48 protein-coding genes and 1 pseudogene (1 of these 49 only partly in view) are annotated in these 57,671 nt (G+C 46.3%); 23 read left to right on the top strand and 26 right to left on the bottom strand.

Translation table 11 applies throughout. From position 1 onward, the window contains the following. The 4 genes from gmk to recG form a co-directional block, all read left to right on the top strand. Positions 1–477, top strand: the 3' portion of a protein-coding gene (gene gmk / locus F0251_RS04470) for a guanylate kinase (protein WP_008224466.1). The gene continues 147 nt to the left of window position 1, outside the view; the window shows 477 of its 624 coding nt (coding positions 148–624); its start codon lies off the left edge, out of view; the stop codon is at positions 475–477. 119 nt (positions 478–596) lie between these two features. After that, positions 597–869, top strand: a complete 273-nt coding sequence (gene rpoZ / locus F0251_RS04465) for a DNA-directed RNA polymerase subunit omega (protein ID WP_009848003.1) — start codon at positions 597–599, stop codon at positions 867–869. A gap of 39 nt (positions 870–908) precedes the next feature. Next, positions 909–3,035: a bifunctional GTP diphosphokinase/guanosine-3',5'-bis pyrophosphate 3'-pyrophosphohydrolase gene (gene spoT / locus F0251_RS04460; protein WP_171730406.1), complete on the top strand. Its 2,127-nt coding sequence runs from the start codon at positions 909–911 to the stop codon at positions 3,033–3,035. A gap of 316 nt (positions 3,036–3,351) precedes the next feature. Then, positions 3,352–5,430: an ATP-dependent DNA helicase RecG gene (recG, locus tag F0251_RS04455; RefSeq protein ID WP_171730405.1), complete on the top strand. Its 2,079-nt coding sequence runs from the start codon at positions 3,352–3,354 to the stop codon at positions 5,428–5,430. 363 nt (positions 5,431–5,793) lie between these two features. On the opposite strand, the gene envZ is transcribed toward recG, so the two are convergent. Beyond that, positions 5,794–7,089: a two-component system sensor histidine kinase EnvZ gene (gene envZ / locus F0251_RS04450; protein ID WP_105057739.1), complete on the bottom strand. Its 1,296-nt coding sequence runs from the start codon at positions 7,087–7,089 to the stop codon at positions 5,794–5,796. 166 nt (positions 7,090–7,255) lie between these two features. Next, entirely contained in the window at positions 7,256–7,975 is a 720-nt protein-coding gene (ompR, locus tag F0251_RS04445; protein ID WP_008218409.1) for a two-component system response regulator OmpR, read from the bottom strand. A 174-nt stretch (positions 7,976–8,149) separates the two neighbouring features. On the opposite strand from ompR, the gene greB reads away from it, so the two are divergent. Together greB and F0251_RS04435 are read left to right on the top strand one after the other, a co-directional pair. Next, positions 8,150–8,632: a transcription elongation factor GreB gene (greB, locus tag F0251_RS04440; RefSeq protein ID WP_116869822.1), complete on the top strand. Its 483-nt coding sequence runs from the start codon at positions 8,150–8,152 to the stop codon at positions 8,630–8,632. A 663-nt stretch (positions 8,633–9,295) separates the two neighbouring features. Next, positions 9,296–11,626 carry a Tex family protein gene (locus F0251_RS04435; protein ID WP_171730404.1) on the top strand — a complete coding sequence of 777 codons (2,331 nt, stop codon included), beginning with the start codon at positions 9,296–9,298 and terminating at the stop codon, positions 11,624–11,626. 126 nt (positions 11,627–11,752) lie between these two features. On the opposite strand, the gene F0251_RS04430 is transcribed toward F0251_RS04435, so the two are convergent. Together F0251_RS04430 and bioH are read right to left on the bottom strand one after the other, a co-directional pair. After that, positions 11,753–12,226, bottom strand: coding sequence for a hypothetical protein (locus F0251_RS04430; protein WP_017062472.1), 474 nt, complete (start codon positions 12,224–12,226; stop codon positions 11,753–11,755). A gap of 176 nt (positions 12,227–12,402) precedes the next feature. Further along, complete coding sequence (bioH, locus tag F0251_RS04425) at positions 12,403–13,179, bottom strand: pimeloyl-ACP methyl ester esterase BioH (protein ID WP_102423545.1); 777 nt, start codon at positions 13,177–13,179, stop codon at positions 12,403–12,405. 93 nt (positions 13,180–13,272) lie between these two features. Between bioH and F0251_RS04420 the strand changes: the two genes are divergently transcribed. The 4 genes from F0251_RS04420 to cysQ all read left to right on the top strand — a co-directional run bounded on the left by F0251_RS04420 (position 13,273) and on the right by cysQ (position 16,384). Beyond that, on the top strand, positions 13,273–13,986 hold the full coding sequence (locus F0251_RS04420; protein WP_171730403.1) for a ComF family protein: 714 nt from the start codon (positions 13,273–13,275) through the stop codon (positions 13,984–13,986). A gap of 109 nt (positions 13,987–14,095) precedes the next feature. Continuing rightward, positions 14,096–14,680, top strand: a complete 585-nt coding sequence (gene nfuA, locus F0251_RS04415) for a Fe-S biogenesis protein NfuA (protein ID WP_004741449.1) — start codon at positions 14,096–14,098, stop codon at positions 14,678–14,680. Between the two features lie 289 nt (positions 14,681–14,969). After that, positions 14,970–15,521 carry an ADP compounds hydrolase NudE gene (gene nudE / locus F0251_RS04410; RefSeq protein WP_061033119.1) on the top strand — a complete coding sequence of 184 codons (552 nt, stop codon included), beginning with the start codon at positions 14,970–14,972 and terminating at the stop codon, positions 15,519–15,521. A 35-nt stretch (positions 15,522–15,556) separates the two neighbouring features. Next, positions 15,557–16,384: a 3'(2'),5'-bisphosphate nucleotidase CysQ gene (gene cysQ / locus F0251_RS04405; RefSeq protein ID WP_004741451.1), complete on the top strand. Its 828-nt coding sequence runs from the start codon at positions 15,557–15,559 to the stop codon at positions 16,382–16,384. A 119-nt stretch (positions 16,385–16,503) separates the two neighbouring features. Here the strand turns inward: cysQ and F0251_RS04400 are convergent, their stop codons facing one another. The 12 genes from F0251_RS04400 to gspC form a co-directional block, all read right to left on the bottom strand. Further along, positions 16,504–17,283, bottom strand: a complete 780-nt coding sequence (locus F0251_RS04400; RefSeq protein ID WP_171730402.1) for a type II secretion system protein N — start codon at positions 17,281–17,283, stop codon at positions 16,504–16,506. Position 17,284: 1 nt separating this feature from the next. Next, a complete protein-coding gene (locus F0251_RS04395) occupies positions 17,285–17,773 on the bottom strand; it encodes a type II secretion system protein M (protein WP_061033118.1) in 489 nt (162 codons plus the stop codon). A 20-nt stretch (positions 17,774–17,793) separates the two neighbouring features. Continuing rightward, positions 17,794–19,023, bottom strand: a complete 1,230-nt coding sequence (gspL, locus tag F0251_RS04390) for a type II secretion system protein GspL (RefSeq protein WP_171730401.1) — start codon at positions 19,021–19,023, stop codon at positions 17,794–17,796. Further along, on the bottom strand, positions 18,992–20,041 hold the full coding sequence (gene gspK, locus F0251_RS04385; protein ID WP_171730400.1) for a type II secretion system minor pseudopilin GspK: 1,050 nt from the start codon (positions 20,039–20,041) through the stop codon (positions 18,992–18,994). The genes gspL and gspK overlap by 32 nt, the downstream gene beginning before the upstream one ends. Further along, positions 20,025–20,774, bottom strand: a complete 750-nt coding sequence (gene gspJ / locus F0251_RS04380; protein ID WP_171730399.1) for a type II secretion system minor pseudopilin GspJ — start codon at positions 20,772–20,774, stop codon at positions 20,025–20,027. The genes gspK and gspJ overlap by 17 nt, the downstream gene beginning before the upstream one ends. Continuing rightward, positions 20,761–21,135: a type II secretion system minor pseudopilin GspI gene (gspI, locus tag F0251_RS04375; protein WP_105057736.1), complete on the bottom strand. Its 375-nt coding sequence runs from the start codon at positions 21,133–21,135 to the stop codon at positions 20,761–20,763. Before gspI ends, gspJ begins: the two co-directional genes overlap by 14 nt. Then, on the bottom strand, positions 21,122–21,715 hold the full coding sequence (gene gspH, locus F0251_RS04370; protein WP_105057735.1) for a type II secretion system minor pseudopilin GspH: 594 nt from the start codon (positions 21,713–21,715) through the stop codon (positions 21,122–21,124). Before gspH ends, gspI begins: the two co-directional genes overlap by 14 nt. Positions 21,716–21,781: 66 nt before the next feature. After that, positions 21,782–22,225, bottom strand: a complete 444-nt coding sequence (gspG, locus tag F0251_RS04365) for a type II secretion system major pseudopilin GspG (RefSeq protein ID WP_004741459.1) — start codon at positions 22,223–22,225, stop codon at positions 21,782–21,784. Positions 22,226–22,307: 82 nt separating this feature from the next. Next, positions 22,308–23,531 carry a type II secretion system inner membrane protein GspF gene (gene gspF, locus F0251_RS04360; RefSeq protein ID WP_061033113.1) on the bottom strand — a complete coding sequence of 408 codons (1,224 nt, stop codon included), beginning with the start codon at positions 23,529–23,531 and terminating at the stop codon, positions 22,308–22,310. Position 23,532: 1 nt separating this feature from the next. Further along, positions 23,533–25,035 carry a type II secretion system ATPase GspE gene (gene gspE / locus F0251_RS04355; RefSeq protein WP_061033112.1) on the bottom strand — a complete coding sequence of 501 codons (1,503 nt, stop codon included), beginning with the start codon at positions 25,033–25,035 and terminating at the stop codon, positions 23,533–23,535. After that, positions 25,035–27,059 (bottom strand): type II secretion system secretin GspD, encoded by a 2,025-nt coding sequence (gene gspD / locus F0251_RS04350; protein ID WP_061033111.1) that lies wholly within the window; start codon positions 27,057–27,059, stop codon positions 25,035–25,037. The genes gspE and gspD overlap by 1 nt, the downstream gene beginning before the upstream one ends. Before the next feature lie 41 nt (positions 27,060–27,100). After that, on the bottom strand, positions 27,101–27,982 hold the full coding sequence (gene gspC, locus F0251_RS04345) for a type II secretion system protein GspC (protein WP_105057734.1): 882 nt from the start codon (positions 27,980–27,982) through the stop codon (positions 27,101–27,103). Between the two features lie 330 nt (positions 27,983–28,312). Between gspC and hslR the strand changes: the two genes are divergently transcribed. From hslR to F0251_RS04325, 4 genes are all read left to right on the top strand, one after another. Continuing rightward, positions 28,313–28,699 (top strand): ribosome-associated heat shock protein Hsp15, encoded by a 387-nt coding sequence (hslR, locus tag F0251_RS04340; protein WP_004741464.1) that lies wholly within the window; start codon positions 28,313–28,315, stop codon positions 28,697–28,699. 18 nt (positions 28,700–28,717) lie between these two features. Further along, on the top strand, positions 28,718–29,596 hold the full coding sequence (gene hslO / locus F0251_RS04335; protein ID WP_171730398.1) for an Hsp33 family molecular chaperone HslO: 879 nt from the start codon (positions 28,718–28,720) through the stop codon (positions 29,594–29,596). Between the two features lie 337 nt (positions 29,597–29,933). After that, a complete protein-coding gene (pckA, locus tag F0251_RS04330) occupies positions 29,934–31,559 on the top strand; it encodes a phosphoenolpyruvate carboxykinase (ATP) (protein WP_105057732.1) in 1,626 nt (541 codons plus the stop codon). A 153-nt stretch (positions 31,560–31,712) separates the two neighbouring features. Then, complete coding sequence (locus F0251_RS04325) at positions 31,713–33,683, top strand: AsmA family protein (protein WP_253821615.1); 1,971 nt, start codon at positions 31,713–31,715, stop codon at positions 33,681–33,683. Between the two features lie 44 nt (positions 33,684–33,727). On the opposite strand, the gene F0251_RS04320 is transcribed toward F0251_RS04325, so the two are convergent. Genes F0251_RS04320 through F0251_RS04310 form a run of 3 tightly spaced genes read right to left on the bottom strand, consistent with a single transcriptional unit; the run spans position 33,728 to position 36,030 of the window. Continuing rightward, complete coding sequence (locus F0251_RS04320; protein WP_004741468.1) at positions 33,728–34,663, bottom strand: bifunctional GNAT family N-acetyltransferase/hotdog fold thioesterase; 936 nt, start codon at positions 34,661–34,663, stop codon at positions 33,728–33,730. A gap of 16 nt (positions 34,664–34,679) precedes the next feature. Next, complete coding sequence (dtd, locus tag F0251_RS04315; protein WP_004741469.1) at positions 34,680–35,114, bottom strand: D-aminoacyl-tRNA deacylase; 435 nt, start codon at positions 35,112–35,114, stop codon at positions 34,680–34,682. Next, positions 35,086–36,030, bottom strand: coding sequence for a virulence factor BrkB family protein (locus F0251_RS04310; protein ID WP_171730397.1), 945 nt, complete (start codon positions 36,028–36,030; stop codon positions 35,086–35,088). The genes dtd and F0251_RS04310 overlap by 29 nt, the downstream gene beginning before the upstream one ends. Before the next feature lie 205 nt (positions 36,031–36,235). Here F0251_RS04310 and F0251_RS04305 point away from each other — a divergent pair, with 205 nt between their 5' ends. Beyond that, positions 36,236–36,877, top strand: a complete 642-nt coding sequence (locus F0251_RS04305) for a DUF2959 domain-containing protein (RefSeq protein ID WP_032498329.1) — start codon at positions 36,236–36,238, stop codon at positions 36,875–36,877. Positions 36,878–36,897: 20 nt separating this feature from the next. Then, positions 36,898–37,429, top strand: a pseudogene (locus F0251_RS04300) (AAA family ATPase). A 241-nt stretch (positions 37,430–37,670) separates the two neighbouring features. On the opposite strand, the gene typA reads toward F0251_RS04300, so the two are convergent. Then, positions 37,671–39,506, bottom strand: a complete 1,836-nt coding sequence (gene typA / locus F0251_RS04295) for a translational GTPase TypA (RefSeq protein WP_008218470.1) — start codon at positions 39,504–39,506, stop codon at positions 37,671–37,673. 562 nt (positions 39,507–40,068) lie between these two features. Here typA and glnA point away from each other — a divergent pair. The 5 genes from glnA (at position 40,069) to F0251_RS04270 (ending at position 47,698) form a co-directional block, all read left to right on the top strand. Further along, positions 40,069–41,478 carry a glutamate--ammonia ligase gene (glnA, locus tag F0251_RS04290; RefSeq protein ID WP_008218471.1) on the top strand — a complete coding sequence of 470 codons (1,410 nt, stop codon included), beginning with the start codon at positions 40,069–40,071 and terminating at the stop codon, positions 41,476–41,478. 233 nt (positions 41,479–41,711) lie between these two features. Next, positions 41,712–42,269: a DUF4124 domain-containing protein gene (locus tag F0251_RS04285; RefSeq protein ID WP_171730396.1), complete on the top strand. Its 558-nt coding sequence runs from the start codon at positions 41,712–41,714 to the stop codon at positions 42,267–42,269. Between the two features lie 168 nt (positions 42,270–42,437). Then, complete coding sequence (gene glnL, locus F0251_RS04280; protein WP_061033103.1) at positions 42,438–43,514, top strand: nitrogen regulation protein NR(II); 1,077 nt, start codon at positions 42,438–42,440, stop codon at positions 43,512–43,514. A gap of 107 nt (positions 43,515–43,621) precedes the next feature. Then, the gene (gene glnG, locus F0251_RS04275) at positions 43,622–45,025 is read left to right on the top strand and encodes a nitrogen regulation protein NR(I) (RefSeq protein WP_061033102.1); all 1,404 of its coding nucleotides are present in this window, start codon (positions 43,622–43,624) and stop codon (positions 45,023–45,025) included. A 108-nt stretch (positions 45,026–45,133) separates the two neighbouring features. Then, a complete protein-coding gene (locus F0251_RS04270) occupies positions 45,134–47,698 on the top strand; it encodes an EAL domain-containing protein (protein WP_171730395.1) in 2,565 nt (854 codons plus the stop codon). An 83-nt stretch (positions 47,699–47,781) separates the two neighbouring features. Here F0251_RS04270 and hemN read toward each other — a convergent pair whose 3' ends face one another. The 5 genes from hemN to F0251_RS04245 all read right to left on the bottom strand — a co-directional run bounded on the left by hemN (position 47,782) and on the right by F0251_RS04245 (position 52,334). Further along, a complete protein-coding gene (gene hemN / locus F0251_RS04265) occupies positions 47,782–49,173 on the bottom strand; it encodes an oxygen-independent coproporphyrinogen III oxidase (RefSeq protein ID WP_008218481.1) in 1,392 nt (463 codons plus the stop codon). A 282-nt stretch (positions 49,174–49,455) separates the two neighbouring features. Further along, the gene (locus F0251_RS04260) at positions 49,456–49,944 is read right to left on the bottom strand and encodes a DUF2489 domain-containing protein (protein WP_008218483.1); all 489 of its coding nucleotides are present in this window, start codon (positions 49,942–49,944) and stop codon (positions 49,456–49,458) included. Between the two features lie 6 nt (positions 49,945–49,950). After that, positions 49,951–50,508 carry a Der GTPase-activating protein YihI gene (yihI, locus tag F0251_RS04255; RefSeq protein WP_008218484.1) on the bottom strand — a complete coding sequence of 186 codons (558 nt, stop codon included), beginning with the start codon at positions 50,506–50,508 and terminating at the stop codon, positions 49,951–49,953. Then, the gene (locus tag F0251_RS04250) at positions 50,508–51,146 is read right to left on the bottom strand and encodes a class I SAM-dependent methyltransferase (RefSeq protein ID WP_032498331.1); all 639 of its coding nucleotides are present in this window, start codon (positions 51,144–51,146) and stop codon (positions 50,508–50,510) included. The genes yihI and F0251_RS04250 overlap by 1 nt, the downstream gene beginning before the upstream one ends. Before the next feature lie 570 nt (positions 51,147–51,716). Next, positions 51,717–52,334: a cytochrome c gene (locus F0251_RS04245; protein WP_171730394.1), complete on the bottom strand. Its 618-nt coding sequence runs from the start codon at positions 52,332–52,334 to the stop codon at positions 51,717–51,719. A 148-nt stretch (positions 52,335–52,482) separates the two neighbouring features. Here F0251_RS04245 and yihA point away from each other — a divergent pair, with 148 nt between their 5' ends. Continuing rightward, positions 52,483–53,142 carry a ribosome biogenesis GTP-binding protein YihA/YsxC gene (yihA, locus tag F0251_RS04240; protein WP_032498332.1) on the top strand — a complete coding sequence of 220 codons (660 nt, stop codon included), beginning with the start codon at positions 52,483–52,485 and terminating at the stop codon, positions 53,140–53,142. A 224-nt stretch (positions 53,143–53,366) separates the two neighbouring features. Next, positions 53,367–53,966: a GTP-binding protein gene (locus tag F0251_RS04235; RefSeq protein ID WP_171730393.1), complete on the top strand. Its 600-nt coding sequence runs from the start codon at positions 53,367–53,369 to the stop codon at positions 53,964–53,966. A 506-nt stretch (positions 53,967–54,472) separates the two neighbouring features. Here F0251_RS04235 and polA read toward each other — a convergent pair. After that, entirely contained in the window at positions 54,473–57,271 is a 2,799-nt protein-coding gene (gene polA, locus F0251_RS04230; RefSeq protein ID WP_105057726.1) for a DNA polymerase I, read from the bottom strand. Between the last annotated feature and the right edge of the window lie 400 nt (positions 57,272–57,671).

Below are 57,671 nucleotides of genomic sequence, written 5' to 3'. Positions count from 1 at the left end.
AATGGTGTTCACTACCACTTCGTAGAGAAGCATCACTTCGAAGATCTCATCAAGAAGAATGAATTCCTAGAGTACGCTGAAGTATTCGGCAACTACTACGGTACTTCACGCGTTTGGATTGAAGAAAACCTAGACCGCGGTATCGATGTATTCCTAGATATCGACTGGCAAGGTGCTCGTCAGATCCGTGAACAGATGCCTCAAGCGAAGAGTGTATTCATTCTTCCACCATCAAATGGTGAGCTAGAGCGTCGTCTAAACGTTCGTGGTCAAGACAGCGAAGAAGTTATTGCGAAACGCATGAGCGAAGCGAAGTCAGAAATCTCTCATTATAATGAGTATGACTACGTGATCGTGAATGATGACTTTGATGCAGCCCTAATGGACTTCAGAGCTATCATTCGTGCGGAACGCTTAAAAGAAGATAAGCAAGCAGCAAAATACAGCGGCATGCTTACTGCTCTACTGGCGGAATAAGCTAGCAAGACTAGATTTTCCATTGAGATAAGTATACGGTGATCTAGAAAGTCTCTAGTTTAACTTGTATACTTTCTCGTCATCAAAAATTTATTAGTTAATTACTATTTGGAGTCCTCATGGCACGCGTAACTGTTCAAGACGCTGTTGAAAAAGTTGGCAACCGTTTCGACCTAGTTCTTATTGCGGCTCGCCGCGCACGTCAAATGCAAACTGGCGGTAAAGATTCACTAGTGCCTGAAGAAAACGATAAGCCAACGGTTATCGCTCTTCGCGAAATCGAAGAAGGTCTTATCACTAAAGACGTACTAGATGCTCGTGAACGTCAAGAGCAACAAGAGCAAGAAGCGGCTGAACTTGCAGCAGTAAGCAGCATCGCTCACACTCGATAAGAACGTCATTCGAACTAATTAACCTTCCGGGCCTTTAATTTGTATCTATTCGATAGCCTCAAAGACGTTGCCCAAGAATACCTAACAGAGCCTCAAATTGAGGCTCTGCGTCAATCTTATGTGGTAGCGAGAGACGCCCATGAAGGGCAAACCCGCTCAAGCGGTGAACCATACATTATCCACCCTGTAGCTGTTTCAAGAATCCTGGCAGAAATGCGTCTGGATATCGAAACCCTACAAGCTGCTCTACTTCATGATGTGATTGAAGACTGTGATGTCACTAAAGAAGATCTAGAGGAAAAATTTGGCAATACCGTTGCTGAATTGGTAGATGGTGTATCTAAGCTGGATAAGCTTAAATTTCGTGATCGCAAAGAAGCGCAAGCAGAGAACTTTCGTAAAATGGTTCTCGCAATGGTGCAAGACATCCGCGTTATCTTGATCAAATTAGCTGACCGTACTCACAACATGCGTACGCTTGGGGCACTTCGTCCTGACAAAAAGCGTCGTATTGCTCGTGAAACCCTAGAAATCTATTCTCCACTAGCTCACCGTCTTGGTATTCATAACATCAAGACCGAACTAGAAGAGCTGGGCTTCGAAGCCCTCTACCCTAACCGTTATCGCGTACTGAAAAACGTAGTGAAAGCTGCGCGTGGTAACCGTAAAGAGATGATTCAACGTATCCATAGCGAAATTGAAGGCCGCCTTGAAGAAGTTGGTTTACCTGCTCGCGTACTTGGTCGTGAAAAGAACCTGTTCTCCATCTATAACAAGATGAAAACTAAAGAGCAGCGTTTCCACACCATTATGGACATCTACGCTTTCCGCGTGGTGGTTGATACCCCAGATACTTGTTATCGCGTACTTGGTCAGGCCCATAGCCTGTACAAGCCTCGCCCAGGCCGCATGAAAGATTACATCGCGGTACCAAAAGCCAACGGCTACCAATCTCTGCACACATCAATGATCGGCCCTCACGGGGTGCCAGTTGAAGTTCAGATCCGTACTGAAGATATGGATCAAATGGCGGACAAAGGTGTCGCGGCACACTGGTCTTACAAAGGCAACGGCTCACGCAGCAGTAATGGCACAACCGCACAGGTTAAAGCACAACGTTGGATGCAGAGCTTACTTGAACTACAACAAAGCGCTGGTAACTCATTCGAATTCATTGAAAACGTTAAGTCTGATCTGTTCCCAGATGAGATCTTCGTGTTCACGCCGAAGGGTCGCATTGTCGAACTTCCTGCAGGCGCAACAGCGGTCGATTTTGCTTACGCGGTACATACCGATGTCGGCAACATGTGTGTAGGTGCTCGTGTAGACATGAACCCTTACCCACTCAGCAAATCGCTGAAGAACGGTCAAACCATTGAGATCATCAGTGCTCCAGGCGCACGTCCGAATGCAGCATGGCTCAACTACGTGGTGACATCACGTGCGCGTACTAAGATCCGTCAGGTTCTGAAGACTATGCGCCGTGAAGAGTCGATTACCTTAGGTCGTCGCCTACTGAACCACGCACTTGGCGAGCACTCAATTGGTGATATTGGCGAAGAGAACGTTGAACATGTGTTGTCTGATCTTCGTCTCGATAGCGTTGAAGACTTGCTAGCATCAATTGGTCTTGGCGAGCTGATGAGTATCGTGATTGCTCGTCGCCTGCTAGGTGATGCTGACGAACTGACTGAAGTGGAAAACAACAGCGACACACCGAGGAAGAAACTTCCTATCCGTGGTGCTGAAGGTCTACTACTGACGTTCGCTAACTGTTGTCACCCAATTCCAGATGATCACATCATTGCCCATGTATCTCCAGGTCGTGGCCTTGTGGTTCACCGTGAAACGTGTCCAAACGTTCGTGGTTACCAAAAAGAACCAGACAAATACATGGCGGTGGAATGGTCTGACGATTACGACCAAGAGTTCACAGCCGAACTACAGGTTGATCTGCAGAACCACCAAGGTGCACTGGCTGAGTTAACTAACGTTATCTCGAAAACAGGCTCTAACATTCACGGTATTTCAACCGAAGAACGTGATGGACGCTTGTACACAGTGACAATCTTGCTGACCACCAAAGATCGTGTTCACCTTGCGAGCATTATGAAGAAGCTACGTGTGATGCCACACGCGCTGAAGGTAAGACGTCGCAAGAACTGATCCAAGAGCAGATAGATAAAGCAGATGAGAGATACGAGTCTCGAGATGCGAAGAGCAAAAGCTTTTCACCACTCAACCTTTCGTATTTCGAGTCTGCTTTAATTTTTTGTGCCGCCCTGTTCTTTTGTACTCATTTACTCTAATCCCGAACATGCTCTAATCTTTTCGCATCTCGTTTACCCGCATCCCGTATCTGCTCTTAATCTTTTCGAATCTCGTTCACTCTCATCCCTCATCTGCTTCTAAGCTTTATCCTGTACAAAAATCCAGTAAAATGCTTGAATAGATCATCTCTCTTACGTATATGAGCCTTGTTATGTCACAGCTTTTATCTGCTATCCCTCTCAACTCTTTATCTGGAGTCGGCGCTAAAGTCGCAGAGAAACTGGAAAAGGTTGGACTTAACAATGTGCAAGACCTGCTATTTCATCTGCCTTTGCGCTATGAAGATAGAACGCGTATCTATCCGATCATCAAACTGCACGCAGGAATCTGGGCCGCTGTTCAAGGCAAGGTGATGAGCGTAGATACCATTTTCGGTAAACGTAAGATGTTGGCGGTAAAGATCAGCGATGGTAATGGCACCATTACGCTGCGCTTTTTCAACTTCACTGCCGGAATGAAGAACAACTTTACCGAGGGCAAACAAGTCCATGCTTATGGCGAAATCAAGCGTGGCAATATGGGGCTTGAAATCGTCCATCCGGATTACAAATTCTTTGCTCCAAGACAGCAACCAGACGTGGAAGCAAACCTGACTCCGGTGTATCCAACCACTGAAGGACTAAGACAAGTCACGCTGCGTAACCTGACCGACCAAGCGTTAGAACTGATCGACAAAGCAGCCGTCAATGAACTGCTACCGTCTGGCTTATACGACCATCAAATCACCCTAGCACAAGCACTGCATACCATTCACAGACCGCCTCCGGGTATCGACCTAGAGTTGTTTGATGAAGGTAAACACCCAGCACAGCTGCGCTTGATTATGGAAGAGCTACTGGCTCAAAACCTATCGATGCTGTCGGTCCGCAGTAAAGGACAGCAAGACAAAGCGATGCCGCTTCCTCCAGTGAATACACTCAAAGATAAGCTACTGGCTCAGCTGCCATTCTCGCCAACCAATGCTCAAGCACGCGTAACCCAAGAGATTGAAACTGACTTAGAAAAACCACACCCAATGATGCGCTTAGTACAAGGGGATGTAGGTTCAGGTAAAACCTTGGTTGCTGCACTAGCGGCTGTTCGCGCACTGGAACATGGCCAGCAAGTAGCACTGATGGCACCAACGGAACTATTGGCTGAGCAGCACGCGATCAATTTCGCCAACTGGTTTGAAGCCATGGGCATTCAAGTTGGTTGGTTGGCAGGCAAACTCAAGGGCAAAGCTCGTGAGACTGAGCTGGCGCGAATTGCCAGCGGCGAAGCGCAAATGGTGGTGGGTACTCATGCCCTATTCCAAGAACACGTCGAGTTCAAAAACCTTGGATTAGTCATCATTGATGAGCAACACCGATTCGGTGTCCACCAGCGACTAGAACTACGTGAGAAAGGTGCTAAGCAAGGCTACTATCCTCACCAGTTAGTGATGACAGCAACGCCAATTCCACGAACATTGGCAATGACGGCCTACGCCGATCTCGAAACCTCAATCATTGATGAATTACCACCGGGTCGAACGCCCATTCAAACTGTGGCAATTCCAGATACCAAGCGTGATGACATTGTTGAGCGCGTGCGTAATGCCTGCCTCAATGAGGGTAAGCAAGCCTATTGGGTGTGCACACTGATTGATGAGTCTGAAGTATTGGAAGCGCAAGCTGCTGCAGACACCGCAGAAGAGCTGCAACGAAAACTGCCTGATGTGAAAATTGGTTTAGTACACGGCCGAATGAAACCTGCCGAAAAACAAGCAGTGATGCAGGAGTTCAAAGAGAACAAACTGCACTTACTGGTTGCCACAACCGTGATTGAAGTGGGTGTGGACGTACCGAATTCGAGCTTAATGATCATCGAGAACCCAGAACGTCTTGGCCTAGCGCAATTACACCAATTACGTGGCCGTGTTGGCCGTGGTTCGGTCGCAAGTCATTGTGTACTGCTGTATCACTCACCACTATCAAAAACAGCTCAGAAGCGCTTAGGGGTGCTGCGTGAGAGTAACGATGGCTTTGTGATTGCTCAGCGAGACCTAGAGATCCGCGGCCCAGGTGAACTGCTTGGCACTAAACAGACCGGCTTGGCTGACTTCAAGATTGCCGACTTGGTACGAGACCAACGTTTAATTCCTGAAGTGCAGCGTATCGCACGCCATATTCATGATAGCTACCCAGATAACGCTAAGGCGATCATCAATCGCTGGTTGGGTGAACGTGATGTGTATTCTAAGGCGTAATAGCCCCAGATATTCCCGCTTACAACGTAAAAAGGCTTCCATAAGGAAGCCTTTTTTCTGCGCATTACTTTAATAAGCCAAGAGCGAGATTCCCTACTCATTCGTTCATCACGATAGGGAATGACGAAAGGTTGCAGATAGCTACCGTCCGACTCAGATTTTACCACCAGTCTTACTCAACCTCTTTCTCTAGCGTCAGTTCTACACAGTAAGAAAGAGCTTCAAGGTTAAACACACCGTTTGCGCTTAATAAACCTGAACACTTATCATACCGTCATCTCCGAGAGGGAAGAATGACCGAGTCGGGGATCTCTTAATAGTTCCCCGAACCAAACTCATCGAAATCACACGGACCGATGACAACTAGGGCTTAACAGGGAAACTGATCTGCGCTTTTAAGCCACCTTCACTGCGATTATTGACCACCACTGCGCCTTGGTGTTGGCTGACAATACGCTTGACGATCGCCAAACCTAATCCTGTTCCTTCACTACCACGAGCCGTATCACCACGAGTGAAGGGTTCAAATAGCTTGCCGATCTGGTCTTGTGGGATACCCGGGCCGTTATCCTCTACCGTTACCCAAGCCAGTTTGTTATCCGCTGTCATGCCAGTCGATACCTTGACCCAGCCATTACCGTAACGCAGCGCATTCACCACCAAGTTACTCACCGCACGCTTCATCGCGATCGGATTGCCTAATGCAGGCTTCATGGTATCCGGGATATCAGTTTCAATCTGTACCTCATAGCCACCTTCAGAGCTTGATACCTCGCGTGCAATATCATCCACAAACACCGCTTGGAATGATTCACGATCGACGGGCTTCAAGTAGTCCATAAACTGGCTGATGATCTCATTACACTCTTCGGTATCACTGATAATGCCTTCCGCTAAATAGGCATCTTCTGGCGACATCATCTCGGTGGCTAAACGGATACGCGTTAATGGAGTGCGTAAATCATGACTGATACCCGCCATCAACAAAGCTCTGTCTTCTTCCAGTTCTTGAATGCCTTTCGACATCTGGTTAAAGGCGCGAGTTACTGAACGAATCTCTTGAGCACCTTGCACAGGCAGTGGCGGTGGAATATCACCACGACCGACACCCTGCGCTGCTTTCTCAAGCGCAATGAGTGGGCGGTTTTGCAATCGGATGAACAGCCAACCACCAGCAACGATCAACATCGCCATGATCAAGCTATTACGAAATAGCGGTGCAAAGTCTTCTTCTTGTAGCTCAGAGAGCGGAATTCGAATCAATGAGTTAGGCAGCTGTGCTATGTCCATCCACAACACATAGCTCTCTTTACCTAAAATCAGCCGCACTTCTGTTTCAGAGCCTAATTCTTTGGTCATCTCCTCACTCATCAGGTCAATCGATACTGCGTGGTAATACTCACCCGCCGCTTCGCTGTCCTTGGCGTGGACCGTTACTCCAAGTTGCTCAAGTACGCGCTGGCGCAGTGGTGCGTCGATCTCGATATCACTGCCTTGGTCCAATACTAGGTTTAACTCGTGCGCCAATATCTTATTAAACTGCTGTAAGCTCGGCATCAAAGCGTAGTTAAACACGGCGTAGTAAGAAAAGATTTGGCTAGCGACCAATAGCGTTAAGAAAAGCACTATCGACTGAGTAAAGGAGCTACGTATGCGCATGGGGCACCCAAAGTGTAGAGAGAAAAAACAAAGCGTTATATGACTATAACTCTAAACAATTATCCTGAATACAAAACGGGCCATCACATATCAATGAGATGGCCCGTAAATAGAGAATTCTGAATCACAGAATCAATAAAGCTGCTGTAGAGCTTATTAAGCTGACTTACACAGCCTTACCATCAGGAACAAAGACATAACCTAAGCCCCACACCGTTTGGATGTAGCGAGGTTTGCTTGGGTCTTCTTCCACTAGACGACGTAGACGTGAGATCTGCACATCGATAGAGCGTTCCATTGCTGAGTACTCACGGCCACGAGCCATATTCATCAACTTATCGCGAGACATTGGCTCACGAGCATTGGTAACTAGTGACTTAAGCACTGCAAATTCGCCCGAAGTAAGCGGCATTGGTTCTTCGCCACGGAACATTTCACGTGTACCTAGGTTCAAGCGGAACTCACCAAACTCAACCACAGACTCTTCAGTGCTTGGTGCGCCTGGTGCTTCAATCACTTGGCGACGTAATACTGCTTTGATACGAGCAAGCAATTCACGTGGGTTGAATGGTTTTGGTAGGTAGTCATCAGCACCGACTTCCAATCCAACAATACGGTCCACTTCATCACCTTTTGCCGTCAGCATTAGAATAGGCAGTGAGTTGTTTGCGTTTCGTAGACGACGACAGATCGATAGACCATCTTCGCCCGGCAACATTAAATCCAATACCATCAAGTGAAAATTTTCACGGGTTAACAGGCGGTCCATCTGCTCACTGTTTGCCACGCTACGCACTTGAAAGCCTTGCTCTGACAGATAGCGCTCTAACAGTGCACGTAAACGAGCATCGTCATCGACCACTAAAATTTTGTAGTTTTCTTGCATGTAATGGTTCCACCTATTAATCGCTTATTGGGTTATAAGCTTTTGGGCACAGTCTAATGAGTTAATACATTAAAAATGTAACATTATTGGAGAAAAAGTCGCCTAAATAATTGTTAACGTATGTTGCCTTTCTATATATTCTATCTTAGATCATCATTTCATTAAGTAAGATTTATGAAAACCAAACTTATCACCCGAGAAGGTTATAACAAGCTCAAAGCCGAACATGACCACTTATGGCACGAGAAACGCCCTGAAATTACTAAGATAGTCACTTGGGCGGCAAGCCTTGGAGATCGCTCAGAAAACGCAGATTACACCTTCAATAAGCGTCTACTTCGTCAGATCGATCGCCGAGTTCGTTTCTTAAGAAAGTTCCTACCTGATGTCACGATCGTTGATTACTCGCCACAACAAGAAGGTAAGGTATTTTTCGGGGCTTGGGTCGAAATCGAGAATGATGATGGGGAAATTAAGAAGTTTCGAATTGTCGGTCCAGAAGAGATCTATGGCGATGCTAAAGGTTATATCTCTATCGACTCGCCAATGGCTAGAGCTCTACTTAAGAAAGAAGTGGATGATGAATTTACGGTAAAAACACCGGAAGGCGACAAAGAGTGGTTCATTAACTCGATTCGCTACGCAGACAACAAATAATTCTACTTATTAGTCACTTAGCGATGTACTGAGTATCTATAAAACCCAAACTCCAGATAAAAGAAAACCCCGCAAGGCTTTCGCCTAGCGGGGTTAAGTCTCTATCGCAGCAATCCGGCTACTGTTTATCTCTTCTAGATAAGGTGCTCCCTGCATCTTTCCTTGATAGTGGCTAAATCCTTTAACCAATTTCCTTTTTGTTCATCGCCATCCTAGCGGTGTCCATTCTAGCCTGTCGTCCTGACTGGCGAATCTCATCCAGAGATTATCACTTCCTTGCTGACCACTCATCCTAAGTAATCAAATCTTCATCCTGAAGATACCTAGTCCATTAGGCTTTTTCCTGTTCCTGCCAACTCCCTGTCGACAAGTTAAATATTACGGGAAATGGCCGTGTTTCCTAGATAGTCCTAAAAAACATTTGCTGTGGGAAATACGCTCAAAAACATAAAAACCAATCAAATCATTAACTTATATTTTTATTGGGACAATTTTCTGAGTTTAAAGTGACTTAGTCTCACATCACTTGTAAGAGATCTCGCACAAAGCGGGTATCACAAACGGAAATTCGACTTCTGACAGGATAATTACACAGTCAAAGCTAGAAAAAGCGTACGCTCACCCCCATATATTTGTCACAATATTAAATAAGAGATTCATCGGATGAGCCAAGCTATCTGTCGACTGATCGCTGAAGAACTGAATGTTCGTTCTGAGCAAGTCACCGCCGCAGTAACCCTAATTGACGACGGTAATACCGTTCCCTTTATTGCCCGCTACCGTAAAGAGGTTACGGGAGGCTTAGACGATACCCAATTACGTAACCTTGATAGTCGCCTTTCTTACCTTCGTGAACTTGATGATCGTCGCCAAACGATTCTTAAGTCGATTCAAGACCAAGGTAAGCTCACGCCAGAGCTCGAGCGTGATATCACTCACGCCGACAGCAAGACTCGTCTAGAAGATTTATACCTACCTTACAAACCAAAACGTCGCACGAAAGGTCAGATCGCGATTGAAGCAGGTTTAGAGCCACTTGCCGACACACTGTGGAATGAACCACAGCACGATCCAGAAACGGAAGCAGCGAACTTCATCAGCAACGATAAAGGCATTGCCGATACCAAAGCCGCGCTCGATGGCGCTCGTGCGATCATCATGGAACGCATTGCGGAAGACGCAAACCTACTAGAAAAGATTCGCCAACACCTAACACGCAACTCAGAGCTAGTCGCTCGTGTAGTGACAGGTAAAGAGCAAGAAGGCGAGAAGTTCAAAGACTACTTCGAGCACAACGAAACACTCAGCAAGGTGCCTTCTCACCGTGCACTTGCGATGTTACGTGGCCGAAATGAAGGCTTCCTAACACTGGCGATGAATGCCGACCCTGAACAAGAAGAAGGCGCTCGTGGTTCTTACTGTGAAAACATCATCTCTGATCACTACGGTATTACACTGAGCAGTGCACCTGCAGATGCATGGCGTAAGCAAGTGATCAGCTGGGCATGGCGTATTAAGGTTTCTATGCACATGGAAACCGAACTCATGGGCGCGATGAAAGAGCGTGCAGAGATCGAAGCAATTGAAGTATTCGCTACTAACCTAAAAGACCTACTGATGGCTGCGCCTGCTGGCCCTCGTGCAACGTTAGGCCTAGATCCAGGTTTACGTACCGGTTCGAAAATCGCGGTTGTCGATTCAACCGGTAAGGTCCTCGCGACAGAAACCATTTACCCTCACCCACCACAAAAGCAATACGACAAATCAGCACACGTTGTTGAGCAGATGGTTCGTCAGTTCAACGTTGACCTGATTGCGATTGGTAACGGTACCGCTTCACGCGAAACCGATAGCTTTGTGGCTGATGTGATTAAGCGTGGCAACCTAAAAGCGCAAAAAATCATTGTCAGCGAAGCCGGGGCATCGGTGTACTCAGCGTCTGAATTAGCAGCGAAAGAGTTCCCGAACATGGACGTATCGCTGCGTGGCGCTGTGTCTATCGCGCGTCGTCTACAAGATCCTCTGGCGGAGCTTGTGAAGATTGACCCTAAATCGATCGGTGTGGGCCAATACCAACACGATGTAAGCCAAACCATGCTTGCTAAGCGCCTAGATGCGATTGTTGAAGACTGTGTAAACGCGGTGGGTGTTGATGTGAATACGGCTTCTGCAGCACTACTGACCCGTGTTGCTGGCCTTTCTAGCGCTATCGCTCAGAACATCGTCGACTACCGTGATGAAAATGGTCGCTTCGAAGCGCGTACGACACTGAAAAAAGTCGCTCGTTTGGGACCAAAAGCCTTTGAACAGTGTGCTGGCTTCCTGCGTATCATGGACGGCAAGAACCCGCTAGATGCATCATCGGTGCACCCAGAAGCTTACCCAGTGGTGAAGAACATCGCTGAGAAAAACCAGAAAGACATCAAGTCTTTGGTAGGTAACACAGACTTCCTACGCGGCCTGCATGCGATTGATTACACCAATGAAAACTTTGGTGTACCTACGGTGACTGACATCATCAAAGAACTGGATAAGCCCGGCCGTGACCCTCGCCCTGAGTTCAAGACTGCTACCTTCGCCGACGGCGTAAACAGCGTTTCAGACTTGGAGCCAGGCATGATTCTAGAAGGTGTGGTATCAAACGTGGCTAACTTCGGTGCCTTCGTCGATATCGGCGTTCACCAAGATGGTTTAGTACACATTTCAGCGCTTACCGATCGCTTTGTCTCTGATCCACGTGAAGTGGTTAAAGCGGGTGACATCGTGAAAGTGAAAGTGATGGAAGTGGATGTTCAGCGTAAACGTATTGCACTCAGCATGCGTATGAAAGATGAGCCGGGACAAGACAACCGAGCTCAACGTTCAAGTGCACCCCGCACGCAAAGCCGCCCGAATCAACACTCGCAAGGTGGACAACGCCGTCGTGAAGAGCCACAACAAAATGGCGCAATGGGCGGTGCATTCGCAGCTGCTTTTGCTAAAGCGAAAAAATAATCCAATAGCGCATTTGAAAAACAGATTCGCCTAAAACAGAAAACCTGCATCCCTTAGGGTATGCAGGTTTTTTTATTATTTGTTCAAAAAAGACATCGAAATTTAGCTGAATCATGAATTATCGATTCATAGCACTACTAACATTTCAGATGGAGCATGAGGCGCAACAGCATGACCATAATGATACTTTATGACCTTACGTCGTTTCTCCATCTGTCCCTCCTGAATCGCCGCATCTAAAACATGCTTTGGCAGGCGGAAACGCATGGTATAGCCTTTTCCTTGGTCAGCACTGTATGTTCTCAGCGCTAACAAGCTGAACAGCCGCTCAAAAGGGTCTTGTGGCTCTTCTTGGCTAACCGAATTGGCCTCTGACTCGTTCTCCATTTCATAACCTGGATGGTCTGAAGGATCCCAAGCCGACTGCTGCCTTCGTTTATCGTCCGACTTTACCTTGCGCTCTGCATTGGTTCTCGCCAATGCTACTGCGGGAGCAACAGGTTCTCGGACTTTATTATCACGCGCAACTTGCTCTGTTTGCACATTAACGGACGGGGCGATTAGTGGCACACTCACTGCAGTTGCAGGTGACACAATCATCGCGAACTCTCCTCAAGAATCGCCCATTGCTGCTGCCATAACACTCTTGTACTGAGTTAGCACAACATGTATGGCCCAAGTTACTGCACTCTGCTCAGGTGAGAGAGAGATGTCTGAGTATCATGCAGTGCATTGGTTAGATTATATATCGACCAAGATGGTGATAAATTTAGCAATTATTTTTGTGCGAAACTGACTAGCTCACTGCAGAAGGCATCCGCTTCCGTCATAAACGGTGCATGCGAGGATTGAGTGAAGATGTACTGCTCGGTGTGAGGTAGTGCATTGCCCAGATCTTTAGCGACCTTGATTGGCACCAGCCCGTCTAATCGACCGTACAAGCGCAGCATAGGAACGGAAATCTCCGGTAATTGTTCTCTTAAATCGACATCAGACAGCATCTTTAGTCCTGCCAATAATGATTCAGGGTTTGGTAATGGGCGGGACAGTACCGCTTGCTTAAGCTGTTTTACGTCTTGCCTTGCCGAAGGGCTGCCCATGGCTTGCAGGGCCATAAAACGTTCGATGGTGGTTTGAAAGTCTTCAACCAACTGTTCCGTAAACGCGGTTAATACGTTGGGTTGGATGCCGCGCCATAGTACCGGCTCTTTTGCGGCAGCGAATTTCGGTGAACTAGCAACCGTCACCAACTTGCTTACATAATCGGGATGATGCAATGCCATGTGCGTTGCGACCAAGCCACCAAGTGACCAACCGACCCAAATAGCTTGCTTAGGAGCTTCGGCCAATAGTTGCTGGGCTATCTCCTCAAGATCTTGAGCATGACAATGAGAGCTATGACCGTAACCAGGCAAATCGACAACGTGCACTCGGAAATCAGCCTCTAACGCATTTACGGTTTGCTGCCAGACTGCACCATTCATTCCCCAGCCGTGGACTAACACCAAATCGGGTCCCTGCCCTGAAACATGCCAATATAACGCGTCACTCATTCTCAATATTCCCTACTTTTTCCATCAGCGATAACCTGCACTTTTCAGTATGGTGAGCAAAAGGAACACCATAACCCAAAAGCATCGCGAGCTATGTTATCCGATTGGCTACAAAAACACACACCACGTCTGGTCACACCTCAATGTCACCTCTGCAAGCTAGATAAACAGCCTAATGATCACCACCCTCGATGGTGTGATAGTTGCCTAAAACTGTTCGAGCTCGTGCCTCGCTGTCAAAGGTGCGGACTGAAAACGGTCACAGCCGTCGAGCAATGCGGTGAGTGCTTGGCTGCCCCACCCCCTTGGCATCGGCTCTATTGTGTTGGTGATTACACCTTTCCAACCGCAGGCTATATCCAACAGATGAAGTATGCCGATAAATTCTGGTTTGCTCGAGATTTGTCGACCTTGCTCGCGTCACGCATCGAAGAACCAGCATCTCTCGTCACCAGTGTTCCCTTACATTGGCGTCGATACTTTCATCGTGGTTTTAATCAAAGTCAGCTACTGGCGCGTTACACCGCTCAAGACCTCAAGGTGGAGCATGCCGTTTTATTCAAGCGCATCCGTTCAACCGGTTCGCAGCAAGGGCTAACTAAATCAGCCAGAAAAAGTAACTTGAAAGGTGCATTCGCGATGAAAAACACCAGCTTCTCAGCGATGGATTACTCGCATGTCGCGATAATTGATGATGTTGTAACCACAGGCAGTACTGTGTATCAATTATGCCAATTATTACTTGAAGTAGGGGTGAAAAGGATTGATATTTACTGCATCTGCCGCACTCCTGAGCCCTCTGGATAACTGGCGTGAGTCGCTACTTGTACAGCAATCCAACAAAAAAGGGCTGAATTACAAATCTGACAGGAGTAGAATGGCTCTAATAGCCTACAAATTTACTCAGGTATTCGTCGTGTCAAATATTACTATTACAGAAACAGCTCAAACTCATTTTGCCAATCTGCTGTCACAGCAGCCTGAAGGTACAAACATTCGTGTGTTCGTGGTAAACCCGGGTACACAAAACGCAGAGTGTGGTGTTTCTTACTGCCCTACAGATGCTATTGAAGCGTCTGACACAGAGCTTAAATTCGAAGCTTTCTCTGCATACGTAGATGAGCTAAGCCTACCGTTCCTAGATGAAGCTGAAATTGACTTCGTTACTGACAAAATGGGCTCACAGCTAACACTTAAAGCACCAAACGCTAAGATGCGTAAAGTCGCAGACGATGCACCCCTTCTAGAACGTGTTGAATACGCAATTCAAACACAAGTTAACCCACAACTTGCTGGTCACGGTGGTCACGTTAGCTTGGTAGAAATCACTGAAGACGGCGCAGCTATCGTAGCATTCGGTGGTGGTTGTAACGGTTGTTCTATGGTTGATGTAACGCTAAAAGAAGGTATCGAAAAAGAACTTCTTCAACAGTTCGAAGGTGAACTGACTGCTGTTCGTGATGCAACTGAGCACGATCGTGGTGAGCACTCTTACTATTAATTTCTAATTTAGAGTTAATCGATATTTGAAAGGTTGATGCGCAAGCGTCAACCTTTTTTATTATATGGATGAGCAAGTTAGGACTATCGCGTTCTCTCTATACTCTTTTGTTATTCAGCAATATTTTCACCTCGTTACCATCTTGAGTAAGGTATTCAAGTGATCGTAATCGACTCCTGCTTCAATAATTTTCGGATATGAAAACTCGGATCTAGGAACTCAAGGTCATTTCCCCTATATTAGAATGACTTTACAAGAAAGAATTCAAATGAGCTAAGGAGCGAGCGCAATGACAAAAAGGACCAAGCCAGAGATTTTGGCTAAACAAACTGTCGCTCAATCAAGACTATTCTCTATCGAGTCTCTCGACTTACGCTTTTCAAACGGTGAAGAGCGCACTTACGAACGCATGAAGCCTAGCGGGCGCAACGCAGTGATGATGGTTCCGATTACTGAGCAAGGCGATATTCTATTAGTACGTGAATATGCAGCGGGAACTGAACGCTACGAGCTCGGCTTTCCGAAAGGACTGATTGATCCAGGTGAACAACCAAGTGACGCTGCGGTTCGTGAACTCAAAGAAGAAATTGGCTTTGGTGCTAACAAGCTCACTCCACTCAAGGAAGTGATTCTCGCCCCCTCTTACTTTTCTAGCAAGATGACGCTGTTTATCGCGGAAGATCTCTACCCAGAGAAGCTAGAAGGTGATGAACCTGAACCACTGGACATTGTGCGCTGGCCGCTTGCTCAAGCCGAAGAGCTATTAACGCATCTCGACTTCTGTGAAGCTCGCAGTATTACCGCCCTACTATTGACCCTTCGCTCGCTAAATAATAATTAAAGCCATAAGCGCCCCCGAAGAGTAAGAGAATATTTATGCCAACAACAAAAGATTTGTCTCATCTCCTACCCTCTGTGATTGAGGTTGCTCGCTCCGCAGGCCAACTCATCTTAGAGATCTACGAAAAGAAAGATTACGAAGAGTTCACCAAGAGTGACGACACGCCAGTCACCAGTGCCGATCTAGCTGCGCATAAACTGATCTCGAAAAAACTGAGTGAACTCACACCAGATATCCCTGTGCTATCTGAAGAGGCCGCTGACATTAGCCTAGAAAAGCGTGCACAATGGGACCGCTACTGGCTGGTTGACCCACTAGACGGAACACAGGAGTTCATCGCAAGAAGCGGTGATTTCGCGACAATTATCGCCTTAATTGAACACAACAAGCCGGTAATGGGTGTAGTGTATGCACCAGTTTCTGGTGTGAGCTATTACGCTTACAGCGGTAAGGGAGCTTGGAAGATTCCAGACCTTAACGACAGCGTTAAAATCAAAACGCATCGTCATGAGTTACCAAACCAATCTATTGCAATGGCGATCAGCCGTCGCCAAGACATCAATCGTATCACTAGCCGTATGAGTCCCGCTTGGAACTACGACTTAGTGCCATTAGGCTCTGCAGCACTCAAAGCCTGCTTAGTGGCAGAAGGTGCTGTCGATTGTTACTTGCGCCTTGGGCCTACTGGCGAGTGGGATACCGCCGCGACACAGTGCATCGTGGAAGAAGCAGGCGGACGTATCTTAAGCACGCAATTAGAGCCACTCTCTTACAATGAAAGAGAGACGCTAGAGAACCCGAACTTCATTGTTCTAGGTGATGCAGACTTACCATGGGCCGAGATCTTACAGAGCAAAGATTAGGGTCTGTTGACCTAAGCTAGCTGGTACAGCATTAAAATAAAATGGGCACCTCGATGAGGTGCCCATTTTTAATGTCTTGTTATCGGATAACCAGCAGAGCTTAGTTATTAAGAAGCTAACTAGAAGCGTCCTTGATAGCTAAACTGGTACTTACCTTGGCTATCTGGATTACCAAGCCACTTAAGCTGACTCTGCATGGCTGCCGGGAATTCTGCACCCGGTTTGAACCATGCTGCCGAGGTGTAGCTTTGATTTGGTGTAACGTTCGCAGAGAACTCGCTATCCACTTGAGCACTCTTCTGGGAGCCCTTGGCTGCCAGTGTATTATCTTCACAAGTGATGTCAGCAATCACAGGCCCAAGGTCCAGCGCCCCCACAGGCGAGTCTACTGCAGCACCGGACCAAGCCACAGTGCCTTCACCAGACTGACACCAAGGTTGAGCATGAACCGCATGCTTGATCGTCAGCTCAACCTGTCCACCAATTGAAACCGGGACTGGAATCGCTGGCGCATATTTCATCACGTTAGCAGCGGGCATTGATGCGACTAAGTTTTCCGCATACGCACCACTCATGCTGTACCCAACGCGCCCTTTTCCTGACAAGTTCATGTCGCTATTACGACCAAAACGAACCGCTAATTCAGCTTTGGCTTGGAAGAGTTTAGAGAACTGGAAGTCCCACTGTACTGAACCGTAATTAACGCGCTGCCAAGAAATATTATTAGCGCTGCCTTGCCAAACCGTTCCTTCAACACCTTCAATATTCAAGCCACGCACAGCCGGTGCATGTTTGATTACAAAAGAGGCCGGTAGATGCAGCAACAGACTAACCGAGAAAAAGACAATAAAGATGCCGCCAAAAAGTAAACCTAACTTCAAAGATAAACCGCGTTTCACATTAACCTCGTTTAAACTGTAGTCGGTTGACCTCAATAACCCCTGGGTTATCGGAGCGATCAATGTCCATAAACTCAACTTCGACACCCTGCTTCTCTTTCAAGTATGTCAGCCAATCTACGAACTGATTAAAAGGCACAGGTTTCACCCAGACTTGCAGCATCTCGCCACGCGGCTGAACTCGAATTAATTCAATCTTGAAACGACGCATAGAAGCTGGCACAGATTGGTTTAAAGGCTGGCTAGCAACAATCCCACCACTTCCTCGCAGCTCCACCACTTCGTTGGCTTTATTGGTTACCCAAGTCAGCAGTTGCTTCTCACTTTGAATACGGTTTTGCGCCATCTCAGCTCGCTGACTAAGCGGCTGCAATAGCCCCCAGTACACGATGCCTACCACCAATAGAATAGAACAACCGATCACTAATCGTTGCTCTCTTTGACTTATTGAAGTCCACCACGCTTGGAGTGGCTCAATCATATTTCTCATCACTGATCTCCTTACGCAGTTTATTGACGGGGTTTAAGGGTAAAGCTACCAAATACGGCATCACCATTACGATTCAATGGCCCTTGCTCAACGGTAAACTTCTCTTCAAGTTTCACTCGCGCAGTCTCGAAATGTTGGAAGTCAGAACTTTTCGCTTCCAATCTCACCTCTGAGCGGTTGCCGTCGTAGCGAATACTATTCACTTCGATGGCTTTCACTTGTCCTAAGGTTTCTGGCAGTAACGCTAGCCATCCAAGTAAGGAATCACCATCACCCGAGCCACCATATTTCTTAGCTTCGTCGTTCATCTGGCGCTTAAGGTAGCTGACCGTCGGAATACGTTGCTTGCCCGGAAGTACGCTTCTAAAAATACGTTCACTCTCCGTTCGGTACGCTTCGGCTTGTGCTTCGTACTGCTGAACCTTTAAGACTTGTTGAGTGACGATCACCGCCACCAGCAAACAAGCTGCGATCGCTACTTTTTGCCATACACGCCAGTACTTACTGAATGAAGATTTGGTTTTAAAGGTGCCAGTCAGTAAGTTTACGCCACTTGTGATGGCTTGTTGGCTCAGTAAAGACATCACCAGTTCAGCAGGCTTAGCTTGCCACTCAATGCCACTTTGCTGTTGAACGTCATCACTTGGCAGCGCGGTGTAGCTAAAAATCGTTGGTGATTGCTCTTCGTCATCTAAGGCAACCCAATCGCTTTGTAAGAACATCGCTAGCCACGCCTCATTGATCGACACTGCTTGATAGTTGCTTTGACGCAATAACCAATGTTGGTCGACCTGTAGCGCACTGATGCCCTGATCTTCTAAAGGCAACGCTAAGGTATCAGGCAATACTTTACGAAAGATAATGTTAGCTTCGCGGAAAATATCCAGCGCCTGCTTCAGCCACTCGCGTTCCACACCACACACGGTGGCATGCGTTGCGTCTTTATCTAGAATAGTCAGATGTAAGTCTTCGATATCTTGCGCGACTTCGTCTTCTAATAAAAACGGCAGCATAGAATCGAACTGGCGAGCAGCACCCTTCGGGATCTCAACACGCTTAATTAAGCACTCATTTCCCGGCAATAAAGCGATACAACTGCGTTTTTCAGCGTAAGGCGTTAACTCACCAAGCTGATCCCAGCTAGACAGTTCACCACTTGCTATCACTTCTTGTTGGCTTGTCGACCAAACTAACCACTGCACTGGGCTCTGTGGTTCGCTACTCAGTCGAACGGTCAGAAACTCGCTCACTGATTCCTCCAAAACGACGGCGTACCACCGTCACTGTTTCTCGATTACTACTATAGAAAAGCGTTCGTATACGTACACGAGATTGCTCAACTAAAACCTCTGCATCTAGCTCAAAATAGGCGCTATCTACAGTTAAATATGCTTTTGCTTTTTTGCTGACTTCAGCACTGACCGCGGTAATGGCGCTCTCGGCCATGAAGTCATCTACGGTGTCCCAGCCATCAAACGGGCGTTTATCAATCAGCTGTTTCGCATCCGACTCACTTAAGCCAGGTGCAAACATCGCTTCCAATAACGGCGCTTGTTGCTCCGTCAATGTGTTCACGTTCAGTCGAAAATCATCGGTCGGTAAGGCACACACAAAAGGACGAACCTTATTCATGACTTCACCAGTCACCTGATACACCGCTCTTAGCTCAGACTCATCCGCCATTAAACCGTTTGCTGCGACATAAGGTGGCTTCATCGCCTCATAGGTGCTGTCCTCGACGCCTGCTGAAGAAGTTGCTCGAGTATCGCTATCGACAAACTCCCAGCTTGAATGCGCGATAACCTCAGCCTGATAAGGCTCAACGTCTTGGTTTTCCAATAAGGTTTGCCAAACCGTCACTAGATAAGGTGTCTGGTTGCTGGAAGTGGTTGTCACTCCAGCCAGTACATTGAGATTAAAACAAGATTGCGCATCAACAATACGCCCCTTAACTTGTCCATAATCTAACGGGAATACCTGCTCTTCTAACGCCCACGGCTGACTTAAGTTGACCGTATCACTGTCTTTGTAGCTTTGCCTAATACCATCTTGCACGAGCGCTTCAACGCCTATGCTATACCAATAAGCTTGTTGGTAATTCAGTTGGTTACCAACGCGTTTAAATTGAGTAAACAAGCGCTCCGACATGCTGCCTGCGATGGTTGCCATTATCGCCAGTAACATCAGGATAATGATCAGCGCGACACCACGTTGCTTACGTCCTAACGCTCGTCTCGTTAATGCAAGCTGATTAGTTCGAGGCATCATCGTTCCCCTCGCTACTGCCTGAAGAGTCACTGTTTGAGTCACCACCAACCTGATCTAGGGTGCCACTTGGTGTCAGATAAATTCGCTCTACCTCACCATAATCTTTTAACGTCAGCTTAAGTCTCACCGCCTTCGGTAACGACTTATCAGCTTGCCACTCTTTGCCCCAACGCTTTCCGTCGTAGAACTCGAACTCCAAAGTTTCAACATCATCAAGCAAAGGGGTAATAACCGCTTCCTGCCCCGCAGGTGTATCTGGGTAGCGCCACCATACGCGTTCGAGGGTCTCTTCTTTAAGGCGGTAGCCCACTTTAGTGACTTCACCTCGAGGGAACTGCTGCTGTGGGTTGTGCCAGCCAAGACGAGTAAACACGATGCCAATGCTATCGGAGTCCAATAAATACTCTTTCACTATAATCAGCTTAGATGATGCTTCCTCACCATCAGTACGAAATTGTCGCACTGCCATCTGGCGAAAATCATTATCTAAGATAACTAAACTACGCTGCAGTTGATTCAAACGAGCGCTGCGCTCAGCTGAAAGCTCGTTGCTTCGCTGCACCTGATTCACTACTTGATAGGCCGCCATGCTCAGTGTGGCAAAGATAGCGATTGAGACCAAAACTTCAATTAAGGTAAAACCTCTCCCTTTTGAAGATAGACCTTGTTTGCGAGCCATACTGTTATTTACCGTCATGCTTTTAACTAACCGCATTCTCTTAGTTGACCACATAACTGCGCACCGTAACGACTGGAGAAGCTTGCTTGCTGGTTGCCACGCTGACATCAAAAGCTTTCAGCAGATTATCAGCCGTATCAATTGGGGTAACTTTCCAAAACCACTCTCGACCCGCCAACTCTTGCGTGCCTTGTGTCTTTTTCAGCTTCTCCGGGTGTAACATCACCAAAGCCATTTGATTATCAACGACCATAGCCGCGAAGGTCTTTTCTTCTAAATAGCTCAATGTATTGATGTGCTGGGTTACGGCACGAATCACACTGATCGCCGCAGTAGCAAATATCGCGAGTGCCACTAACACCTCAAGTAGCGTCATACCACGAGAGCGATAAGGAGAACGGTTATTCCTCTTCATCTTCTTCTCCTGGTTCCAACAGTCGAATCACACCATTATCCGACGCTTTAATGCGCCACCCATCTTGGATGGTATCGCCTGTATTGGGATAAAAAGAGAGTGTAAATGGTGTCACTTCAGCACTCGACAAGATGTAGATTTGAGGTGGCTTAGGTTTCTTTTCTTCTTCAAGGTCAGCAAACATATCTTCATCAAATAAACTTCCTGGGTTGAATAACCGATCATCGTCTGCCCATGCGCCACCGCCTAAGCTGAGTGATAGAGCAAGATCTTCCGGTAACTCTGTTGAAGAGGGTATTTTTTCGAATTCGACTTCCTGCCAACCTTCAGACTTCAGCGTCATCAGAACATAGGTCGATTTCTTTTCATCGATGCGAATGCCAAAATCCAACCCACTCAAAATCGCTTCTTCACTAAGTAACTGAACTCGTTGATAGAAACTTTGAGCGTATTTTTTGGCGACATCTTTACTATTGGTAGGAATGGTCGCAATCACTGCGACCGCCGTTACTGAAAGTAATACCAACACCAAAAGAATCTCAATCAAGGTGAAACCTGGCTGTTTGTGCGTAGTTTTCACCTTGCAGACTCCATATGTTTACGTCCGACCATCAAATAACGGCGTCAAGCGACAATAAGCCTAGGCTTACTGAAAGTCTTGCATGTTCCAGTTACCGATATCCGCAGCAATACCTTCACCACCTTCTTGACCATCAGCGCCAAGTGTAAAGATATCGATAGTGCCGTTATCACCAGGGCTTAGGTATTGATACTCGTTGCCCCATGGGTCGTTAGGTAGACGCTTGATGTAGCCGCCATCACGGTAGTTACGTGGCTCTGGGCTGCTTGGCTTAGAAACAAGTGCATCAAGACCTTGATCCGTTGTTGGGTAAACGCTGTTATCCAGCTTGTACATATCTAGCGCGTTCTCTAGCGCGACGATATCTGTGATGGCTTTTTGTTGATCAGCCTTCTCTTTGTTACCCAATAGGTTAGGTACAACAAAGCTCGCCAGCACGCCAAGGATAACCACAACCACCATCACCTCTAGTAGAGTAAAGCCTGATTGTTTCTTCATTTTGTTTTTCATTATTTTCTCCAAATTACAGACAACGAGTTGAGGGGAATATTGTCCTTCTTCTCGATGATCCAAAAACGTTCTACGAACAGTGTTAGCCGCTCATTAAGTTGTTCATTTCAAGCATTGGCATCAGAGTCGCCATCACAATAAACAGCACCAAACCTGCCATCAGAGCGATAAGTGCCGGGGTAAAAATGCCTAACGCAATGTTTACCGTCGACTCAAAGCTTTGGTCTTGGTTATCGGCTGCACGAGTCAGCATCTGCTCTAATTGACCACTCTGCTCACCACTAGCAATCATGTGCAGCATCATCGGCGGGAAGAGCTTAGTATGATCAAGCGCTTTACGCAGGCTTGCCCCTTCTCTCACGCTATCTGATGCTTGTAATACTTGTTGTTTGACATGGTGGTTCGACATAACGTCAACCGCAACCTTCATCCCCTCAAGGATTGGAATCGCACTTGAGGTACAAATTGAAAGTGTGCGTGCAAAGCGAGAGGTGTTGATACCTTTCGCTATCTTGCCGATCAGCGGGATACTCAACAATTTGCGATCCCAACTTAGACGCACGCCCGGTCTTTTGAGCGCGGTCTTAATCAACACAATCACACCAATGATCAGCAACAGTAATTGGATGCCCCAATCCTGGATAAATTCACTCGATGCCAATAAAAATTGGGTCGATTGAGGAAGCTCTTGTCCCATCTGGATGATTGGTTCAACGATCTTGGGTACTACCGTTGCTAATAGGAACGAAACGATAGTCACCGCAAACACCACCAGCACCACAGGGTAGATCATCGCTTGCAGCAGCTTAGAGCGCATCTTTTGGCGATTTTCGGCGTAATCGGCTAATCGCTCCAGTACCGCGTCTAAGTGCCCAGATTTCTCACCTGCCGCCACCATGGCTCTGAACAGTTCGTCAAAGATGTGCGGGTAATCAGCCAAGCTATCCGCTAGCGAGTAGCCTTCCGTCACTTTAGAACGAACCGCCAATAACATAGTGCGAATGCGAGGCTTCTCCGATTGCTCTGCCACGGCCTTCAAACACTCTTCTAGCGGCATGCCTGATTGAACCAATGTAGAAATTTGGCGAGTAATCAAAGCAAGGTCTGGCGTGCTGATACCACGCTTAAAACCAGTAGAAGGCGCGCTGCCTCCCTTACTGCTTTTTGCTTTGGCTTCAGCCATTTCAACCGGTATTAAGCCTTGTTCTTTTAAGCGCTGACGAGCCTGACGAGCGTTATCCGCTTCAATCGAGCCCTTTTTACTTTTGCCTTTGGCATCCAGCGCTTTGTATTCAAATGCCGCCATACTAGACTTCCTTGGTCACTCGCATCACTTCTTCTAGGGACGTTACCCCTTTCAGAACTTTGCTCAAGCCATCCTCTCGAATACTTGGGGTTGTGCCACGAATTGCTTTCTCGATCGCTTGCTCACCCGCTTCGCTGTGAATCAGCTCTTGAACCGATTCATCAACCATCAGTAATTCATGAATACCAGTACGGCCTCGGTAACCTTTATGGCTACAGTGCTCGCACCCCTTGGCATGGTAAAGGGTCAGGCTGTCTTTCTTCTTCAAGCCAAACAGCTTTTTCTGCTCTTTGTCCGCTTCATAAGGCTCTTTACAGTCGTTACACAAGGTACGAACTAAGCGCTGGGCCAAAACACCCAGCAGTGAAGAAGAGATAAGGAATGGTTCGATGCCCATGTCGCGCAGACGCGTAATCGCACCAACTGCGGTATTGGTATGGAGGGTCGACATCACTAAGTGACCCGTCAAAGAAGCTTGAACGGCAATCTCCGCGGTCTCTAAGTCCCGAATCTCACCAATCATCACCACATCCGGGTCTTGACGAAGAATCGCACGTAAACCACGAGCAAAGGTCATATCAACCTTAGGGTTCACTTGTGTTTGACCAATACCATCGATATCGAACTCGATTGGATCTTCAACGGTAAGGATATTGCGTTCGTTGCTGTTGAGCTCTTGCAGGCCTGCATACAAGGTTGTGGATTTACCCGAACCTGTTGGACCCGTTACCAAGATAATGCCGTGCGGACGTTGAATGAGTTTACGGAAGTTCTCGTGGTTCTCTGCCGTCATACCTAAACTGTGCAGATCTAGGCGGGTCGCGTTTTTATCCAACAGACGCATTACCACACGCTCACCGTGTGATGAAGGCATGGTTGATACACGAACATCGACTGCTCGGCCACCAATACGCAGTGAAATACGACCATCTTGCGGCACGCGTTTTTCCGCAATATCCAACTTCGCCATAACCTTTACACGTGACACTAGCAGCGGCGCCAATTTACGGCTTGGTGCAAGAACATCACGCAGCACACCATCAATACGGAAACGGATCGATAGCGACTTCTCAAAGGTCTCGATATGGATATCCGAAGCACCTTCTTTGATCGCCTCCCCCAGCATCGCGTTGATTAGCTTGATGATTGGCGCATCGTCTTCTGACTCAAGCAAGTCTTCATCTTGTGGCAGCTCCTCCGCCAACGAGAAGAAGTCATCACTGTCAGCACCAATGTCTTCCATTAATTGACGCGCTTCTGAAGAGTCACGTTGGTACGCATCGGTCAGTTTTTTATCAAATTCATCGGCAGTGATCGCTTGTGGTGTGAAACCATCTTTCACTACACGGCTCACCTCGATGATCGCCGCTGATTTCAGTGGTTCAACATAGTACAGTGTCGGTGCGCGCTCTGGGTGCTGATACTCCAGCACCATTTTGTAACGATTCGCAAAGCTAAACGGCAAGCGCTGATAAGTTCGTGCCGCCCCTACCAATTCAGCCATTATTCTGTTTCCATCTGTTCAATGAAGGCTTGAAGTTCAGCCGGGTAACTCATGCTTTCGCCAAATTTAGGCAGCACTGGAATATTATCGTCATCCATCAGCTTCAGGCCCTGCTCTGACTTATACAACTGCTCAGCACGAATAAAGTTGTATTTACGCTGAGTAATACCATCGGCCGTCATACCATCACGAATAATGGTCGGCTTGATGAATACCATTAGGTTCTTTTTCTCGACCTGAGTACTAGTAGATTTAAATAAGTAACCAAGGTATGGAATATCTCCCAGGATTGGTACTTTTGCCTCGCTTTCTAGTGCACGCTCATCAATTAAGCCACCAAGTACCAACATTTGACCATCTTCAATCATGACTGATGTGTTCAACTGTCGCTTAGCAAAACGAACATCGACTGCACCATTTGCACCCAACACATTCGATACTTCTTGCTCAATGTTCAGCTGTACTGAGTTGCCTTCGTTGATTTGTGGAACCACTTTAAGCTTGATACCGACTTCTTTACGCTCAACGGTTTGGAATGGGTTGTCGTTGCTTGAGCCCGCCGTCGAGCCAGTAAGAACCGGTACTTCCTCACCAACAATGAACGACGCCTCACCATTATCCATCACGGTAATACTTGGAGAAGACAGGATGTTTGAGTTTGAATCAGTCGAAACGGCACTGATCAAGGCTGTCCAATCTCCCATAACAATAGGTAATGCAGCTCCATTCAAACCGCCAAGCGCAGAAGCTAGCGTACTGTAATCACCCTCTTCTGTGGTAGTTTCGTTACGTAAAAAGTTGCCATCTGAGTCATAAACAGCTGTAGTCGATGTCGTATCTTTAGCCTCTTCAAGACCAACCATTACTTCACCAATTTTGGGGCCACCGTTAGAGAACTGAATTGCTCCACCGTTCTCTAAAGAACCCCACTGCACACCAAGGTTAATTCCATCACCTTCTGCCATCTCAACAATCAGAGCTTCGATCAGTACTTGAGCACGACGAATATCTAGCTGAGCAATCACGTCTTGCAGCGCATTCATGATGTCAGGTTGTGCGGTAATGACTAACGAGTTGGTATCGCTGTGCGCCGAAATCACGACTTTATCGCGTTGAGATGAGCTACCTTTGGTTGAAGTTTGCTTCTCTGACTGCAGGTTGTCCGACACACCCTTCAGTACATCAACTAAGTCTTCTGCTTTTGCATACTTAAGGTAGATAACTTGGTTGTTGCCCTTGGTTGCCATCTCAACATCAAGTTGCTCAATCAGCTTTCTTAAACGGCTACGAACCTTAGGGTCACCTGAGATAAGGATTGCATTGGTACGCTCGTCCGCAACCAATTTAGGCTGTAGGAAAGCTGGGGTGTTTTTCGCATCGGTGGTTTTATTCAACGCATCGACAATACGTACCATCTCAGCAGCTGAAGCATTCTTTAGCTCAACCACTTCGATCTCTTTATCACCCGCTTGGTCAACACGCTTGATGATTTCAGCTAAGCGGTTTACAACCGCCGCGCGACCAGTGATTAGAATGATATTCGCTGGGTCGTAGTGCACAACGTTGCCCGCGCCCGCATTATCGTTCAGTTGGCGAAGCAGAGGAGAAAGCTCACGAACCGAGACATTACGAACGGTAACAACGCGTGTTACTACGCTGTCGCCCGCGATAGAATCACGATCACCGACAACAGGAATGGCAGAGGTTTTAGAGTCTTTAGCCTTGATGATCTTCAGAACACCTGAGTCCATTTCAACGACCGCATAGCCGTAAACCTCTAATACATTGAGGAAGAAGCTGTAATATTGTTCTTCATTGAGTACGTCATAACTGCGCACATCAATTTTTCCGCGCACCGATGGGTCAACGATGATCGTTTTCTCAAGGTTACGGCCAACAATATTAATAAACTCTTGAATGTCAGTGCCTTTAAAGCTGGCACTAAAATCATTAGCGAAGGCTGCGGGTGTGCAGATTAAGCTTCCTGCCAATAACCATGCACTTTTCTTAAACCAATGCTTCACGTACTTCTCCTACACTTTCGTCTTTCGTTAGACGCAAAGTTTTAAAATTCAATAAACACTTCATGTTGTTGTCCATCTCGCTCAACGACCAGATTTAACTCTGTCAGTTCTGAGATTGAACGGAATATGTTGCCCATCGCGGCTGGGTCTGTCAGATCTTGACCATTTAACTGAGTTGCAATATCTCCGTTTTGGAGCCCAACAGAGTTAAAAAGTTCTGAATCTTTGCCAGGGCTCACACGATAACCGATCACACTATCGTCGCGTTTCACCTGAGACAATCGAACATATTGGAAGATTTGTTGCGGGTCTTTCATTATCTTCGCTTTAATCTCATCAAGCTTCTCTTCTGCAGAAGCCGGGTTATTACCACGAACTGAAGAAGAGGCACGACGTGGTGCAGGTTCTGATACCGCTAAACGCTTGTACTCAATACCTTCTAGCATCAGCGTTTCATCACGACCTGAGTTATCAATGATCACGCGGTCGATTAACACGGCTTTTAGTTTAGCTCTGGTGCCTTCTATCTGTTCATTGATCCCATAAGTCGCTTGCGTACCACGGTTGGCAATCACCGCTAAGCTCAATTCAGGGTTAGAACTGGCAACCGCACCAACCAAGACGAGGTTAAGGCGTGTCTTGGGTGCATCTTGAATCACTTGTTGCTCAACCACTGCGGATTTGCTTGGGTTATAGGCACCAAACATGTTGCTCTGTTGTAAAGAAGAGATATCTAGAGTCGACTGAGGCGTAGCAGACGACGACACCGTTGCTTTCCAAGGCACAACCGTTTGCTCGGCAGGTTCAACAAACCAGACAAGTTGTCCTAAAATCCATGCTGAAGCGGCAATGAGTACACAACAAGTGGCGATACTCAGTTTCTGCTGAAGCACAAATCCATTATCTAATAAGCGGCTCAACATAGGAGAATTTCCTATACGATTTTTGAGCTCTAAAAAGTTCACTTCCCTTGCCCCTTCTCATGACAACAAACGCTGCAAACTATTAAACTTTCAGCTTTTTTATTCATTCGTTCGATACCGAGCTTATATAAGCATAAGATCTTGAACTATATCATAGCAAATCGATAAATCGGCATTACATAGCGATTTTGCAATATGACTTGAAAAAAATGCTAACCGCCTCCACATAAAACTTCTACCTAATGTGATAAGCATCATCAAAAACATGTTGCGCACTGTTCACTACAGTTAAACCGCATTCATTTCTCACTTAATAAGGCACAGCCCTATATGAAAACTTCTAATGAAGCTGTCAGACTCGATAAATGGTTGTGGGCAGCACGCTTTTACAAAACTCGGTCTATTGCTCGTAACATGGTCGATGGTGGCAAAGTCCACTATAATGGTCAGCGCAGCAAGCCAAGTAAGATTGTCGAACTTGGGGCAGTTATTACACTGCGCCAAGGTAATGAAGAAAAGACGGTAACGATCGAGAAAATCTCAGCCCATCGTGGTGGAGCACCGATCGCTCAAACCCTCTATGAAGAAACCACCGAGAGCTTGGCAAAAAGAGAAGAGTTTGCAAAACAGCGTAAACTGCATGCACATAACCCAGCTCCAGAGCGTCGCCCTGATAAAAAGCAACGTCGTGACATCATCAAGTTCAAGCATCAATAAGCTAGAAGGAATAGCCAAATGGCAAACAATGTTTTAAATCGCTACCTATTTGAAGACCTATCAGTACGTGGTGAATTGGTACAAATGGATGAAGCGTACCAACAGATTATTTCTAGCAAGGAATACCCAGCTCCAGTACAAAAGCTGCTGGGTGAGCTATTGGTTTCAACTACGCTACTAACTGCGACCCTAAAATTTGAAGGTTCTATCACTATGCAGCTGCAAGGTGACGGCCCGGTATCTCTAGCAGTTATCAATGGCGACCATAACCAAAAGATTCGCGGTGTTGCTCGCTTTGAAGGCGAAATTGCTGACGACGCAGGTCTACACGACCTAATGGGTAAAGGCCACCTAGTGATCACTATCGACCCTAAGAAAGGTGAACGTTACCAAGGTATCGTTGGTCTTGAAGGTGACACACTAGCTCAAGTACTTGAAGGTTACTTCGCGAACTCTGAGCAGCTTAGGACTCGTCTATGGCTACGTACTGGTGAGCACGAAGGCAAAGCACACGCTGCAGGTATGTTGCTGCAAGTTATGCCTGATGGTACTGGTACTCCAAATGACTTCGAGCACCTAGAACAGCTAACAGACACAGTGAAAAACGAAGAGCTATTCTCTCTAGAAGCAAACGAACTGCTTTACCGTTTGTACAACCAAGAGAAAGTACAACTTTTCACACCACAGCCAGTTGAATTCTTCTGTGGTTGTTCTCGTGAACGCAGCGCAGCAGCGATCATTACCGTTGCTCAAGAAGAGATTTACGACATCCTAAGTACTGAAGGTAGCGTTGCTCTTCACTGTGATTACTGTGGTACGAACTACTCGTTCGACAAGAACGACGTTGATGCACTGTATGCAGAAGCAGCAGATAAAGGCAGCAATACGGTTCATTAATTTACGTCGTGCCAAAAACACGTAATTTACCCCAAAAAGGTCAGCACTAAGCTGGCCTTTTTTGTGATCAAAATAGCGCAAACTTCGTAACATCTCGTAATAAAATCACCGCTTAATTTTAATCAATTAATAATGTTCCCGCCCCTAGCGCAAAGGTTTGCGTACAGGATAGACTAGTTAGGCCAATATGTGACGAGACACTTAAAACCCCATGGTTAATATGGATATTTTTTGAGCTGTATCCCTGTTTCCCCCGAGTCTCGTTGCTAGCATGGTGAGCAGATAACAATAAAAAATTAATACAAAATCCCTACAAAATATCCTACAAGGAGCACCTATGACCGTTATGGAACATACTAAGGCTGCACAAATTGATCTAACTAAGCACGGACTTACTGGCGTTACCGAAGTTCTTCGCAATCCTAGCTATGAGCAGTTATTCGTTGAAGAAACACTGCCAGGTTTGGAAGGCTACGAAAAAGGCGTAGTAACGGAGCTAGGTGCTGTTGCTGTTGACACTGGTATCTTTACTGGCCGCTCACCGAAAGATAAGTACATTGTTAAAGATGACACGACCCGCGATACCATGTGGTGGTCAGATCAAGGCAAAAACGATAACAAACCGATCACAACTGAAGTATGGAACGAGCTAAAAGAGCTTGTAACAACTCAGCTATCTGGCAAGCGCCTGTTTGTGATTGACGGTTACTGTGGTGCTAACCCAGATACACGCTTAAGTGTACGTATTATCACTGAAGTAGCGTGGCAAGCGCACTTCGTTAAGAACATGTTCATTCGTCCAACAGACGAAGAGTTGGCAACGTTCGAGCCAGATTTCGTGGTAATGAACGGTGCTAAAACAACCAACCCTAATTGGGAAAAACAAGGCCTAAACTCTGAGAACTTCGTTGCTTTCAACCTAACAGAGCGAGTTCAAATCATCGGTGGTACTTGGTACGGCGGTGAGATGAAGAAAGGCATGTTCGCAATGATGAACTACCTACTTCCTCTGCAAGGTATTGCTTCAATGCACTGTAGTGCGAACGTTGGTGAGAAAGGCGATGTAGCGGTATTCTTCGGCCTATCGGGCACAGGTAAAACAACGCTATCAACAGACCCTAAACGTGAACTAATCGGTGATGATGAGCACGGTTGGGATGACGACGGTATCTTCAACTTTGAAGGCGGTTGTTACGCGAAGACGATCCGTCTATCTAAGGAAGCAGAACCAGAAATCTATAATGCAATCCGTCGTGATGCACTGCTAGAAAACGTAACGGTTCGTGGCGATGGTTCTATCGATTTTGATGACGGTTCTAAAACAGAAAACACTCGTGTTTCTTACCCGATTCACCACATCGACAACATTGTTAAGCCAGTATCAAAAGCAGGTCACGCTCAAAAGGTTATCTTCCTGACTGCTGATGCATTTGGTGTATTACCACCAGTTTCTAAACTGACTCCAGAGCAAACGAAGTACCACTTCCTATCTGGTTTCACAGCGAAACTAGCAGGTACAGAGCGCGGTATCACAGAGCCGACTCCAACCTTCTCTGCAGCGTTCGGCGCGGCGTTCCTAACGCTTCACCCAACTCAGTACGCTGAAGTACTTGTAAAACGCATGGAAGCAGCTGGCGCTGAAGCTTACCTAGTAAACACGGGCTGGAACGGTACTGGCAAACGTATCTCTATCCAAGATACGCGTGGCATTATCGACGCTATCCTAGATGGTTCTATCGACAAGGCTGACACTAAGGTTATCCCTATGTTCAACCTAGAAGTGCCTCTAGCGCTGCACGATGTTGACCCAGCGATCCTAGATCCACGCGACACATACACAGACCCACTACAATGGGAAAGCAAAGCGAAAGATCTAGCAGAACGCTTCATCAATAACTTTGATAAGTACACTGACAACGCTGAAGGTAAGTCATTGGTTGCGGCAGGCCCACAACTCGACTAATCCAAGCATCTGCTCGGGCTTAGCCAAAAGCGAACGCCCATTTAAAACGATATTTTTGTAGCAAGCCCCTCTTTTGAGGGGCTTTTTTGTTGATGCTTGCCCCTTTTTGTTCCACTCTGTTTTAAGACTATTGAAATGTAAGGCTTTCAGGGAATGAAAAAGGTATTCATGGTGTTCGGCATTGTGTTGGCTATCGCCGTTGCGGTTATCGCAGCGTTGCTATTAAGCCTACAGACTCAATACCGTGCGGATGTTGCTAACTTTTTTATCAAGCACACGGTTGACCAACCGGTGGTCATTGAAGATGTCGAATATCAAGCGCCTTATCACATCACCCTAATGGGAATCACCTATACCCAACCAGAAAAGCAACCACCTCTGTATATTGATAAGGTCGATCTCTGGTTCAGCCCTGACTCTCTCATTGAAGCCAAACTCGTCTTAGACTCTGTATTAATCAGTGGTATCCAGTTGGAAGCGAACGATCTAGAAACGCTCTCACCACTGTTAACCGAACAAAAGCTCAAGCTCCGCCAGTTGGCGATCAATAACCTGGATTTTTCAACCAACAGCTTTAATGTGCGAGGCATCGACCTGCAGATCGCCGATCCAACCTTTAGCAATAATCAAACACTGCTGCCTTACGGCAAAACCCAACTTTCCGCTTCGCAACTCTATTGGCAAGGTGAAGCCTTCGATAACCTTCTGATCGACCTTGACCTTAAAGCGAGCGACAGCACCCTTTATGGCGCTTCGTTTGAGTGGCGCGGAGCCAAAATTTCTGGGCAAGCAGAGCAATATAAGCATGATTGGTCATTAGTGAACGTTACCGTTGATGGCTTACGCCTCAACCAGCAGCAAACTCAGAGCCTAGTGAGCAAAGAGTGGGATGTAGCGGGCATTCGTATCAACCATATCAACAGCTTAGATATTTTACGTAGCGACATCGAATGGCAAAGCGGACATCTTGCAGCCTTTGATGCTTCATTAGAAAACATCAAGTTACCTTTCGAACTGTGGAGACAACAGAAAGCGCTTTTCTCTCTGCAAGCCGAAGGAGTCACTGTTGATGATGACATGTTTGTCGAGCCAAATATCAAGCTAAGCCTAGAGCCAAACCAGATACAGATTGAAGATTTCTACGCTCAAGTCCTGCAAGGCACCGTTCAGCTCAACGGCGAAGTCACGCCCAGCAGCATTGAATTAGCGCAGCTCGATCTGCAAGGCATTAAATGGGTCACAGAAAACCAAGATAAACCTCTGCCAGCCATGCGCCTATTACCTTGGCTTAAAGAGCTTCAGCAAGTCTCTATAGAACGATTGAATGTAGAACGGACCCAACTTATCCAGCTTGCACAAAAGCCTTACTGGCAAGTCTCTGGGCTGCACATTGAAGGACACCAAGTTCAACTTCTGCAAGATAGAAAGCTAGGTTTGTGGCAAGGGAAGCTGATGGCGAGCGCCAATGATGCCAGCTACCAAAGTATTCTCAGCGCACAGCCTGTGGTTGAAATGAATAGCGAACAAGGGAAATGGACGCTGACACGTCTGTTTGCACCTCTCAGAAATGGCTACATTGAAGCTAATGCGACACTCGATTTTAACCAAATAAGCAAACCGTGGAGTGTCGACATCTCCGCAGATGGTTTGCCTATCTCACCCATGTTGCAGCAACTCGACTTACCACTCGATGCAACAGGTTATAGTGAGTTTGAGCTTCAAGCTTCTGGTCTCTACGGTGATTCGCTCATGTTGGGCTATTCAACCACAGGTCAACTTAAAGGCAGCGTTCGCCAGGGTGTGATGACCTTTAACGATAAGCTTTCTGAAACCTCGACCGATAACGTGTTTGAAATCCCTGAACTCAGCGCGAATTTTGACCGTGGTCGCTTCACACTAGAACCGATGCACATTATTGGTGCATCGGCCGTAGAAGAAGGCTCACAAAGAGTTCAAACGCTTAATGGTGAGGTTTCTGGAGAGCTAGACCTACTCAAAGCAGAGCAACACTCTCTCTCAATTATGCTGTCCGACCCATGCAACCAAGTCTCTGGCAAACTTGATCAACCGGAGTACACAGCGATTAATGACTGCCAACAAAAAAGCGCCACTCCAAAGGAGTAGCGCTTTCAATTCATAACTCAAGCTATCATCAAGCAAGCGTGAAGTTATTCGCTCACCTTGCTGTCACTCGACAGGATCTTCTTGTAGTCAGGGATCAACATATAGGTTCCGGTAAACTCTACCGCTTCCACGTCGCCACTATGAATGGTCACGTGAATAATGATACGAGCCTTTCTTCCTGATGCGAGGCGATCCAAATCACCACTGATACCATCTAAAGAAGTAGAAGCGACAGGGTTTTGCTCGACCGGATGACGGTAACGAATATTACTGTCTGCCAGAACGATGTCGCCGGTTAGGCCGCGCTCTTTCATCAATAACCACGTCATCCCCCAACCTGTTAAGGTTGCCAGAGTAAAAGCAGAGCCTGCAAACATGGTGTTGTGTGGGTTCAGATTTGGGTTTAGCTGAGCACTACACTCGAACTGATAACCTGTGTACTGGTTTATCTTGATGCCCATCTTATCGCTGATAGGGATCTGGTGCTCCCAACGCTGCTGAAGCTCATTACACCATTCAGGCTTGCGCAGAACATCTGCCATTGGATCAAGCGGCTTCACCATCTGTTGGTGACGAACAGGACCACGTTGGTCGTTAATCTCACCACGACGCTCAAAACTGTTCTTTTCATAGAATGAAATCGCATCTTCACGCGCGTTACACACCAAGCGCTTAGCGCCCTCTTGGCGAGCCAGCGACTCTAGTGCGACTAAAATCAGTGAGCCCATGCCTTTACTACGGCGAGAGTTTTTTACCGCCATGTAGCGGATCTGGCCTTCGAGATCTGGGGTGATATACAGACGACCAATCGCCATCGGACGACCTCGCCCATCCACAATCATGCGATGGTGACTCATGCCATCGTATTCGTCACGCTCAGAACCTACAGGCATTCGCCAAGGTTCACGCAACATCTGCCAACGAAAATGGTAATACTTGTTCAGTTGATTTTCGGTGGTTGGGGTTATGAGTTTAAACATGCTTATTCCTTTAAGCTTAAACCTGCAGCCAGAATGTTACTGGGCCATCATTAACCAGAGACACTTTCATGTCGGCTGCAAATCGGCCACGTTCCGTTGGCAATACTGATTCACATTGGTCAGAGAAATAATTGTAAAGACGCTCGGCATCTTCTGGATGAGCACCACGAGAAAAACCTGCTCGTGTACCTTTTTTGGTATCGGCTGGCAGTGTGAATTGAGAAACTACTAATACCTTGCCATTCACCTGCTTCACGTTGAGGTTCATTTTATCGTCTTCATCTCCAAAGACACGATAAGTCGTCACTCGTTCCATCAAACGTTTCGCTTTGGCTTCGTCGTCACCTTTTTCTACGCCTAATAGTACTAATAAGCCTTGTTCTATCTCACCAACTACTTCGCCATCAACACGGACGGCAGCTTCACTTACTCTCTGAATCAGTGCTATCACTGTTGTTTCCTTGCTCTGTGATTTTGTCGTTATCCGTGGAGTGTACCATTATTTTTTGCGTCTCACTCCACTCTTCCTTTTCACCGAGCGCAGCTGTCACCTCAGCCCCCACCAGCACTATCAGCCAGCATAAATAAACCCAAACAAACAGAATCGGGATAGCCGCTAACGCGCCATAGATCACCTGATATGAAGGGAACTGAGTAATATAAGCAGCGAAGCCTTTCTTACTGAGTTCGAACAGTAATGCCGCCACCAAAGAACCAGCGGCTGCATGAGAAAAGTGGATTTTCTTATTCGGTACCAATAGGTATAAACCAAAGAACGCAAAGAAAGAGAGAATCAGAGGGAGTTTGCGAATCAGAGTATTAAAGGCGCCAGATACCACTTCGTTTTGTAGCAAGCTTAATGATGTCACATATGAGGTGGCTGCAATGCTCGCCCCAACCAAGATTGGCCCGAGAGTGAGCACCATCCAGTACATCGAGAAAGACAGCACTGCACGTCGCTTCTCGGTAACACGCCAGATGTAATTTAGGTTCTTATCGATATTAGAGATCAGCATCAACGCAGCGATGAATAAGAACACACTACCAACCGCAGTCATCTTGCCGGTATTGGCAACGAACTCCAACAAGGCACCGTGTACCGCATCCCCTGACGCTGGAACAAAGTTAGTAATGATGAAGTTTTGAATCACGATACCCACATCCGCGAACACAGAGAATGATGACAAGATAGAGAGCAAAACCGTCAACATGGGTACGATTGAGAGTAAGGTAATGTACGCCAAATACCCCGCATTCACGTTAACTCGATCATGCGTCATGCGCGCTAAAAGATAGCGAAAATACTGGAGGCTAAGTATGCCGACCTTTCTTATCTTCAACTTGTAACTCCCTGGTAACTCGTTCATAGTCCTAATTATTACTCCGATATATCAATCACAGTGAATAAGTGTTCAAAAATAGCGTAGGAAAAAGGCTTGAGAACAAGGCAGAGTTTTTTGATAAGTAGTTATTCTACAATCAAAAATTCTAACGCCGTTATCTAGCATTTTAACAAGCTAGGTTGAGCGGTTATTTACTACGATTGATATTATTTAACTATAGGAAACAAGGATGCCTTATTTAATAGTTATAGTCCTCTCTATTTTTACTCTTACTGGATGCCAATCCGCTTATTACTCTGCAATGGAGCAAGTGGGCTATCACAAACGTGACATCATGGTCGACAGAGTAGAAGATGCAAAAGAGTCGCAGCAGGATGCTCAGGAAGAGTTTACCAGCGCACTTGAAGCACTCAGCAGCCTGACTAATTTCAGTGGCGGCGACCTAGAAGACATGTACAACAAAATAAACGATAAATACCAAGACAGCGAAAAAGCAGCGCAAAATGTGAGTGACCGAATCGCTGCGATTGAAGATGTGTCTGATGCGTTATTTGAAGAGTGGCAAGCCGAACTCGACCTCTACACCAGTGACTCCCTACGTCGATCGAGTGAACAAAAACTGCGTGAAACTAAATCGTCTTACCAAACCATGCTGTCAGCCATGAAGCGTGCAGAGAAGAAGATGGACCCAGTACTCAATACTCTGCGAGACAACACCCTTTATCTGAAACACAACCTCAATGCGAGTGCGGTTGGTTCACTGCAAGGTGAGTTTATGAGCCTAGAAAAAGACATCGCGTACGCGATCAAACAGATGAATGCAGCGATTGCCGAGTCGGATAAATTCCTTGCTCAGCTGAATCAAAAGTAGACAAAACAAGATAAGCCCGTATGAACCCAATCATTATAACTGGCGGCCCTGGCGCTGGAAAAACCACACTGATTAATGCGTTGGCTGATACGGGCTACCTCACCTTCGCAGAGTCTTCTCGCCAGTTAATAGAACAACAAAGTCAGCTTGAAGACGGTATCTTGCCTTGGCTAGACCTTCCCGGCTTTGCTGAGCTTTGTTTAGGTGTGATGTGCGAGCAAAAATATCAAGCCAATCAACATCCGATTGCCTTTCTCGATCGCGCCATTCCCGACATCTGCGGTTATTTGGCTCAGGCTAACCTAGAGATAGATGCGACCTACCGAGATGCAAGCCAAGGTTACCACTCTCAAGTATTATTCTGTCGCCCCGAGGTTTCGATCTATGTTCAAGATGAAGTGCGCCCTTACCCATATTGAAGAAGCGTTAGAGCTTCACCACGCTCTAGTCAACGTCTATCAAGAGCTAGGTTATGAGGTGGTTGAAGTGCCGTTTATGTCGGTGGATGAGCGAGTTCAGTTCGTTGAAGGTTACTTGGGAATCAAAAGCTAGATTCCAGATATCTCGTTCCTCAATTCTGGAATGACGATGCGATGACAGGAAATGGATAAAAGAGAACAGGCACCGAAGATAGTCACCCTCCTAGTAATTGACTATCTCCAGTCTAAACACGCTCTTCGTATCCCGCATCTCGTTTACTCGTATCTTAGCTAACTAAAAAAACAAAAGCCCTGAGCAGCTTGGCTACTCAGGGCTTTCTTATTTACTTAGCTAGAAGCTAGTCAGCGAGCAATTAAGCTTTAGCTGGACGTGCTGCACGCTTACGTTCGTTTTCAGTAAGAAGCTTCTTACGGATACGAATGTTTTCTGGCGTTACTTCTACTAGTTCGTCTTCGTCGATGAACTCAAGAGCTTGCTCTAGAGTGTGACGGATAGGTGGCGAAAGAACCTGTGCTTCATCAGTACCAGATGCACGAACGTTCGTTAGCTGCTTACCTTTCAGACAGTTTACTGTCAGGTCGTTTGAACGGTTGTGAATACCGATGATTTGACCTTCGTATACTTCGTCCGCGTGCTCAGCGAATAGACGACCACGTTCTTGTAGGTTGAATAGAGCGTAAGTCAGAGCTTTACCTGTTGCGTTCGAGATTAGAACACCGTTGTTACGTTGACCAATTACGCCACCTTTGTGTGGACCGTAGTGATCGAACGTGTGGTAAAGAAGACCAGAACCAGACGTTAGCGTTAGGAACTCAGTTTGGAAACCGATAAGACCACGAGAAGGCATCATGAAGTCCATGCGAACTCGGCCTTTGCCATCTGGAGACATATCAGTTAGCTCACCTTTACGTAGACCGATGTTTTCCATGATGCCACCTTGGTGCTCTTCAAGCACGTCGATAGTCACAGTTTCAAACGGTTCTGTTAGGTTGCCATCTTCGTCTTTCTTGATGATTACTTCTGGACGAGATACTGCTAGCTCGAAGCCTTCACGACGCATGTTCTCGATCAGGATAGAAAGGTGAAGTTCACCACGACCAGATACACGGAAACGGTCTGGATCGTCTGTTTGTTCAACACGTAGTGCAACGTTGTGTACTAGTTCTTTCTCTAGACGCTCAAGGATGTTACGTGAAGTTACGAACTTACCTTCTTTACCCGCGAACGGAGAAGTATTTACTTGGAACGTCATTGTTACTGTTGGTTCATCAACAGAAAGCGGAGTCATCGCTTCAACGTTGTTCACATCACAGATAGTGTCAGAGATTTTAAGCTCACCAAGACCAGTGATTGCAATGATGTCACCAGCGTTAGCTTGTTCAACTTCGTGACGGTCAAGGCCTAGGTAACCTAGTACAGTACCTACTTTACCGTTACGCTTCTTACCGTCAGCGCCGATGATAGATACTTGTTGGTTTGGCTTAACAGAACCACGAGTAACACGTGCAACACCGATAACACCTACGTAAGAGCTGTAATCTAGTTGAGAAACTTGCATTTGTAGTGGACCGTCAAGGTCAACAGCTGGCGCGTCTACTGTATCAACAACAGCTTGGAACAATGGTTCCATGTCTGTACCAGTTTCGCCTTCAGTCATTGTTGCCCAACCGTTTAGAGCTGAAGCGTAAACAACTGTGAAGTCTAGCTGCTCATCAGTCGCACCTAGGTTGTCGAAAAGGTCGAATACTTGATCCATAACCCAATCAGGACGAGCGCCTGGGCGGTCAATCTTGTTGATTACAACGATTGGCTTAAGACCGTGTGCGAATGCTTTTTGCGTTACGAAACGAGTTTGAGGCATTGGGCCGTCAACTGCGTCAACGATAAGCAGAACAGAGTCAACCATAGACATGATACGCTCAACTTCACCACCGAAGTCCGCGTGTCCCGGGGTATCTACGATGTTGATGCGGTAATCATTCCAGTTGATTGCTGTGTTCTTAGCAAGGATGGTAATGCCACGCTCTTTTTCGATGTCATTCGAATCCATGACACGCTCTTCAGCTTCACCACGAGACTCTAGAGTACCTGACTGTTGTAGCAGTTTATCAACCAAAGTCGTTTTACCGTGGTCAACGTGCGCGATGATCGCGATATTTCTTAACTTATCAATCTGTGGAGTAGACATGGATTCTCGATTCACTCATAAAAGTAGCCGCAAATGACCTCTGAAAATAGAGGAAATGCCACTAGCTTGATTAAAAAAACGGTCAATAATATACCAGATTCTAGACAAAAACCCAGAAATATGTGATCTGAACCAAGGCTTTTTTCTTAGTTAGCGATTCACATTGGCTTAACTTTGATTCAGTACAGTGTTGGCTAGCAAAATCTGTAGGATTCTAAAAAGTCTCGTTCGCGAGTAACTCGCCGAAACTCTGGCTAAATAACAAAAGTGGATTGACAATGTCTGCAATTAATTGCTGAATGGTGTTCGCTTTTGTCTCATATTGGTGCACAGACAAACAATCGCACCAACTTGGTGCAACCAGAGATCATTTTGGTGCAAAATAAGAAGTAAGCGAAACAGTGAAACAAGTAAATCATTGAAATTAATGGAATAATTTTTTTGGCACGCTTTTGGCTATAGATAAATCAGCATCGATTAATGCACTTGTTAGACATTAATCAATGCTAGTTTCAACCGAATCGAGCTAATACCGAATTAATAACACTGGAGGTTATCCAAGATGTCAGTAGAAAATGTACTATCCCTGATCCAAGAGAACGAAGTTAAATTTATCGACTTACGTTTTACTGATACAAAAGGTAAAGAGCAGCATATCTCTATTCCTTCTCACCAAGTTGATGCAGACTTCTTCGAAGAAGGCAAAATGTTTGACGGCTCTTCAGTAGCTGGTTGGAAAGGCATTAACGAATCTGACATGGTAATGATGCCAGACGCAGCATCTGCTGTACTGGACCCATTCACAGAAGACGCAACACTAAACATCCGTTGTGACATTCTAGAGCCTGCAACAATGCAAGGCTACGACCGTGACCCACGCTCTATCGCTAAACGTTCTGAAGAGTACCTACGTTCTACTGGTATCGCAGACACAGTTCTAGTTGGTCCAGAGCCAGAGTTCTTCCTATTTGACGACGTTAAGTTCTCAAACGACATGTCTGGTTCTTTCTTCAAGATCGACGACGTAGAAGCAGCTTGGAACACAGGTACTGAATTCGAAGGCGGTAACAAAGGTCACCGTCCTGGCGTTAAAGGCGGTTACTTCCCAGTAGCTCCTGTAGATTCATCTCAAGACATCCGTTCAGCAATGTGTCTAGTAATGGAAGAGATGGGCCTAGTAGTTGAAGCTCACCACCACGAAGTAGCAACTGCGGGTCAAAACGAAATCGCAACTCGCTTCAACACGCTAACAGCAAAAGCTGATGAAACTCAAATCTACAAGTACGTTGTACACAACGTTGCTCACGCATTTGGTAAAACAGCGACATTCATGCCTAAGCCACTAGTTGGTGATAACGGTTCTGGTATGCACGTTCACCAATCTCTAGCAAAAGACGGTGTTAACCTGTTTGCTGGTGATAAGTACGGCGGCCTATCTGAAATGGCGCTTTACTACATCGGTGGTGTAATCAAGCACGCTCGTGCAATCAACGCGTTTGCTAACCCATCTACAAACTCGTACAAGCGTCTTGTACCTGGTTTCGAAGCACCTGTAATGCTTGCTTACTCAGCACGTAACCGTTCTGCTTCTATCCGTATCCCAGTAGTACCAAGCCCTAAAGCACGTCGTATCGAGCTACGTTTTGGTGACCCAGCAGCTAACCCATACCTATGCTACTCAGCAATGCTTATGGCTGGCCTTGACGGCATCAAGAACAAGATTCACCCAGGCGAAGCTATGGATAAAGATCTATACGACCTTCCTGCAGAAGAAGCAGCTGAAATCCCAACAGTTGCAGAATCTCTACAAGAAGCTCTAGCAGCGCTTAGCGAAGACCGTGAGTTCCTAACAGCTGGCGGCGTATTCTCTGACGACTTCATCGATTCTTACATCGCTCTGAAATCTGACGACGTACAACGCGTAAACATGGCTACACACCCACTTGAGTTTGAACTGTACTACTCAGTTTAATCTCAGGTAGAGATAAGCCATTTCTTACTGCAACCTTGTAAGAATCGCTAACTAAATATTAGGCTCGCCTCGCAGGCGGGCCTTTTTTATATTCTCCCAACCCCTCCTTCTTCGTAACATGCCTTAGATAATAGACAAAAGCCCTCAGAGCCTGTCGAACTAAACATAATAAAATCAATAACAAAGCTAACGCCAAACGTGAAATCACCTAACGGTGGAAAGAGGCCAACCATATGAAAAACATACTGTTCCTGATCGGGTTAACAGTCGCACTCTCATGCTCTGCTCAAACGGTTTATACCTGGGTGGATGAAGATGGCGTACTCCATTTTAGTGATACACCAACAGGCGAAGGTGCCAAGTCACTTCAGCTTCCGGATGTTCAAGCCTCAGCACCCGCACCTAAATTTGAGAGCTCTCAACCCGTTGACGCAAAAGCTTCAACACCCTCTCCAAGCCAAGAGCAACCTAACACACAACAACCTGAGCGAGAGGTCCCTGCGCCACTAGCTCTCACCATGCTCACTCCTATTCACGATCAAACCATTCGTAGCAACCGTGGGTTAGTCTCGATTCAAATCGAACTCAACCGCAAACTGGGCATTGGTGAGCAACTGCAATTGATGCTCGATGGGCGACGTTATGGCGCACCACAAACCCAACCGGCTTGGCAGTTGAAAGATATCGATCGAGGTACTCACACCATTGCAATTCAAGCACATAGAAGCGGCAAGCTTATTGCATCTACTACTCCAGTCACCGTGTATTTACATCGAGCGACGATCAAGTAGGCCAATGGGTTAAAAGAGACTGAATTACCGCGATTTTTCACCTGTTCTCAGCAGCTTTCAGCAACTTTATTGAATTATCTTTAGCTTCTGATTGATATGCGCCATACTTGAACTTAGCTACGCACCAATTTGGTGCAGTGAGAAAAACACCAGTTCAAGGACGAAACAGTGAATCGATCAGCCAAAAGCGACAGCATAGATACACACCATCTTTCCAACGCCATTCTCGACAATATGGTGACTTCGACATTGATGCTCGATGAACAGTTATACGTGCGATACGCCAACCCGGCGGCTGAACAACTCTTTTCACAAAGTGCGAGACGCATTGTTGATCACCCACTAAGTCAACTTATCCAACACGCCTCGCTCGACTTAGCACTGCTTACGCAACCTCTACAAAGCGGCCAGAGCATTACCGACAGTGACGTGACCTTTGTCGTCGACAACCGCCCGCTGATGCTTGAGGTGACGGTTAGTCCAATTACCTGGCAGCGTGAAACCCTGTTGCTCGTAGAGATGCGCAAGATAGACCAGCAAAGGCGCCTTAGCCAAGAGTTAAACCAGCATGCGCAACAACAAGCGGCGAAGCTGTTAGTGCGCGGTTTAGCTCATGAAATAAAGAACCCTTTAGGTGGCTTAAGAGGGGCAGCGCAATTACTTGGAAAGATGCTTCCCGATCAGTCGCTGAATGAATACACCCAGATCATTATTGAGCAAGCCGACCGCTTGCGTGCTCTGGTCGACCGCCTACTTGGCCCACAAAAGCCGGGAACCAAGTCAGAAGAGAACCTCCACCAGATACTCGAAAAAGTCAGACAGTTGGTCGAGCTCGAGTCCGGCTCCACACTGGCGATTGAGCGAGACTACGATCCAAGCTTGCCACCAATAGTGATGGACTCAGCGCAGGTGGAACAGGCGATGCTCAATATCGTGAGCAATGCGGCTCAGATTTTAAAGGCACAAGATTCGGGCAAAATTACCATTCGCACTAGAACGGTGCATCAAGCCAACATTCATGGTCAGCGACACAAACTCGCGGCACGTATTGAGATCAGCGATAACGGTCCAGGCATCCCCGATGAATTAAAAGACACCCTGTTCTACCCCATGGTCAGTGGCCGTGAAGGCGGCACAGGGCTGGGACTATCCATTTCTCAGAACCTGATCGACCAGCACAACGGAAAAATCGATGTCGAGAGCTGGCCAGGGAACACCACATTTACGATTTACTTGCCGATTTAAACGAAGTGACACCTCTCAATGAGAAACTGAGTTTCAGGCAAGGAACGAATACAGAACAATAAAAACAATGATTATCACAATAGATTTGGCTGCAAAGGAATTGAATTATGAGTAAGGGATACGTTTGGGTCGTCGATGACGACAGCTCTATCCGCTGGGTAGTAGAGAAAACACTTTCGTCTGCGGATATAAAGTGTGAAACATTTGCTGATGCCGAGAGCGTCCTGCTTGCTCTTGAACGCGAGACACCCGATGTACTGGTGTCTGATATCCGCATGCCCGGCATTGACGGGATCGAACTATTGCATCAAGTGCATCAGCGCTCTCCCGACCTCCCGGTGATCATCATGACGGCGCACTCCGACTTAGATGCTGCAGTCAATGCTTATCAAAAAGGTGCCTTTGAATATCTGCCTAAGCCATTTGATATCGATGAAACGCTCACGCTCGTAGAACGAGCGATCGCCCACAGCCAAGAGCAGAAGCGCGAACAAGCCAGTGAGGCCTCTGAAGAGACCAATGCGCCAGAGATCATTGGTGAAGCTCCGGCAATGCAGGAGGTATTTCGTGCTATTGGTCGTCTGTCTCGCTCATCAATATCAGTACTGATTAATGGTGAGTCGGGTACCGGTAAAGAGTTGGTTGCTCACGCTTTGCATCGTCATAGCCCAAGAGCAAAGAAGCCTTTCATCGCTCTCAATATGGCGGCAATACCGAAAGACCTCATCGAATCCGAACTGTTTGGTCACGAGAAAGGTGCCTTTACCGGCGCTAACAGCGTTCGCCAAGGACGCTTTGAACAAGCCAACGGCGGCACCCTATTTCTGGATGAGATAGGCGACATGCCACTCGATATTCAAACTCGTTTGTTGCGTGTACTTTCTGATGGTCAGTTCTATCGTGTCGGCGGTCACTCTGCAGTTAAGGTAGACGTTCGTATCGTTGCTGCAACCCACCAAGATCTAGAGCGACTAGTGCATGAAGGCGATTTCCGTGAAGATTTGTTCCACCGACTCAACGTTATTCGGATTCACATTCCTGCCCTACGTGAACGTAAACAAGATATCGAAAAGTTGACTCATCACTTCCTAGCCTCAGCGGCTGAAGAGTTGGGTGTGGAAGTAAAAACACTGCACCCAGAAACCATAATCAAGCTGAACCAGCTAAATTGGCCAGGTAACGTTCGTCAACTAGAGAACATTTGTCGTTGGCTGACCGTGATGGCGAGCGGTAGTGAAATCCTTCCTTCAGACCTACCACCGGAGCTATTGGAAGAAAAAACCGCCACACCATCAGGTACTGGAGATAACTGGCAGCAGCTACTTGCTAATTGGGCAAAATGTGCGCTTGATTCAGGAGAAAAAGAGCTGCTCACTTATGCTCTTCCGGAATTTGAACGTATACTGCTAGAGGCTGCACTCAACCATACCAATGGTCACAAACAAGACGCAGCCAAGGTTTTGGGCTGGGGAAGAAACACCCTAACTCGTAAACTCAAAGAACTGTACTAGGCCTTATATGACTCTCGATGCAGCTACTTTTTAACCAAAAAAGTGTCGCTTGGTTTGAATAGTGTCGGTACAATTACAGTACACTATTCACCAAAGTTGTAGCTAACGATGTCTTTGAAAACACAAATTACATTGAGAACCGCTGTGGTTCTGCCCTTCGTGTTGATTTTTCTGTGCACTATGGGCGTAATGGTTTTCACTCAAAAGCAAAGCTACAAAGAGATGGTGAGTGATATTAGTGCACGTCAGCTAACATCACTCACAGATAACGTTCACAAAAGCCTGGCCGAATTCTTAGAAAGGCCATTTCACGCCAATCTCTCGCTCAGTCAGAACATCGGCTATCACAAGCTTTATCAGCCCGGAAACCTGAGTCAGGTTCAAGACTACATCCTTTATAAGTTTTCTGACCATTTCACAGCCGTCCCTCAATTAGATGTGATCGGCTTTGGTTCAGAAGACGGTAACTATATCGGTTTTCGTAAAGAGGCCAACAACGGCTATACCTTAATGCTCCAAGATGACCGCACTCAAGATCAGCTGGTTATCTATCGCGGCAGTAAGATCAGTGACGATATTCGCTCGGTCATTTCCGGATACGATCCTAGAGTTCGTCCTTGGTATCGCCCAGTGGTCAATGACAAACAGCCGTCATGGTCTCCAATCTATGCCAACGCGGACGAACGCCAAGAGATCACCCTTTCAGCTCTTGCTCCTATCTATGACGACAACGAGTTCAAAGCAGTTATCGTTAGCGATATCAAGATCAACACCTTCAACGCATTCTTGAGAGAACTGAAAGAAAAAACCGATGCGTCGGTTTACATCATCGATCAGCAGCAACGCTTGGTTGCCCACTCAGGTAGTGGCAGTGTGGTTTCTTGGGGGACAGGAAAAACACATAAAGGCCAACGCTTATTGGCCATCGAGAGTGCTAACCCTGTGATACGAGAGAGCGCCAGCTACGTTGACCAGCAGCACTTGATTGAAAATATGGGCGTCCAACGCTTCAGGTTTACCCTAGATGGCGAGCAGTACTTCAATCAAATAACGCCTTATCAAGATGAATACGGCATTACTTGGTTTATCGGCATGTCGATCCCAGAAACTAATCTGCTTGGTGAACTGCCTGAAAGTCAAAGAAATAGCTGGTTGATTGGACTCGCACTAAGCTGCATTGGCATCATCCTAGGTTTAATTGCCTTTAACCGAGTAACCCAGCCAATTACCTCCACCGCTGATGCTGCAAAGCGCCTTGCCAACGGTGACTGGGACAGTAGCATGCCAAGGTCTGGCAATATCTATGAAACCAGTATGTTGGTCGAAGCGTTCAATGAGATGGCCAGCAACTTGAAAACCTCATTCAAGCAGCTTCAGTCTCAGCTGACTTATGATTCGCTCACTAAGCTCTATAGCAGAGAGGGCTTTATCGATGCAGCCAAGAAAAGTGTAGGAAACGATAAAGGCACGCTTTTCTTGGTAGGTATAGACCGCTTCCGCGACATCAATGACAGCCTTGGTCATTACAATGGCGACCAACTGTTGATCATATCGGCAGCGCGCTTACGAGGCATGCTGCCATCAGAGTATCTACTGGCTCGTACTGGTGGTGATGAGTTTGCTATCTACGCACCAAGCGTCACTCAAGAGAGTGACGTTCAGCTGCTGGCAAATCGCCTACTGCAGACCTTCGCCTCTCCGTTTGCGATGGAGTCTGAGAGTGTGGTTGTCAAAGTCTCTATCGGTATTGTCCATGTATCCAACGATCAAGATATTGCTGTGTGGCTTCGCAATAGCAGCATTGCATTGAGCAACGCCAAGCAAGACAAAGCCCGCGTCAGTATCTACAGCCCGGAAATGGGGAACGCTTCTAGGCATAGAACCAAGATGTTGGCGCGTCTCAATAAAGCGATCGACCTTCAACAGTTCGAACCATTTTATCAGCCAATCATCGATCTCGAATCAGGCTCAACCATAGGGGCTGAAGCGCTAGCGCGTTGGGTAACAGATGAAGGCATTATCTCACCATTAGAGTTTATTCCTCTTGCCGAGGAGAGCGGCCTTATCTACGACATAGGTAAGCAGATCCTGCACAAGTCTTGCCGAGATACGGCTATCGCAATCGAGTCAGGCAAGTGGAGTGAAGACTTCTCTATTCACGTTAATCTCTCAGTTGACCAGCTTAGTGAGAATGGGTTCATTGATTTAGTGAAGAAGACTCTGAGTGAGACCAAGCTACCAGCGAAGAACCTCACCTTGGAGATCACCGAATCGCGAATCGTCGACAACGACCCAACGGTCATCGACAACATGCTGACACTCAAAGCATTAGGTATCTCAATTGCGATTGATGATTTTGGTACCGGATATTCGTCGCTGGCCTACCTACAAAAACTGCCATTCGACTGCCTTAAGATCGACCGCAGCTTCGTCAGCAAGCTCGATAAAGAGAACCTAGACAGCTCAATTGTTGCCGCTATCGTCAATATCACCAAAGGCTTCAAGGTTAGCTTAGTCGCTGAAGGGGTTGAGACTCAGCAGCAAGCTGACTTGCTTAAACAGCTACAATGTCCGCAGGCGCAAGGCTTCCTATACAGTCGCCCGGTGCCGTTTGACCAATGGCCGACTGATCTTGCTAACGCTAAACAAGGCCGCAAACAGACTACTGCCTAAGCAAGCTAAGATTAGAGTAAGTCGAATACAAAAATGCCAGCGTGATGCTGGCATTTTTTATGTTTTTATTCTCGAGCGAGTAATTAGATAACTCGAGAGAACTGCTGTTGGCGAGCCTTAGCACGCAAGTATTTATCGAAACACATACAGATGTTACGAATCAACAGACGACCACGAAGCGTTACACGGATTTCCTTGTCGTCTACCTCAACCAAGTCATCGTTGATGAAGGTTTGCAGAAGCTCTAAGTCTTCTTTGAAGTAGCGATTAAAATCAACAGCAAACTCAGATTCGATCATCGTCTTGTCGAGTTTGAAGTTACAGATCAGCTGCTTAATCACTTCACGACGCAGTAAATCATCGTTATCGAGTGCTACACCTTTCCAAAGCGCATGGCGAAGGTCATTCACTTGAGCGTAGTATTTCTTCAGCTCTTTTTGGTTTTGCGCGTAAGAGTCACCCACCATAGAGATAGCCGACACACCAAAACCTACTAGGTCACATTCGCCCTGAGTCGTGTAGCCTTGGAAATTACGGTGCAACACACCTTCACGCTGCGCCACTGCTAGCTCATCTTCAGGAAGTGCGAAATGGTCCATACCGATAAACTGGTAACCAGCACCCGTTAGCGTCTCGATAGTATCTTGCAAGATCGCCATCTTCTCTTCAGCTTTTGGCAGGTCTTCATCTTTAATCTTACGCTGCGCCGCAAACAGTTGTGGCATGTGAGCGTAGTTAAATACCGATAGACGACCCGGTTTCATCTCAAGCACTTGCTTCAGCGTTTCAGCGAACAATGCTTGAGTCTGCTTCGGTAGGCCGTAAATCAAATCTAGGTTCGTTGAACGGAAGCCAAGCTCTTTAGCACGCTGAACCATAGCGACGATGAACTCTTCATCTTGCTCACGATTAACCAGCTTTTGCACTTCTTTATTGAAATCTTGAACACCGATACTCAGGCGGTTGAAGCCTTCGTTGCGCAGGTGATCCAGCACATCGAGTTCAATCTCACGTGGGTCAACCTCGATGCTGATCTCAGCGTCAGCAGTGAAGTTAAACTCATCACGTAGAATCATCATTAGACGCGTGATTTGTGTCTTGCTTAGGAAGGTTGGTGTACCACCGCCGAAGTGCAATTGAGTCACTTCGCGACCATTCAATAAAGAAGCACGTTGGCGGATTTCATGCTCAATCACATCTAGGTACTCGTCCGCTTTGTGCGAGTGACGAGTAATCACCTTGTTACAACCACAGTAGTAACAAAGCTTATGGCAGAACGGGATATGCACGTAAAGCGACAGTGGACGCTCTGGGTATTGCGTACACGCCATGTCGTAATCAGAGACGGTAAACGCTTCATGGAACTCCAACGCAGTTGGGTATGAAGTGTAACGAGGTCCCGAATAGTTGTACTTGTTTAAGATTTCTTGGTCCCAAACGATTTGCTGATTCGTTGTTACTGGCTTGCTCGACATAGCGGTACTTCCAATTTAGATCCGCGAGAACGTAGGCTCTCTCAAATCAATTTACATACATTAAAATATAGACGGGTTATTTTGCCACACGACCTGTAAGGTCGTTTCAAGACAAAATCCATTTTCTAGATAAAAACTCAGAACTGCTAGCTTGATCACTAACAATGCACCGGAATACAGAGGCGCAAAAGGTAAGAAGGCTCATTTAGCTCTCGGGTTAAAGATAATTCATCTTAAAAACACCGGTAGTAAACAAGCCTCTATATTTAATAGTCTTAGTGACTAGATCATCTGGATGTTGATTTGGTTATTAAGAGGCTTAACCTTCTCTTGCAACCTTTTCAAATCTTCGATGACTGCATCGTTCAAGCGAGTCTCGGCCTTGTGGCGTGTGAGATTCTGCTGCATGCGCTCTTTCTTTGTCAGTTCCTGCCTTTCTTCTCCGCGCGCCATATCTTTAACAATATGGTACAGCTCGGAAAGGGCCGGATATTCTGCGTCAAGGTCGACACGCTCATCTCCCTGAACATTATCCATGATGATACACACTCGGATACTGATCTCAGGCAAATCACACTGGCCTTGAATACCCGCAAGACACAAAGTATTTACGTTTTCGTAAATCGTCGCGTTACGTTTTTCAATCGCTAGTGCTTGATGCTGCTTTTGCAACTCCGTCTGCTTCTTCACTTGAAGTAGAAGGTAACCTGCGTAAGAGCCCAAGCCGAGAATGATAATTCCACCAGCAATTGCTAATAAGGTTACGTTCATTGGCTATTAACCTTTAAAGCTGTCTAAGTCGATGTCTTCGAACTGAGATAACAAGTCTTCGTCAGAGCTTGCTTTCTTTTTCGATACAACGGGTGCTTCTTCGAAGATTTCTTCTTCATCGTCTTCTGGCTCTAGCAAACCTAAACGGCCCATTAGGTGCTCAATGCGATCAAGCTTCTCATCAACGAACTTCTGTAGACCAGCACCTAGGTTTTCACCATTTTCGATACGGTCTAGTAGTGTGTTCAGCTGTGGATCATTCTCAAGCATCTCTAACTCTTGCTCGTTAGATAGCTTACGCTCTTGCTTAGTCAGCTTCTTCACTGGTTCAACGATCAGTGGGATTTTTTTCTTGCTACCTAAACGTGGGTCGCGATCTTGTGCAGCTTTACGCTGTTTTGCTTCGCTACCATCTGAGTGGCGGCTACCCGATTTTAGGCCCTTGCGCTTTTTAATACGCTTACGTTCACGGCCTTCAACGTCAGATTCGCTACGGTTACGAGTAACGATAACTTCAGGAGCACCATATGCTCCCGGCTTTCTAGATTTTTTACTACGGCTCATTACTGGGTCTTCCTCAGTAAAATTACATCATTTCCAATAAATTCGAGTTCGAGCTTATCCCGCTCAGCCAAAAACTGGAATGTTTGACGACTAAAGAAGACGACATGTGTCGGGTCATTCTTATAGTGCCAACCAGCAAACGCGTCCACGTCTATTACTAGCTTGGTCATCAGACCAATCCAGCCCTTGGGCTTAACTAAATTCAACCATTGCTGCCACACCTTATCTGGGTGGTAAAGATGTTCTATCACCTCGGTGGCAGTCATAAAGTCATACGTTTTCTCCAGCACAGAAGTTTCTGGGTGGTAGTAAATATCGTATAACTCCATGGTGTGTCCGGCTTCTTCTAACATAATAGATAGCGTGGGGCCTGGGCCACAACCAAAATCCAACCCGTGTGAGTTAGATGAAATTTTGTCTGTTAATGGATCCGCGATGCGAGATAAAAAGCGGCGATAACCAGCATCACTGGGATCGTTCTCATGAAGATCATAGTGCGCTTTCTCTTCGTTTGCTTCTAACCTTTGATCTGGTTTTACAAATACCAGCTCACATTGCTGACACTGCAGATAGGCTCTGCGTTTGTCTTCAAAATAGTGATTCACGCCATGGTGATGGCATAAGGGACAAGTATACATAGCACATCCTTAAACAGGGATGCGAAACATACCAGAAACTGCGTTTATAGTGGAGAGGTATTGGGTGTTTTTTCATCAAATCAATAAAAAAAGCGATAGGAAAACCTATCGCTCTCTAAATCTGCCTATATCGGCCAAAATTTGCATACTCAACTTGGTACACAAATCTCCATTTGTTATTGGTGCTTTCCATGCCAAATTTGTTTGTTGTTCATCGTCCTGATGAGTTTTGGCTATCCTTTTCTAACACCTTGTTGCTGGGCTGTCCTAGCCTGATCCGTTTCTGTCTATACCGTTAGACTAGATGATCATCCATATCTAAGTCAGCTCCTAGCTGATGGCGGTTACTTTACCGTGTTACAAAAAGACTACAATAGTGCGACTTCACACTTTCGCACACAAATTGATCACACATAGATAAATTAGACATAAAAAGACAAAGCATCACTAATATCTATTAAACAGCACTTAAAAAAGAAAACGCCCCAATCATTTCTGATCAGGGCGTCTTCTTCAATCTCGCTCGAACGTACATTTCTTCACTCTGGCTAAGAGCGAGAAACCGACAAATTAGTGTAGACCACCAACGTACTTCGATAAGGTATCAATTTCTGCGTCTGTTAACTTTTTAGCTACATCACGCATCATCGCATTCATGTCGTTATTACGGCTACCATCGCGGAATTTTTCAAGTTGAGCCTTGATGTATTCTGCGTGTTGACCTGAAATTTTAGGGAAACCTGACAGCTCGGTGCCGTTACCACGAGGGCCGTGACAAGCGATACACGCTGTTAGGCCGCGCTCTGCGTTGCCCGCTGTGTAAAGTACCTTACCTTCATCAACTACGTTTTCAGGTGTAGAGTTGTTAGAGATAGGTAGAGATGCGTAGTATGCCGCTAGGTCAGCCATATCTTCTTCAGATAAAGGCATCGCCATTGCACCCATTACAGGTTCATAACGACCTTGCTTACCACCACTCGTCATACCTAGCTTAAGCTCCTTTAACTGCTTCTCTAGGTACTTCTCATGTTGACCAGCCAACTTAGGGTACTGAGTGATCAGACTGTTGCCGTCAGCACTGTGGCAGGCAACACATGTTTGTGATTTGGCTTTACCAGCTTCAATACTACCTTGAGCCCATACTGAGCAGCTGGCTAAAAGACTCAAAATTAGCGCTAATTTCTTCATGACATTCCATTATAATTATCAAGCTTCCAGTACCACTCTATGTTGCCACTCATGGTACAATAGGCGACCTTATGCCGAGCACGGTTATTTTACACAAATTCACAAAAAAGTAATCAATCGACTACACAAAGTCGAGATGGAGTTAACAGTGAGCGTAAAAATTCATTATCAAAACACGCATTTCATTACCAGTGCACCTGATATTCGTCACTTACCAGAAGACGAAGGGATCGAAATTGCGTTTGCAGGACGCTCCAATGCTGGTAAATCTAGCGCGCTAAATCGCGTTACCAACCAAAAAAGCTTAGCGAAAACCAGTAAAACACCTGGTCGAACTCAGCTTATTAACCTATTTAAGGTAACGGACGGTTGTCATATCGTCGATTTACCTGGATACGGTTTTGCTCAAGTACCGCTTGAGATGAAGAAAAAGTGGCAGAAGTCGCTAGGTGAATACCTACAAAAACGTGAATCGTTAAAAGGTTTGGTGGTATTGATGGACATTCGCCACCCGATGAAAGACCTAGACCAACAAATGATTTTCTGGGCCATTGATAGCCGTATTCCAGTACAAGTACTGCTAACTAAGGCCGACAAGCTGAAACAAGGCGCGCGTAAAGCACAGCTGCTGAAGATTCGCAAAGATGCAGAGTCTTTCGGTGGTGATGTCGCCGTTGACGTATTCTCTTCATTGAAAGGCATTGGTGTTGACCAACTGCGTAACAAGATGGATGAATGGTTTGCTCCAGCGCTTGCTGAACAACTCATCGACGAGCTAGAAAACGAAGAGCACAACGATTCAGAGTAACCTCTATATATAGAGGGAGCACATAGCGAATCGATCGCGACTTCAACAGATCGCACCTTATCAATACCCTGCCTTATATAGGTGGGGTATTTTTTTGTCTATAAATTAGCGGTTTAAACTCAAAAACCGAGAATAAAAAGCAAGATAAACCCGTTACAAACAACAGAAGTGAACCATACTAAAAGACAAACTTTTATAAACAGTACAATGAGAAAGGAACACTCATGTGGAAAATACCCCTAGTCACAATGGCACTGATAATGGTTTCATTTTCAGGGTTCGCCTCTGAAGCAGACACAACAGAAACTCCGCTGATCAACGTTGATATGACCTTAGACTTAGATGGTATGGAGAAATACGCTCAAGATGCGAGTGAGTCTCTTGAGGTAATATCACAATCGCTGCAGGCCATCGTTAATAACCCTAATCTTAGCGACGAGCAACAACTGGCGCTTAATCAAACGGTTGAAAGCATCAACAAACTTGCCGATACAACCAAGACCTCGCTCCATCAACTGCCACAAGCCTTAGACCAATCTCGCGTTGCCTTTAAGCAGACAAGCCAAACGCTGCTCGATGATATCCAAACCAAGATCATCATTGCGTTGGTTGCCGTTGTCGGTGTGATTATTATCGCCCTAACCGCGATTTATCTACTGATCTTGAAGCCAATGCAGCAAACCTTGGTAAAGGCGACCAACAATATCTCTTCGATGGCGCAATCCATCCAGATCACCGCCGAAGCACTGAAATACAGCACCGAGAAACAACAGAAAATCATGGACTACATTGAGCATTCACCCACTCAATGCACTGATAAATAGGGCGCGAGCGATCAATCCTTTATCGGCAACTTGTAAAATAAAAGTTATTTCAAATGATAAAACAATCATTTTATGTGTGGATTTAAATTACCAATTGCTGATTGAATTCCAAATTCACCACGAATGAAAGAGAGAAAGAAGACACGTAAAAAGCGTAATAAAAGAACTAGAAATGGGGCGTTTTTCAGGGGAGTTGTAGGGTGGAAATATTTTTCTTTCGCACAAGAAAAAACGCCCCAGTCAAATACTGACTGGGGCGGCTGAATCAGCCTAATCCAATAACGTGAAACAAAAGGTCTGAAAGATAGAACATCTTACCTCTGTACCCTACGAGATTTAATGTACAACAATTGCTCAGAAATGAAAACAATTTTTGTAGTTTTTTTTCATGAATGTTTTATTAAAACACCCAAACTCTTTTCCCAACCCAACTTTATTTGAGACAAAAAAAAGCCAGTGTTTGTGCACTGGCTCATACTAATTTACTCAATAAGGTCAAAAACTGATTAGTGGGCTTGATCCCAGTTGTCACCGTGGCCAGCTTCCGCAACCAACGGTACTTCTAGCTCAGCAGCAGATTCCATCAATTCTTGTACTTTACTTTCAATTTCGGCTAAAGATGACTCTTCCACTTCAAATACCAATTCATCGTGTACTTGCATCAGTAGCTTAACTCGACCATCACCTTCCGCTTGAATCCACTCATCAACCAACAACATCGCTTTCTTGATGATGTCTGCCGCCGTGCCTTGCATTGGCGCATTGATCGCCGCACGTTCAGCTGCCTTACGACGCATACCGTTACGCGATTGGATTTCAGGTAGGTGCAGACGACGACCATAAATGGTTTCAACGAAGCCCTGCTCTGAAGCAGCACTACGCGTGTCTTCCATGTACTGCATCACACCAGGGTAGCGCTCGAAGTAAGTATCCATGTAGTGCTGCGCTTCACCACGAGGAATACCGAGCTGCTTAGCCAAGCCAAAGGCACTCATACCGTAGATAAGACCGAAGTTAACCGCTTTAGCACGACGACGTTGCTCAGAAGTCACATCCTCAATATTAACGCCAATGATCTCAGCTGCCGTTGCCGCGTGGATATCTTTTCCTTGTTGGAATGCCTCCAGAAGCGCTTTATCTCCCGATAGATGCGCCATGATACGCAATTCAATTTGAGAGTAATCGACCGCTAGAATCTTCCAACCATGCTGTGCAACGAATGCTTGGCGAATACGACGACCTTCTTCATTACGAATTGGGATGTTCTGTAGGTTTGGATCGGTCGAAGACAAACGACCTGTCGCCGTTACCGCTTGATGATACGAGGTGTGAACACGACCCGTTTCCGCATTGATCATCTTCGGCAGCTTGTCTGTGTAAGTAGACTTCAGCTTCGCCAGACCACGATACTCAATGATCAACTTAGGTAGCGGGTAATCTAACGCCAATTCCTGTAGTACTTCTTCATTGGTTGAAGGCGAGCCAGATGGCGTTTTCTTGATAACAGGCAGGCCCATTTTCTCAAACAGAATCGCTTGCAGCTGTTTCGGCGAGTTCATGTTGAACTCTTGCTCGGCAATCTCGTAAGCTTTTTGCTCTAACTCATCAAGACGAACCGCAATCTCTTGTGACTGTGCACCTAGCAACATGTCATCGACGAATACACCGGTACGTTCAATGCGAGACATGACTGGAATCAGCGGTACTTCGATCTCTTCATAAATCGCTTTTAGCTTTTCATCTTGCTCGATATTTTCCATCAAGCGGTTATGCAGACGCAGTGTTACGTCAGCATCTTCAGCCGCATATGGAGACGCTTCACCCAACTCAATCTGGTTGAACGTCAGTTGTTTCTTACCTTTGCCCGCAATCTGCTCAAACGAGATGCAGCTGTGTTGTAAGAAACGTAGCGCTAAGCTGTCCATGTCATGTTTACCGCCAACGCTATTGAAAACGTAAGACGCTAGCATGGTGTCATGCTTAATGCCTTTCATCTCAATACCGTAGCGCGCTAAAACGCTCATATCGTACTTGAGGTTTTGACCCACTTTAGCCTGTGCATCATCTTCAAGAATCGGTTTCAGCTGTTCTAGTACCCAATCACGATCCAGTTGCTGTGGTGCGTCTAGGTAGTCATGAGCAACCGGTACGTAAGCGGCAACGCCTTCTTCGGTTGCGAATGATAAGCCAACCAAGTTAGCCACCATGTAATCTAGGCTGTCTGTCTCAGTATCAAAAGCAAACACCTCTGCCGCTTTCAACTTCTCTAGCCAAGCGTTGAAACTCTCTTCATCAAGAATGGTTTCGTACTTGCTACGATCAATCGTCACTGCTGAAGTATTCATTTCAACGGTTGAGGTTGCCGATGCACCACTGCTACGTACAGCGCCAGATTTCTCATCGGCTTCAACTACGCCAGTACCGCCCTCAAGAAGCTCATTCAGCCAAGATTTGAAGACCAGTTGACCATATAGCTTAATTAGCTCATCGGTGTTTGGTTGGGTTTTTACGAGTGACTCTGGTGTCTCTTCAAGTTCAACATCCAGTTTAATCGTCGCCAGTTGGTAAGACATTTCAGCGTTGTCTTTATTGTCGATAAGCTTCTTAGCCATCGTCTTAGAACCACGGAAACCAAGCGCTGCAATATCATCTAGGTTCTGGTACAACTTCTCGATGCTACCAATGCCTTGTAGTAGAGCAGTTGCTGTTTTGTCACCAACACCTGGAACGCCAGGAATGTTATCCACTTTATCGCCCATCAGTGCAAGGTAGTCGATAATCAGCTCAGGTGGGATGCCAAACTTCTCTATCACGCCTTCGCGATCCATCACCACGTTGGTCATGGTATTGATCAAAGTAACGTTGTCATCAACCAGCTGCGCCATATCTTTATCGCCAGTACTGATCAAAACCGGCATGCCCGCTTTAGATGCTTGAGAAGCCAGCGTACCAATCACATCATCCGCTTCAACGCCTGGGATCGAGATAAGTGGTAGACCCATTGCGCGAATCACGTTGTGCAAAGGTTCGATCTGACAACGTAGATCATCCGGCATAGGTGGACGATTAGCCTTGTACTCTGGGTACATGTCATCACGGAACGTCTTTCCTTTTGCATCAAAAATAACCGCAATACGATCAGAAGCAAATTGACGCATCATGCTGCGCAGCATGTTAACTACACCGTAAACCGCGTTAGTCGGGATATCACCATTGCTCATGGTGCCAGGGTAAGCATGAAACGCGCGATATAAGTAAGAAGAGCCATCGATCAGAATCAATGGATTATCAGGAATACGAGCCATAATGTTTGTGTATCCAGTAAGTACAGAAATTATCTGTTAAGAATGCCACGTCTGTTGGTTGGATTCCACGTTGTCGATCCGTATCCGTTCACTCGGTTGTGTTCGATATAATCAATTTGTTGTTATTTTTTGTTCTTAGACACAGGCGTTCTGTGGATAACTCTGTTTATATTATTTATCCACCCTGTTGAGAACTAAGACAGATAGAGCAAAAAACACAACCAAACCATTGAAAATAAAGTAAAAATTTACAGATCGAACAGATGATCAACGATCTTTTTAAGATCTTGCGTTGTGGAAAAGAATGCTGATGGCGTTTTATTCATAAAAATACGTGCCACTAAATATGCATCTTGTTGAAATGGTAGGCATAAAAAAAGCGACACCCGAAGATGTCGCC

It is taken from the genome of Vibrio sp. 070316B (assembly GCF_013114115.1).
In the GTDB taxonomy this organism is placed as follows: domain Bacteria; phylum Pseudomonadota; class Gammaproteobacteria; order Enterobacterales; family Vibrionaceae; genus Vibrio; species Vibrio chagasii_B.
The sequence above is the reverse complement of the archived record's forward strand: the minus strand, read 5'-3'. Positions and strand labels throughout refer to the sequence as shown.

Bases quoted from the DNA above. Each gene is read 5' to 3' on its own strand.
- F0251_RS04395 (WP_061033118.1), bottom strand. From the start codon at position 17,773: ATGAGAAATATGATTGAGCCACTCCAAGCGTGGTGGACTTCAATAAGT.
- gspF (WP_061033113.1), bottom strand. From the start codon at position 23,531: ATGGCGGCATTTGAATACAAAGCGCTGGATGCCAAAGGCAAAAGTAAA.
- gspI (WP_105057736.1), bottom strand. From the start codon at position 21,135: ATGAAGAGGAATAACCGTTCTCCTTATCGCTCTCGTGGTATGACGCTA.
- ompR (WP_008218409.1), bottom strand. From the start codon at position 7,975: ATGCAAGAAAACTACAAAATTTTAGTGGTCGATGACGATGCTCGTTTA.
- F0251_RS04310 (WP_171730397.1), bottom strand. From the start codon at position 36,030: ATGAACGAGTTACCAGGGAGTTACAAGTTGAAGATAAGAAAGGTCGGC.
- gspK (WP_171730400.1), bottom strand. From the start codon at position 20,041: ATGATGCCTCGAACTAATCAGCTTGCATTAACGAGACGAGCGTTAGGA.
- F0251_RS04245 (WP_171730394.1), bottom strand. From the start codon at position 52,334: ATGAAGAAATTAGCGCTAATTTTGAGTCTTTTAGCCAGCTGCTCAGTA.
- F0251_RS04320 (WP_004741468.1), bottom strand. From the start codon at position 34,663: ATGTTTAAACTCATAACCCCAACCACCGAAAATCAACTGAACAAGTAT.
- F0251_RS04305 (WP_032498329.1), top strand. From the start codon at position 36,236: ATGCCTTATTTAATAGTTATAGTCCTCTCTATTTTTACTCTTACTGGA.
- typA (WP_008218470.1), bottom strand. From the start codon at position 39,506: ATGTCTACTCCACAGATTGATAAGTTAAGAAATATCGCGATCATCGCG.
- rpoZ (WP_009848003.1), top strand. From the start codon at position 597: ATGGCACGCGTAACTGTTCAAGACGCTGTTGAAAAAGTTGGCAACCGT.
- F0251_RS04235 (WP_171730393.1), top strand. From the start codon at position 53,367: ATGTGGAAAATACCCCTAGTCACAATGGCACTGATAATGGTTTCATTT.
- F0251_RS04430 (WP_017062472.1), bottom strand. From the start codon at position 12,226: ATGATTGTGTCACCTGCAACTGCAGTGAGTGTGCCACTAATCGCCCCG.
- glnA (WP_008218471.1), top strand. From the start codon at position 40,069: ATGTCAGTAGAAAATGTACTATCCCTGATCCAAGAGAACGAAGTTAAA.
- F0251_RS04435 (WP_171730404.1), top strand. From the start codon at position 9,296: ATGAGCCAAGCTATCTGTCGACTGATCGCTGAAGAACTGAATGTTCGT.
- nudE (WP_061033119.1), top strand. From the start codon at position 14,970: ATGACAAAAAGGACCAAGCCAGAGATTTTGGCTAAACAAACTGTCGCT.
- gspJ (WP_171730399.1), bottom strand. From the start codon at position 20,774: ATGTGGTCAACTAAGAGAATGCGGTTAGTTAAAAGCATGACGGTAAAT.
- yihI (WP_008218484.1), bottom strand. From the start codon at position 50,508: ATGAGCCGTAGTAAAAAATCTAGAAAGCCGGGAGCATATGGTGCTCCT.
- hslO (WP_171730398.1), top strand. From the start codon at position 28,718: ATGGCAAACAATGTTTTAAATCGCTACCTATTTGAAGACCTATCAGTA.
- recG (WP_171730405.1), top strand. From the start codon at position 3,352: ATGTCACAGCTTTTATCTGCTATCCCTCTCAACTCTTTATCTGGAGTC.
- glnG (WP_061033102.1), top strand. From the start codon at position 43,622: ATGAGTAAGGGATACGTTTGGGTCGTCGATGACGACAGCTCTATCCGC.
- hemN (WP_008218481.1), bottom strand. From the start codon at position 49,173: ATGTCGAGCAAGCCAGTAACAACGAATCAGCAAATCGTTTGGGACCAA.
- F0251_RS04260 (WP_008218483.1), bottom strand. From the start codon at position 49,944: ATGAACGTAACCTTATTAGCAATTGCTGGTGGAATTATCATTCTCGGC.
- gspG (WP_004741459.1), bottom strand. From the start codon at position 22,225: ATGAAAAACAAAATGAAGAAACAATCAGGCTTTACTCTACTAGAGGTG.
- greB (WP_116869822.1), top strand. From the start codon at position 8,150: ATGAAAACCAAACTTATCACCCGAGAAGGTTATAACAAGCTCAAAGCC.
- F0251_RS04250 (WP_032498331.1), bottom strand. From the start codon at position 51,146: ATGTATACTTGTCCCTTATGCCATCACCATGGCGTGAATCACTATTTT.
- pckA (WP_105057732.1), top strand. From the start codon at position 29,934: ATGACCGTTATGGAACATACTAAGGCTGCACAAATTGATCTAACTAAG.
- hslR (WP_004741464.1), top strand. From the start codon at position 28,313: ATGAAAACTTCTAATGAAGCTGTCAGACTCGATAAATGGTTGTGGGCA.
- polA (WP_105057726.1), bottom strand. From the start codon at position 57,271: ATGGCTCGTATTCCTGATAATCCATTGATTCTGATCGATGGCTCTTCT.
- envZ (WP_105057739.1), bottom strand. From the start codon at position 7,089: ATGCGCATACGTAGCTCCTTTACTCAGTCGATAGTGCTTTTCTTAACG.
- F0251_RS04420 (WP_171730403.1), top strand. From the start codon at position 13,273: ATGTTATCCGATTGGCTACAAAAACACACACCACGTCTGGTCACACCT.
- cysQ (WP_004741451.1), top strand. From the start codon at position 15,557: ATGCCAACAACAAAAGATTTGTCTCATCTCCTACCCTCTGTGATTGAG.
- bioH (WP_102423545.1), bottom strand. From the start codon at position 13,179: ATGAGTGACGCGTTATATTGGCATGTTTCAGGGCAGGGACCCGATTTG.
- F0251_RS04325 (WP_253821615.1), top strand. From the start codon at position 31,713: ATGAAAAAGGTATTCATGGTGTTCGGCATTGTGTTGGCTATCGCCGTT.
- gspC (WP_105057734.1), bottom strand. From the start codon at position 27,982: ATGTTGAGCCGCTTATTAGATAATGGATTTGTGCTTCAGCAGAAACTG.
- gspE (WP_061033112.1), bottom strand. From the start codon at position 25,035: ATGGCTGAATTGGTAGGGGCGGCACGAACTTATCAGCGCTTGCCGTTT.
- F0251_RS04285 (WP_171730396.1), top strand. From the start codon at position 41,712: ATGAAAAACATACTGTTCCTGATCGGGTTAACAGTCGCACTCTCATGC.
- F0251_RS04270 (WP_171730395.1), top strand. From the start codon at position 45,134: ATGTCTTTGAAAACACAAATTACATTGAGAACCGCTGTGGTTCTGCCC.